The organism is Pelomonas sp. Root1237 (assembly GCF_001425055.1).
Classification (GTDB): Bacteria; Pseudomonadota; Gammaproteobacteria; order Burkholderiales; family Burkholderiaceae_C; genus Pelomonas.
The window spans coordinates 1-53,838 of the sequence record NZ_LMDK01000006.1 but is presented as its reverse complement, the minus strand read 5'-3'; the positions used below and the strand labels follow the sequence as shown (position 1 = coordinate 53,838).

At 68.2% G+C, this 53,838-nt stretch carries 55 protein-coding genes and 1 tRNA gene (1 of these 56 only partly in view); 32 read left to right on the top strand and 24 right to left on the bottom strand.

Going from position 1 to position 53,838, the window contains the following annotated elements:
• The 4 genes in view from ASC91_RS07200 to ASC91_RS07185 are tightly spaced (at most 10 nt apart) and all read left to right on the top strand, a layout consistent with a single transcriptional unit that may run on beyond the window.
• Nucleotides 1–1,640, top strand: the 3' portion of a protein-coding gene (locus tag ASC91_RS07200; RefSeq protein WP_056194435.1) for a bifunctional diguanylate cyclase/phosphodiesterase. It extends 436 nt beyond the left edge of the window; only the last 1,640 of its 2,076 coding nucleotides appear in the window; its start codon lies beyond the left edge, outside the window; the stop codon is at nt 1,638–1,640.
• Nucleotides 1,637–2,728, top strand: a complete 1,092-nt coding sequence (locus tag ASC91_RS07195) for a class I SAM-dependent methyltransferase (protein ID WP_056194432.1) — start codon at nt 1,637–1,639, stop codon at nt 2,726–2,728. Before ASC91_RS07200 ends, ASC91_RS07195 begins: the two co-directional genes overlap by 4 nt.
• Before the next feature lie 10 nt (nt 2,729–2,738).
• Entirely contained in the window at nt 2,739–3,029 is a 291-nt protein-coding gene (locus ASC91_RS07190; protein WP_056194428.1) for a c-type cytochrome, read from the top strand.
• Nucleotides 3,026–4,276, top strand: a complete 1,251-nt coding sequence (locus ASC91_RS07185) for an NAD(P)/FAD-dependent oxidoreductase (protein WP_056194427.1) — start codon at nt 3,026–3,028, stop codon at nt 4,274–4,276. The genes ASC91_RS07190 and ASC91_RS07185 overlap by 4 nt, the downstream gene beginning before the upstream one ends.
• 258 nt (nt 4,277–4,534) lie before the next feature.
• Here ASC91_RS07185 and ASC91_RS07180 read toward each other — a convergent pair whose 3' ends face one another.
• The 7 genes from ASC91_RS07180 to ASC91_RS07150 all read right to left on the bottom strand — a co-directional run bounded on the left by ASC91_RS07180 (nt 4,535) and on the right by ASC91_RS07150 (nt 11,052).
• Nucleotides 4,535–5,362, bottom strand: coding sequence for a hypothetical protein (locus tag ASC91_RS07180; protein ID WP_056194424.1), 828 nt, complete (start codon nt 5,360–5,362; stop codon nt 4,535–4,537).
• A complete protein-coding gene (locus tag ASC91_RS07175) occupies nt 5,356–7,092 on the bottom strand; it encodes a serine/threonine-protein kinase (RefSeq protein ID WP_056194421.1) in 1,737 nt (578 codons plus the stop codon). Before ASC91_RS07175 ends, ASC91_RS07180 begins: the two co-directional genes overlap by 7 nt.
• A 13-nt stretch (nt 7,093–7,105) precedes the next feature.
• Nucleotides 7,106–7,540 carry a VOC family protein gene (locus ASC91_RS07170; RefSeq protein WP_056194418.1) on the bottom strand — a complete coding sequence of 145 codons (435 nt, stop codon included), beginning with the start codon at nt 7,538–7,540 and terminating at the stop codon, nt 7,106–7,108.
• Nucleotides 7,541–7,572: 32 nt separating this feature from the next.
• Nucleotides 7,573–7,776 carry a hypothetical protein gene (locus ASC91_RS07165; RefSeq protein ID WP_056194415.1) on the bottom strand — a complete coding sequence of 68 codons (204 nt, stop codon included), beginning with the start codon at nt 7,774–7,776 and terminating at the stop codon, nt 7,573–7,575.
• A 96-nt stretch (nt 7,777–7,872) separates the two neighbouring features.
• On the bottom strand, nt 7,873–8,289 hold the full coding sequence (locus ASC91_RS07160; protein WP_056194413.1) for a DUF6970 domain-containing protein: 417 nt from the start codon (nt 8,287–8,289) through the stop codon (nt 7,873–7,875).
• A gap of 20 nt (nt 8,290–8,309) precedes the next feature.
• Entirely contained in the window at nt 8,310–8,732 is a 423-nt protein-coding gene (locus tag ASC91_RS07155; RefSeq protein ID WP_056194409.1) for an SRPBCC family protein, read from the bottom strand.
• An 88-nt stretch (nt 8,733–8,820) separates the two neighbouring features.
• Nucleotides 8,821–11,052, bottom strand: coding sequence for a C1 family peptidase (locus ASC91_RS07150; RefSeq protein WP_056194407.1), 2,232 nt, complete (start codon nt 11,050–11,052; stop codon nt 8,821–8,823).
• Between the two features lie 342 nt (nt 11,053–11,394).
• Here ASC91_RS07150 and ASC91_RS07145 point away from each other — a divergent pair, with 342 nt between their 5' ends.
• Nucleotides 11,395–12,375: a 2-dehydropantoate 2-reductase gene (locus ASC91_RS07145; protein WP_056194404.1), complete on the top strand. Its 981-nt coding sequence runs from the start codon at nt 11,395–11,397 to the stop codon at nt 12,373–12,375.
• Nucleotides 12,376–12,378: 3 nt separating this feature from the next.
• Here ASC91_RS07145 and ASC91_RS07140 read toward each other — a convergent pair whose 3' ends face one another.
• From ASC91_RS07140 to ASC91_RS07130, 3 genes are all read right to left on the bottom strand, one after another.
• Nucleotides 12,379–13,140, bottom strand: a complete 762-nt coding sequence (locus ASC91_RS07140) for an ABC transporter substrate-binding protein (protein ID WP_162247747.1) — start codon at nt 13,138–13,140, stop codon at nt 12,379–12,381.
• Between the two features lie 101 nt (nt 13,141–13,241).
• The gene (locus ASC91_RS07135) at nt 13,242–13,811 is read right to left on the bottom strand and encodes an NnrU family protein (protein ID WP_056194398.1); all 570 of its coding nucleotides are present in this window, start codon (nt 13,809–13,811) and stop codon (nt 13,242–13,244) included.
• Nucleotides 13,812–13,834: 23 nt separating this feature from the next.
• Entirely contained in the window at nt 13,835–14,299 is a 465-nt protein-coding gene (locus ASC91_RS07130) for an Lrp/AsnC family transcriptional regulator (RefSeq protein ID WP_056194395.1), read from the bottom strand.
• Nucleotides 14,300–14,420: 121 nt separating this feature from the next.
• Here ASC91_RS07130 and ASC91_RS07125 point away from each other — a divergent pair, with 121 nt between their 5' ends.
• From ASC91_RS07125 to ASC91_RS07115, 3 genes are all read left to right on the top strand, one after another.
• Entirely contained in the window at nt 14,421–15,515 is a 1,095-nt protein-coding gene (locus ASC91_RS07125; RefSeq protein WP_056194392.1) for a saccharopine dehydrogenase family protein, read from the top strand.
• Nucleotides 15,516–15,523: 8 nt separating this feature from the next.
• Nucleotides 15,524–17,044, top strand: coding sequence for an aldehyde dehydrogenase family protein (locus tag ASC91_RS07120; RefSeq protein ID WP_082532497.1), 1,521 nt, complete (start codon nt 15,524–15,526; stop codon nt 17,042–17,044).
• 55 nt (nt 17,045–17,099) lie between these two features.
• Nucleotides 17,100–17,184: transfer RNA gene (locus tag ASC91_RS07115), tRNA-Leu, on the top strand.
• Nucleotides 17,185–17,346: 162 nt separating this feature from the next.
• Here ASC91_RS07115 and ASC91_RS07110 read toward each other — a convergent pair.
• The gene (locus ASC91_RS07110) at nt 17,347–19,413 is read right to left on the bottom strand and encodes a bifunctional diguanylate cyclase/phosphodiesterase (protein ID WP_157281257.1); all 2,067 of its coding nucleotides are present in this window, start codon (nt 19,411–19,413) and stop codon (nt 17,347–17,349) included.
• Nucleotides 19,414–19,517: 104 nt separating this feature from the next.
• Here ASC91_RS07110 and ASC91_RS07105 point away from each other — a divergent pair, with 104 nt between their 5' ends.
• The 8 genes from ASC91_RS07105 to ASC91_RS07070 all read left to right on the top strand — a co-directional run bounded on the left by ASC91_RS07105 (nt 19,518) and on the right by ASC91_RS07070 (nt 28,712).
• Complete coding sequence (locus tag ASC91_RS07105; protein ID WP_056194383.1) at nt 19,518–19,859, top strand: HU family DNA-binding protein; 342 nt, start codon at nt 19,518–19,520, stop codon at nt 19,857–19,859.
• Between the two features lie 240 nt (nt 19,860–20,099).
• Complete coding sequence (locus tag ASC91_RS07100; RefSeq protein ID WP_056194380.1) at nt 20,100–21,140, top strand: LacI family DNA-binding transcriptional regulator; 1,041 nt, start codon at nt 20,100–20,102, stop codon at nt 21,138–21,140.
• A gap of 357 nt (nt 21,141–21,497) precedes the next feature.
• Nucleotides 21,498–22,856: a GH1 family beta-glucosidase gene (locus ASC91_RS07095; RefSeq protein ID WP_056194378.1), complete on the top strand. Its 1,359-nt coding sequence runs from the start codon at nt 21,498–21,500 to the stop codon at nt 22,854–22,856.
• Nucleotides 22,857–23,106: 250 nt separating this feature from the next.
• Nucleotides 23,107–24,408 carry an HD-GYP domain-containing protein gene (locus tag ASC91_RS07090; RefSeq protein WP_056194375.1) on the top strand — a complete coding sequence of 434 codons (1,302 nt, stop codon included), beginning with the start codon at nt 23,107–23,109 and terminating at the stop codon, nt 24,406–24,408.
• 26 nt (nt 24,409–24,434) lie between these two features.
• Nucleotides 24,435–26,552: a bifunctional diguanylate cyclase/phosphodiesterase gene (locus ASC91_RS07085; RefSeq protein ID WP_082532505.1), complete on the top strand. Its 2,118-nt coding sequence runs from the start codon at nt 24,435–24,437 to the stop codon at nt 26,550–26,552.
• Between the two features lie 82 nt (nt 26,553–26,634).
• A complete protein-coding gene (locus ASC91_RS07080) occupies nt 26,635–26,958 on the top strand; it encodes a DUF1840 domain-containing protein (RefSeq protein ID WP_056194372.1) in 324 nt (107 codons plus the stop codon).
• A 5-nt stretch (nt 26,959–26,963) separates the two neighbouring features.
• On the top strand, nt 26,964–27,605 hold the full coding sequence (locus ASC91_RS07075; RefSeq protein ID WP_056194488.1) for a histidine phosphatase family protein: 642 nt from the start codon (nt 26,964–26,966) through the stop codon (nt 27,603–27,605).
• A gap of 156 nt (nt 27,606–27,761) precedes the next feature.
• Nucleotides 27,762–28,712 (top strand): porin, encoded by a 951-nt coding sequence (locus ASC91_RS07070; protein ID WP_056194369.1) that lies wholly within the window; start codon nt 27,762–27,764, stop codon nt 28,710–28,712.
• Nucleotides 28,713–28,781: 69 nt separating this feature from the next.
• On the opposite strand, the gene ruvB is transcribed toward ASC91_RS07070, so the two are convergent.
• From ruvB to ASC91_RS07050, 4 genes are read right to left on the bottom strand one after another with little or no spacing between them, the layout of a single operon-like run.
• Nucleotides 28,782–29,840: a Holliday junction branch migration DNA helicase RuvB gene (ruvB, locus tag ASC91_RS07065; protein WP_056194366.1), complete on the bottom strand. Its 1,059-nt coding sequence runs from the start codon at nt 29,838–29,840 to the stop codon at nt 28,782–28,784.
• On the bottom strand, nt 29,837–30,406 hold the full coding sequence (ruvA, locus tag ASC91_RS07060; protein WP_056194363.1) for a Holliday junction branch migration protein RuvA: 570 nt from the start codon (nt 30,404–30,406) through the stop codon (nt 29,837–29,839). Before ruvA ends, ruvB begins: the two co-directional genes overlap by 4 nt.
• A 27-nt stretch (nt 30,407–30,433) precedes the next feature.
• Nucleotides 30,434–31,087 carry a response regulator transcription factor gene (locus tag ASC91_RS07055; protein ID WP_056194361.1) on the bottom strand — a complete coding sequence of 218 codons (654 nt, stop codon included), beginning with the start codon at nt 31,085–31,087 and terminating at the stop codon, nt 30,434–30,436.
• 14 nt (nt 31,088–31,101) lie between these two features.
• Nucleotides 31,102–32,460 carry a sensor histidine kinase gene (locus tag ASC91_RS07050; protein ID WP_056194359.1) on the bottom strand — a complete coding sequence of 453 codons (1,359 nt, stop codon included), beginning with the start codon at nt 32,458–32,460 and terminating at the stop codon, nt 31,102–31,104.
• Nucleotides 32,461–32,626: 166 nt separating this feature from the next.
• On the opposite strand from ASC91_RS07050, the gene ASC91_RS07045 reads away from it, so the two are divergent.
• The 3 genes from ASC91_RS07045 to ASC91_RS30190 all read left to right on the top strand — a co-directional run bounded on the left by ASC91_RS07045 (nt 32,627) and on the right by ASC91_RS30190 (nt 34,906).
• Nucleotides 32,627–33,595 carry a PhoH family protein gene (locus ASC91_RS07045; RefSeq protein WP_056194356.1) on the top strand — a complete coding sequence of 323 codons (969 nt, stop codon included), beginning with the start codon at nt 32,627–32,629 and terminating at the stop codon, nt 33,593–33,595.
• Nucleotides 33,592–34,035: an rRNA maturation RNase YbeY gene (gene ybeY, locus ASC91_RS07040; protein ID WP_056194354.1), complete on the top strand. Its 444-nt coding sequence runs from the start codon at nt 33,592–33,594 to the stop codon at nt 34,033–34,035. Before ASC91_RS07045 ends, ybeY begins: the two co-directional genes overlap by 4 nt.
• An 88-nt stretch (nt 34,036–34,123) precedes the next feature.
• Entirely contained in the window at nt 34,124–34,906 is a 783-nt protein-coding gene (locus ASC91_RS30190) for a PEP-CTERM sorting domain-containing protein (protein WP_056194351.1), read from the top strand.
• Between the two features lie 7 nt (nt 34,907–34,913).
• On the opposite strand, the gene ASC91_RS07030 is transcribed toward ASC91_RS30190, so the two are convergent.
• Nucleotides 34,914–36,020: a magnesium transporter CorA family protein gene (locus tag ASC91_RS07030; protein ID WP_056194347.1), complete on the bottom strand. Its 1,107-nt coding sequence runs from the start codon at nt 36,018–36,020 to the stop codon at nt 34,914–34,916.
• Nucleotides 36,021–36,024: 4 nt separating this feature from the next.
• Nucleotides 36,025–37,041: a porphobilinogen synthase gene (gene hemB, locus ASC91_RS07025; RefSeq protein WP_056194344.1), complete on the bottom strand. Its 1,017-nt coding sequence runs from the start codon at nt 37,039–37,041 to the stop codon at nt 36,025–36,027.
• Between the two features lie 358 nt (nt 37,042–37,399).
• On the opposite strand from hemB, the gene ASC91_RS07020 reads away from it, so the two are divergent.
• From ASC91_RS07020 to ASC91_RS06995, 6 genes are read left to right on the top strand one after another with little or no spacing between them, the layout of a single operon-like run.
• Nucleotides 37,400–37,828, top strand: coding sequence for a CopD family protein (locus ASC91_RS07020; protein WP_056194341.1), 429 nt, complete (start codon nt 37,400–37,402; stop codon nt 37,826–37,828).
• A gap of 8 nt (nt 37,829–37,836) precedes the next feature.
• Nucleotides 37,837–38,937 carry a VanZ family protein gene (locus ASC91_RS07015; protein WP_157281254.1) on the top strand — a complete coding sequence of 367 codons (1,101 nt, stop codon included), beginning with the start codon at nt 37,837–37,839 and terminating at the stop codon, nt 38,935–38,937.
• A gap of 14 nt (nt 38,938–38,951) precedes the next feature.
• Nucleotides 38,952–39,278, top strand: coding sequence for a ferredoxin (locus ASC91_RS07010; protein ID WP_056194333.1), 327 nt, complete (start codon nt 38,952–38,954; stop codon nt 39,276–39,278).
• Nucleotides 39,275–39,907 carry an alpha/beta hydrolase gene (locus ASC91_RS07005; RefSeq protein ID WP_056194330.1) on the top strand — a complete coding sequence of 211 codons (633 nt, stop codon included), beginning with the start codon at nt 39,275–39,277 and terminating at the stop codon, nt 39,905–39,907. The genes ASC91_RS07010 and ASC91_RS07005 overlap by 4 nt, the downstream gene beginning before the upstream one ends.
• Before the next feature lie 21 nt (nt 39,908–39,928).
• The gene (locus tag ASC91_RS07000) at nt 39,929–41,074 is read left to right on the top strand and encodes a D-alanyl-D-alanine carboxypeptidase family protein (RefSeq protein WP_056194327.1); all 1,146 of its coding nucleotides are present in this window, start codon (nt 39,929–39,931) and stop codon (nt 41,072–41,074) included.
• A gap of 7 nt (nt 41,075–41,081) precedes the next feature.
• Entirely contained in the window at nt 41,082–41,366 is a 285-nt protein-coding gene (locus ASC91_RS06995; RefSeq protein WP_056194323.1) for a DUF493 family protein, read from the top strand.
• On the opposite strand, the gene ASC91_RS06990 is transcribed toward ASC91_RS06995, so the two are convergent.
• Complete coding sequence (locus ASC91_RS06990; protein ID WP_056194320.1) at nt 41,367–41,999, bottom strand: tetratricopeptide repeat protein; 633 nt, start codon at nt 41,997–41,999, stop codon at nt 41,367–41,369. It lies immediately after the preceding gene.
• A gap of 56 nt (nt 42,000–42,055) precedes the next feature.
• Between ASC91_RS06990 and lipB the strand changes: the two genes are divergently transcribed.
• Together lipB and lipA are read left to right on the top strand one after the other, a co-directional pair.
• A complete protein-coding gene (gene lipB / locus ASC91_RS06985) occupies nt 42,056–42,733 on the top strand; it encodes a lipoyl(octanoyl) transferase LipB (protein WP_056194318.1) in 678 nt (225 codons plus the stop codon).
• A 2-nt stretch (nt 42,734–42,735) separates the two neighbouring features.
• Nucleotides 42,736–43,713: a lipoyl synthase gene (gene lipA, locus ASC91_RS06980; RefSeq protein ID WP_056194316.1), complete on the top strand. Its 978-nt coding sequence runs from the start codon at nt 42,736–42,738 to the stop codon at nt 43,711–43,713.
• Here the strand turns inward: lipA and ASC91_RS06975 are convergent, their stop codons facing one another.
• Both ASC91_RS06975 and ASC91_RS06970 read right to left on the bottom strand, forming a co-directional pair.
• Nucleotides 43,714–44,697, bottom strand: coding sequence for an N-acetylmuramoyl-L-alanine amidase-like domain-containing protein (locus ASC91_RS06975; RefSeq protein WP_082532495.1), 984 nt, complete (start codon nt 44,695–44,697; stop codon nt 43,714–43,716). It abuts the gene before it with no gap.
• Nucleotides 44,698–44,759: 62 nt separating this feature from the next.
• Nucleotides 44,760–45,665: a LysR family transcriptional regulator gene (locus ASC91_RS06970; protein ID WP_157281270.1), complete on the bottom strand. Its 906-nt coding sequence runs from the start codon at nt 45,663–45,665 to the stop codon at nt 44,760–44,762.
• 96 nt (nt 45,666–45,761) lie between these two features.
• Between ASC91_RS06970 and ASC91_RS06965 the strand changes: the two genes are divergently transcribed.
• A complete protein-coding gene (locus ASC91_RS06965; RefSeq protein WP_056194309.1) occupies nt 45,762–46,643 on the top strand; it encodes an alpha/beta fold hydrolase in 882 nt (293 codons plus the stop codon).
• Here ASC91_RS06965 and ASC91_RS06960 read toward each other — a convergent pair.
• The 3 genes from ASC91_RS06960 to ASC91_RS06950 all read right to left on the bottom strand — a co-directional run bounded on the left by ASC91_RS06960 (nt 46,615) and on the right by ASC91_RS06950 (nt 49,640).
• Nucleotides 46,615–47,100 carry a TlpA disulfide reductase family protein gene (locus ASC91_RS06960; protein ID WP_082532494.1) on the bottom strand — a complete coding sequence of 162 codons (486 nt, stop codon included), beginning with the start codon at nt 47,098–47,100 and terminating at the stop codon, nt 46,615–46,617. The two genes, ASC91_RS06965 and ASC91_RS06960, sit on opposite strands and share 29 nt — an antisense overlap.
• A gap of 21 nt (nt 47,101–47,121) precedes the next feature.
• Nucleotides 47,122–48,222 (bottom strand): hypothetical protein, encoded by a 1,101-nt coding sequence (locus ASC91_RS06955; RefSeq protein ID WP_056194306.1) that lies wholly within the window; start codon nt 48,220–48,222, stop codon nt 47,122–47,124.
• A gap of 188 nt (nt 48,223–48,410) precedes the next feature.
• Nucleotides 48,411–49,640 carry a CaiB/BaiF CoA transferase family protein gene (locus ASC91_RS06950; RefSeq protein WP_394326314.1) on the bottom strand — a complete coding sequence of 410 codons (1,230 nt, stop codon included), beginning with the start codon at nt 49,638–49,640 and terminating at the stop codon, nt 48,411–48,413.
• Between the two features lie 80 nt (nt 49,641–49,720).
• Here ASC91_RS06950 and ASC91_RS06945 point away from each other — a divergent pair, with 80 nt between their 5' ends.
• Genes ASC91_RS06945 through ASC91_RS06935 form a run of 3 tightly spaced genes read left to right on the top strand, consistent with a single transcriptional unit; the run spans nt 49,721 to nt 50,873 of the window.
• The gene (locus tag ASC91_RS06945; RefSeq protein ID WP_056194302.1) at nt 49,721–50,197 is read left to right on the top strand and encodes a hypothetical protein; all 477 of its coding nucleotides are present in this window, start codon (nt 49,721–49,723) and stop codon (nt 50,195–50,197) included.
• Nucleotides 50,198–50,208: 11 nt separating this feature from the next.
• Nucleotides 50,209–50,607 carry a PTS sugar transporter subunit IIA gene (locus tag ASC91_RS06940; RefSeq protein WP_157281251.1) on the top strand — a complete coding sequence of 133 codons (399 nt, stop codon included), beginning with the start codon at nt 50,209–50,211 and terminating at the stop codon, nt 50,605–50,607.
• Nucleotides 50,604–50,873 (top strand): HPr family phosphocarrier protein, encoded by a 270-nt coding sequence (locus ASC91_RS06935; protein WP_056194300.1) that lies wholly within the window; start codon nt 50,604–50,606, stop codon nt 50,871–50,873. Before ASC91_RS06940 ends, ASC91_RS06935 begins: the two co-directional genes overlap by 4 nt.
• On the opposite strand, the gene ASC91_RS06930 is transcribed toward ASC91_RS06935, so the two are convergent.
• The gene (locus ASC91_RS06930) at nt 50,874–51,677 is read right to left on the bottom strand and encodes a GNAT family N-acetyltransferase (RefSeq protein WP_056194297.1); all 804 of its coding nucleotides are present in this window, start codon (nt 51,675–51,677) and stop codon (nt 50,874–50,876) included. It lies immediately after the preceding gene.
• A 114-nt stretch (nt 51,678–51,791) separates the two neighbouring features.
• On the opposite strand from ASC91_RS06930, the gene ptsP reads away from it, so the two are divergent.
• Entirely contained in the window at nt 51,792–53,567 is a 1,776-nt protein-coding gene (ptsP, locus tag ASC91_RS06925; protein ID WP_056194294.1) for a phosphoenolpyruvate--protein phosphotransferase, read from the top strand.
• The last annotated feature ends 271 nt before the right edge of the window (nt 53,568–53,838 follow it).

Sequence of the window (53,838 nt, the reverse complement as noted above, 5' to 3'; positions counted from 1 at the left end):
TCGACAAGTTCATGCAGGCCACGGTGGAGGGCATCCTCTTCCACCGCGACGGCATCATGACCGACGTCAACCAGCCCCTGTGCAAGATGTTGGGCTGGTCGGCGGACGAACTGATCGGCAAGCACGTGCTGTCCTATGTCGACGCCGACGAACTGCCCAAGGTCCGCGAGGTCATGTTGCGAGGGCAGGAGCTTCGCTACGAGACCGCCGTCACGCACTGCAACGGCTCACGCATTCCGGTCGAGCTCATCATGCGCACGATGGAGCGCGACGGCGAGCAGCTGCGCATGGCCGTCGTGCGCGACATCAGCGACCGCCTCGCCAACGAGGCGCGCATCCAGCACCTGGCCCATCACGATGTCCTGACCGGCCTGCTCAACCGCGCGGCCTTCATGGACCGCATGGCCCTGCAGATGCGCCGCGCCGAGCGCAAGGGCGAGATGCTGGCCCTGCTCTTCATCGACCTGGACAACTTCAAGCGCGTCAACGACTCCCTGGGACATCTCGAGGGCGACCAGGTGCTGACGACGGTGTCCGAGCGCATCGTCGGTGCGCTGCGCGACAGCGACCTCGTCGGCCGCTTCGGTGGCGACGAGTTCATCGTGCTGCTGAGCGACCTGACCAGTCGCGCCGACATCGTCGTCGTGCTGGAGGCCCTGCTGTCGGTCGTCGAAGTGCCCGTCAAGGCCGATGGCCGGGCGCTGTCGGTCACGCCCTCCATCGGCGTGGCCGTCTACCCGGACGATGGCCGGCAGGCGGATGACCTCATCCAGCATGCCGACACGGCCATGTACCTCGCCAAGGCCCGCGGCCGCGCGACCTACCAGTTCTTCGAATCCTCGCTGGCCGAGGCTGCCTACGCCGACATCGTGCTCGAAGCCGAGCTGGCCCAAGGCCTGACGCGCAACGAGTTCGAACTCTTCTTCCAGCCCCAGGTCGAGGCGACGACGGGCCAGCTGTCGGGCGCCGAGGCGCTGCTGCGCTGGCGCCACCCGCGGCGTGGCCTGCTGGCGCCGGACGCTTTCATCTTCGTTGCCGAGCGCCACCGCCTGATGCTCAATCTCGGCGAATGGGTGCTGCGCGAAGCCGCCGCAACGGCACGGCGTTGGCGCGAGAACGGCCTGACCCGCGGCCATGGCGCCATGCGCATCGCCGTCAACCTGTCGCGCATCCAGTTCCATCTCGATGGCTTTGCCGACACGGTCAAGCGCGTGTTGCAGGAGTCCGGCGCGCAAGGCCAATGGCTGGAGCTGGAGCTGACCGAGCGCATGCTCATCGACGACATCACGCATGCGCCGGCCACACTGGCCCAGCTGCGTGCTCTCGGGCTGACGGTGTCGGTCGACGACTTCGGCACCGGCTACACCTCGCTGGCCCACCTGACCGAGCTGCCGCTGGACAAGCTCAAGATCGACCAGGGCTTCGTCGCCCGCTTGCCCGACGATGTCGGTGCTCAGGCCATCACGCGGGCCATCGTGCAGATGGCCGTCGGCCTGGGCCTGACCGTCACGGCCGAAGGCGTGCGCACCGCGGCCCAGTGGCAGCTGCTGGCTGGCTGGGGCTGCCAGCAGTTCCAGGGCGAGCTGGTCGGCGCGCCGATGCCGCTGGCCGAGTTCGAAGCCTGGGTGAAAGCTCGATGAATGGCGCGGTGAAGCTCGCCGACAAGATCCATGCCGAGATCGCCGCAGCCGGCGGCTGGCTGGGCTTCGACCGTTTCATGAGCATGGCCTTGTACGAGCCGGGCCTGGGCTATTACGCCGGCGGCCGGCGCAAGTTCGGCCAGATGCCCAGCGAGGGCTCGGACTTCGTCACGGCACCCGAGATGTCGCCGCTGTTCGGTCGGGCGCTGGCCCGCCAGCTCGCTCAGGCCATGGACGCCAGCGGTTGCCGCGATGTCATCGAGTTCGGTGCCGGCTCGGGTGCACTGGCGGCCCAGTTGATCGCGGAGCTGGATGCACTGGGCGCGGGCCTGGCACGCTACGCAATAGTCGAGCTGTCGGCCGAACTGCGCGAGCGCCAGCGCGAACGCCTTTCGCATTGGGGGGGGCGCGTCGACTGGCTGGACGCGTTGCCCGCCGAACTGGAGGCCGTCGTCATCGGCAACGAGGTGCTGGATGCGATGCCGGTCCAGCTCCTTGCCTTCGACGGCCAGGTCTGGCGCGAGCGCGGCGTGGTCTCGGCGGGCGAGGGCTTTGCCTTTGAAGACCGCGCCAGCATGTTGCGCCCGCCGCTGGAGGCGGGCATGGTGCCGGGCACCGTCACCGAGATCCACCCGCAGGGCGAGGCCTTCATTGCGACCCTCGCCCGGACCCTGAAACGCGGCGCCGCCTTCTTCATCGACTACGGCTTCCCCGAAACCGAGTACTACCACCCGCAGCGCCACGGCGGCACGCTGATGTGCCACCAGGGCCACCTCGCCGATGCCGATCCGCTGGTGGCCGTGGGCGACAAGGACATCACGGCCCACGTCAACTTCACCGGCATTGCGCTGGCCGGCCAGGACGCCGGCCTTGTCGTGCTGGGCTACACCAGCCAGGCCAATTTCCTGCTCAACTGCGGTATCGCCGATCTGCTGCACGGGGCGAGCCTGGGCGAGCGCGCCATGGCCCACCGCCTGCTGGCCGAGCATGAGATGGGCGAGCTGTTCAAGGTGATCGGCTTCGCGCCGCTGAGCGGTACTTTCGATGCGCTCGGATTCAGTCGCGGAGACCGCTCGCACAAACTCTGAGGAGTTGTGAATGAAGGCTTGGTTGCTGCTGTTGCTCTGCGCCCCGGCGCTGGCGCAAGACCTCAATGTCGGCCGCAGTCTGGCGGCCACCTGCGCCAACTGCCATGGCCACAATGGCCGGCCACGCAGCCAGGCGATACCGCCGCTGGCTGGCATGAAGGCCGACGTGATGCTGGAGCTGCTGGCCGACTACCGCAGCGGTAGGCAGGCCGGCACCGTCATGCCGCAGATCGTCAAGGGTTTTACCGAGGAGCAGTTGCGCCTCGTCGCCGCCTACTTCGCCGTGCAGGCCAAGCCATGATTGCGCGGCGCCAGTTGGTCGTGGCCGGTGGCTTGGCGCTGGCGGGTTGTGCAACGCCATCGGGCCCGACTGCCCGAGTCGTTGTCGTCGGCGGCGGCTTTGGCGGCGCGACCGCGGCCCGCTATCTCAAGCTCTGGGGCGGCGCGGCGGTCGACGTCACCCTGGTCGAGCGCAACGAAGGCTTCATCTCCTGCCCGATGTCCAACCTCGTACTCGCCGGCGTGCGCGACCCGCTCAGCATCAGCCATGGCTATGCGGGCCTGGAGGCCCAGGGCGTCAAGCGCCTGCGCGGCGAGGTCGTGGGCATCGACCCCGCGGCCAGGACCCTGCAGCTGGCCGACCGCGGCACCCTGGGCTGGGACCGCTTGATCCTGTCGCCCGGCATCGACTTCATGAACGACGCCGTGCCCGGCCTCGCCGCCGCCTTCGACAGCGGCCGTGCCGTGCATGCCTGGAAGGCCGGCGCCCAGACGCTGGCGCTGCGCCGCCAGCTGCAAGCCCTGCCCGATGGCGGTGTCGTGCTGATGAGCATTCCCAAGGCGCCCTATCGCTGCCCGCCAGGGCCCTATGAGCGGGCCTGCCTGATCGCCTCGTATCTGCGTCGCGCCAAGCCGCGCGCCAAGCTGCTGGTGCTGGACGCCAACCCAGAGATCCAGAGCAAAAAGGCGCTGTTCGAGCGCGCCTTTGCGCAGCACCACGCCGGCGTGCTCGAGTACCGGCCGAATGCCGAGCTGAAGGAAGTGCTGGCCGACGGCACGGCGCGCTTCGAGTTCGAGGACGTCAAGGCCGATGTGCTGAACCTGATCCCGCCGCAGCGTGCCGGCGATCTGGCGCGCGACTTTGCCAACGTGAACCGCCGCTGGGTCGGCGTCGACTGGCTGACGATGCAGGCGCAGGCCGCGCAGGGCGTGCATGTCGTCGGCGACGCGATTTTCTCGGCGCCGGGCATGCCCAAGTCGGGCCATCTCGCCAACCAGCAGGCCAAGCTCGCGGCGGCGGCCGTGCTGCAGTTGCTCAAGGGTGAGGCGGTGAACCCGGCGCCGGTGGTGATGAACACCTGCTACAGCTTTGTCACGCCGACCGAGGCCATGCATGTGGCTTCCGTCCATCAGTACGACGCGGCAGAAAAGACGATGAAGGCGGTGCCCGGTGCCGGGGGCGTGTCGCCGGCCGCGACGTCGGCCGAGGCTGGGATCGCGCTGGCCTGGGCCGAGAACATCTGGGCCGACACGCTGGCGCTTGGCTAGGAGTCTGCGCGGCAGAGGCGTGGCCCGCGTTGAGGCAGGCAGGGGCGCAGGCAAGGCGCGAGGAGGCCGCGGGCTCGCGCCCGCAACGACGAGCAACGCCGCATGCGCCCCTGCCTGCCTCAACCCGAAGGGCCGGGGCGATTTGCAGGGCGCTGCGGCGTTGCCGGCTCGTTGTGGGTCCCGACCCACGCCTCGCCGGCGCCTTGCATCGCCCCGCAACTCGCCCCGGCGCGGGCCACGCCTCTGTCGCGCAGACTCCTAGGGGAAAAGCCCGCCGAGGTTGCCCAGCGTGGGTGCTGCCGCGCCAGGGCCGCGTGCGCCGGCCAGCGCCGCCCAGGCGGCACGCACGGCAGGGTCGTCGTCACGACCCGCGGCCTGGCGCGCCTCCAGCCAATGGCTGACGAGGTCGAGCGGGTGCCTGTCGGGCAGGCTGGCGGGCCGGGCCTGGCGCGCCTGTGCGAGCAGGGCAGGCGCCTCGGGCGAGCCTCGCAGCACGGCGGTCAGTGCCGCATCCAGGCGCGAGCCCCAGGCATGGACGCGCCCGACGCCGCGCACCTGGCTCAGCAGCTCGGCGCTGCGGGCCAGCTCGCCCCGGGTGCGGGCCAGCCGGCCCTCGACCTTGGCCAGCCGGCTGCCGGGCAGGGCGAGGGCGGGGGACAGTGGCTTGTCGCGCACGTGTTGCACGGCCTCGGCGGCCAGGGCCGGGTTGCCGGCGGCCAGGGCGGCATCGGCCACCAGCAGCAGGCTGCGGCCGCGCGGGCCGCCGTCCAGCGCGGCGGCCTCGGTCATCAGCGCGCGCAGGGCATTCAGGTCGGGCTGGCCCAGACGCGCCTGCGCGAGCAGCAGTTCGGCGCGGTAGATCAGCAGCGAGTCCGGGGCCAGGCCGTCGGCACTTGCGCCGTCCAGCAGCGCCTGGCGGGTGCGCACCTCCTGGGCATGGCGGCCCTGCAGCTGCAGCGCCTCGGCCCTGCCGGTAGCGGCTTGCAGCGCGAGGTCGTTGCCGGGGCCGAGCTTGCTGCGGATGTCGGCAAGCAGCGGCGCGGCGCGTGTGTCGATGCCGTCGAACAGCGCGTTCAGCGTCAGCATTGAAATCTCGCTGTGCGCAGCACCAGCACGGGCAGGGTCAGCCGCGGGTCGGTGCTGGCCCACATCGGCTGCGTCGCCCGTACGAGGTCCAGCGCCTCGGCCAGGCGGCCCTGGCGCTGGCGCAATACGCCGAGGTTCTGCAGGTAGTCGGCGCGTTCGTAGTCGTCGCCGGGGTGGAGCCTGTCGGTCAGCACGCGCACGCGTTCCAGCGCGCGTTCGGCGTCGTCCAGGCGGCGGACGTGCATGTAGTCGGCGGCCAGGATGAACTGCTGCTGGCGCACCGCCTCGCTGTCGGGGCCGAAACGGCGTGCCAGCGGCGCCGCGATCGGCTCCAGCAGCGCGATGGCATCGTCGTGGTTGCCCATGATCTGGTGCACCTGGCCCAGGCTCAGCCGGGCCTGCAGCACCGCCACTTCGTCCTCGCCATGCTGCTGGCGAGCCAGCGCCAGCCATTGCTCGCCCAGCGGCAGGGCATGGTCGAAGCGGTTCAGGGCCATGTAGGTGCGCGACAGCACCTCCAGCAGCCGTTGCCGCGTCGCGGGGTCGTTGGCGAACTCGTCCAGGCGGCCGCGGCTGTCGTCCAGCAGTTCAAGCACCGACGGCATGCGGCCCTGGCGGGGCAGGCTGCCGCCGGCGAGCAGCTCGGTGATGAAGCGCGCGACGCTGTCGTTACGCTGGCGTGCCAACTCGGCCTCGCGCCATTGCCAGCGGCTGGCGGCGATGCCGGCCGTCAGGGTGGCCAGCAGCAGGACGGACAGGCCGGCCAGCAGCGTGTGGCGGCGCAGCAGCAGGGCGGTGCGGTGCCGCAGGCTGAGGCGGCGCCTGGCCATCACGGGGCGCTGGGTCTGCCAGCGCCGCAGGTCCTCGATGAAGGCATGCACGCCGACATAGCGCTCGGCCGGGTTCTTGTGCAGGGCCTTGGCGGCGATGGCCTCGAGGTCGCCGCGGGCGCGCTGCGCGTCGCGCGGGCGTCCGGGGCCGTCCTCGTCATCGGGCGCGCCCAGCAACGCGGCGAAGCGATGCGGGGGCTGGTGCAGCACTGCGTGTTCCAGCGCCGCGCGGCTGTCGCCACGCGCACCGAAGGGCAGCCGGCCCGTCAGCAGCTCGAAAAGCATGACGCCCAGGGCGAAGACGTCCACCGCCGTGCCGGCGTCGCCGCTCTCGATGAGCTCGGGGGCTGCGTAGGCCGGTGTCAGGCCGGCGCGGGCCTCGTCCACGGCCTGACCGGGAGAGGCCGCCAGGCCGAAGTCCAGCAGCTTGGGCAGGCCTGCGGCCGTGACCATCACATTGGCGGGCTTGAGGTCGCGATGCACGACCAGGCGCGCATGAACGTATTCCACCGCCTCGGCCACGCGCAGCAGCAGCGTGACGCGGTCCGCCACGGTGGGGAGCTGGGCGCGCGCATGCTCGGCCAGCGGCAGGCCGTCGACGAGCTCCAGCACCAGGTAGGCATGGGGCGCCTGCACGCCGGCGTCCAGCAGGGCGGCGACGCCGGTGTGCGTGAGGCGGCCCAGCGCTGCACGCTCGCGCAGGAAGCGCCGCGCGACGGCAGGCGTCGCGCTGTCGCCGTGCAGCAGCTTGATGGCGGCGCTGGCCTGGTAGAGGCCGTCGGCGCGCTCGGCCTCCCAGACCTCGCCGAGGCCGCCGCGGCCGATGCGCCGCCACAGCACCCAGGCACCCAGCCGCAGGCCGGTCAACGTCGCGGCGTCGCCCGCTTCAGCCTGCACCACGCCCGGCGCGGGCTTACCAACTGCCGGTGTTGGGCATCGACGCCCAGGGCTCGGCCGGCGCCAGCGACGGGCCGGCCTGCAGCAGCTCGATGGAGATGCCGTCCGGCGAGCGCACAAACGCCATGCGGCCGTCGCGCGGCGGGCGGTTGATCGTCACGCCGTGGTCCATCAGCTTCTGGCAGGCGGCGTAGATGTCTTCCACGGCGTAGGCCAGGTGGCCGAAGTTGCGGCCGCCGGTGTAGGTCTCTGCCTTGCCGTCGGCGTCCGGCCAGTTGTAGGTCAGCTCGACCTGGGCGTCTTCGTCGCCTGGCGCGGCGAGGTAGATGAGCGTGAAGCGGCCGGCGGCATGCTCCGAGCGCTTGACCTCGTGCAGGCCGAGGGCGTCGCGGTAGAAGCGTATCGACGCGTCGAGGTTTTCGACGCGGACCATGGTGTGCAGGTATTTCATGCACGCATTTTCACGGCTGGCCGCTGCCCGCGTCAGGGCCGGTAGAAATACGGGATGCTGCAGAACAGAACGCCCATGCCGACCAGCAGCCAGAGGTTGGCGATGAAGTAGGGGAACACCATCAGCGCCAGGCCGCAACACAGCGGCACCCAGGCCCGCTGCTTCTTGCCATAGATGAAGAAGCCGGCGCCGATGGCGCCGAACAGGAGTCCCCAGAGGAGGGCGGAGGTGTCCATCGGTCGCCGGGGCAGCCTAGATGTCGAGGTCAGGCCAGCGAGCGTTGCGGCAGGTCAGGAACGCGGGCATGCGCGGGATTCTCGACGCTCCGCCCGTCAGCGCGGCGGCTGGGGTTGTTCGCCCGGGGGCTTGGGCAGGCGCAGCTTGCGCTCCAGACCATGTGCCCATGCCGGGCACTTGCCGTCGCCCGCACCGCCGAAGCCGCCGGAGGGCGCGCAGATGAAGCGGCCTTCGGCGTCGTAGAGCTGGTTGAACTGGTCGCAGCACAGCGGCGTGAAGAGATACACCGGCCGGTCGTCTGGGCCCACGAAGGACGTCACGTCCAGAGCGCGCGGGCGGGCATCGGCCTCGAAGGCAAGGATGCGCTCGTGGACGGCGGCGTTGGGCGGGGCGGTCGACAAGGGCGCCGGCTCGCCGAATTCGACGGCGCTGTAGGCCGCAGCGGCCAGCGCCAGAATGACGCTGACGCCGGCATGCCAGCGGGCAGGCGAGGTGAGCTTGGGCAGGCGCATGGCGGCGCAGTATGCCGAGCTCAGAGGCCCGATGCCACCCTTTCGGCGTGGGTCTTCATCGCCTGCAGCCCCTCCTCGATCATGCCGGCGATGGCCGGCGCCAGTGCATGCGGCAGCAGGTCGGCGACCCACACGACGCGGCAGCGTGAGCTGCCTTCTTCAAAGATATGCGTCGAGGCGTTGTGGTGGGTCAGCTGCCCGCCCACGGCCGACCAGGCGATGCGGCGGCGGTCGTCGTCGATGTCGATGATGAGTTCGCGCACCGTCATGCCATTGGCGAAGCGGAGCTCGCGGGCCTGCTCACCACTCGTATTGCCGTCCATCCGGCACTCGGTGATGAAGGTGGGCGCGAGGCGGGTGTGCAGGGCGCCGGGGTCGCGCATCGCGTCCCAGAGCACGGCGGCGGGGGTGTCGACAACGATTTCGCGGTGGATGGAGGCCATGGCCGTCTCCTGAAGTGATGGCTCATGGTGGCCGCTTGTCCAGCGCTGCGCCGGCCGGAACCGGACATCTCCAACCGTCGCCAGTGCGTCAGTAGTCCAGCCACTCCATCGGGGCGACGAGGGCGTCGCCGCGGATGCGCTCCAGCGTGCCGGTCAGGACGTCGATGTTGTTGTCGAAGCTGCCGTGGCTGGCATCGATCTGGTCGCCGGCCTTGGTCGTGCGGACCTTGGGCGTCGTGACGCGGTTCAGCAGGGTGCCGCCGGGCCAGAGCTTGAGCCAGGCGGCAACATCGCCATTCGGCGGGCCGGCCCACTGGTCGTCCAGCCACGCCGCGTCCGGCGGCACCAGGGCGCGTTCCATGCCGAGCAGCGGCTGCTTGCGGATGTCGTCCAGCGCGCGCGACACGAGGTAGAGCAGGGACTTTCCGTAGATGTCGCGCTCGGCGTTGGGCAGGCCGTCGGCGCGCTCGTTGGCATCGGTCAGCACGTGCAGGCGCAGGCGGTCCAGCGACAGCACGCCAGCCTGGGCTGCCGCACCGTAGTGCTGCACGGCGAAGCCGCTGGAGCAGGCGGCGGCGTAAAGCTCGCAGCTGGCAGCCTGCACGACGTTGGCGCCGCCCAGGCGGCCGAGCAGATGGCCGATCAGGATGGAGCCGGCCGAATGGCCGATGAGATGGACTTCCAGCGTCTTGCCGCTCTTGGCCAGCCCGTCACGCAGCTCGCGCAGCATGCGTGCGGCCAGGTCCAGCACATGGTCGGCCGTCGCGCCGCCCTCGGCGTTTTCGCGCATCTCGCTCCAGATGCCGCGCGCGAACTGGCGACCGACGGCCTCGATGGCGCGGTCCTTGGCCTCGGCGGCGACCTCACGCAGGCGGTCCAGCGTGCCGGTGCTGACGTCGGCCGAGTCGACGATGCGGTGCTTGAGATCCTCGAGCATGTCCGTCAGCGTCTCGCCGGGGCCTGTCTTCCACGTGAAGAACAGCGGGTAGATGTCGTTGGCCAGGAAGTAGGGCGCCATCACGCGGATGCGCTGGACGGAGCCGATCTCCGAGTTCAGCCCGCCATGGGCGTAGATGGCGAGCTTGACGGTCTTGCCCTTGCTGGCCTTGAACCAGGCGGCGGGGCGCTCGACGACGATCTCGCGTGCCAGGCCTTCGCGGTCGTCGCGGGAGCGGGTGAAGTCGGTCGCCATCAGCTGGCCGTCGTTGCCCGAGACCAGGCTGTGGGTGTAGGCCTCGTCGGTGCGCAATGGCTGGTAGGGCTTGTGGGCGAAGACGTGGTTGATGGGCCAGGGGTCATCGCGCGGGTTGTCATCGACACGCAGCGTCGCGCCAACGTCCGACAGGCCGCGGCCGGCCATGGCGCGAAACCCGCCGGCCACGCGCGCGGCCTTGGCGCCTCTTGCCGTCTTGGCTGCCACGGCTTGGCGGCTCTTGATGTCCGACAGGTCCTGGGGCACGCCCAGGGCAACGGCCCAGGCATCGGTGCCGTTGGTGATCCAGTCCTCGTAGCTGAGGACGGCGAAGCCGCTGGCGCCCCAGCCGGTGCCCCAGCTGTTCTGCACGACGAAGCCGCGCTCGTTGTAGCCCACCAGCGCAAAGGCGTGCCCACCGGTCTTGCGGGCCATGCGCTCAATGCGCGGCAGCTTGTCGTGGCTGGCCGGCATGGGCGATTCGTCAAGCGTCCAACCGTCGTGCACGTCGCCCGAGACATAGATGGCGCCGATCTCGTAGATGGCTGCCTGCATGTCGACGACGCTCTTCTTGTCGACGCGGTAGTAGACGCCGAGCGCTCGCGTCGTCGCGTCATCGTCCCAGCCCGCCGCGGGGCGCTCGAAGATGCCGTTGCCCTTCTTGTCCAGCGGATAGGGCCACAGCTTGAAGGAGCAGACGCCGTGCTTGTGCCAGCCCTTGAGGGCGCCGCGGCAGGACGAGCCCTCGTAGTCCTGGCCGGGCCATTCGTCGTAGAGCTTGGCCAGCTCGTAGAACATGCGCGGGCTGACGGTTTCGGGCTGCGTGCGGCTGCGTGGCGCGTCGAGGTGGCGCAGCCAGTAGAGGTAGTTGGTCACGCAGGCCAGGCCGAAGCCGGTGCAGGCGCCTTCATTGCCCTGGTTGAGGATGCGGCCAGCTTTCACGTAGGCGGGCAGCAGTCGTTTCAGGTCGCTGTCCATCGGCCAGCGCGGCGGCAGGGAGCGCAGCGGCGAGCGGTAGACAAGATCGCGCAGGTCCAGGCGATCGGGGCGTGCGTCCAGTTTGGGCGCGGCAACGGCATTGGCGGCGGCCTTCTTGGCAGCGGCGGGCTTGCGGGTCTTGGTGGCCATGGTGGTCTCCTCGGGAGGACGGCGGATGATGGCCGCAGCCTTTCGCACGGACAAGTCCGCATGCGAGACTGGGGGCCTGCTCACCCTCAGGGGAACGGATGCGTTGCCACTCAAAAACCCGCGAGCAAGGCGCGAAGTCGAAGCTGGGGTCGTCCCCAGCGAGGCTGCGCAACGCCGCGCGCGGGCTTTTGAGTGACAACCCTTCGGGAGAGGGGCTGCGCGGGCGCATGGCGTTGTTGGGCGCCTTGCCCGGGCGGCAAGCCCGGGCTTCAGCGCCACGCCTAGCCCTGCACCCGCGCAGCCCCTCTCGCATCGCCCCCCTGAGGGCGAGCAGGCCCCCCCATGTTTAAGGTCTGTATCGTCGGCCTGGGGGCCATCGGCGGCTGGATGGCCGCGCATCTGCAACGCGTCGAAGGTGTGGCCGTCAGCGCCCTGGCCCGCGGCGACACGCTGGCGGCCGTGCGTGAGCACGGCCTGCGGCTGGACAGCGGCGAGGACAGCTGGCGTGCGCCGCTGCGCGTGACCGGCGACGCCGCCGAGCTCGGCCTGCAGGACCTGGTCATCCTCGCCGTCAAGGGCCCGGCCATCGCCGGCGTCGCGGCCCAGGTCGCCCAGCTTTGCGGGCCGGACACGCGCGTGCTCACGGCGCTGAACGGCCTGCCATGGTGGTTCACGGCCGGCTTGCCCGTGCAGGGGCTGACGCTGAAATGCGTGGACCCCGATGGCCGCATCGCCGCGCTGATCCCGCCCCAGCGCGTCATCGGCTGCGTCGTTCATGCCAGCTGCGCGCTGCGCGGCCCGGGCTGGGTCCACCACGTGATGGGCAACGGCCTGCTGATCGGCGAGGCCACGGGCGGCACGAGCCTGGCCGTCGATGCGCTGATCGCGCTGCTCGGCGACGCCGGCTTCGAGGCCAAGGCGGCCGAGAGCATCCAGCGTGACGCCTGGTACAAGCTCTGGGGCAATATGACGACCAACCCGGTCTCGGCGCTGACCCGCGCCACGACGGACCGCATCCTGGACGACGACCTCGTGCGCGAGTTCACGACGGCCATCATGGCGGAGGCCGCCGAGGTCGGTGAAGGCATGGGCTGCCCGATCGCCCAGACGCCGCAGGACCGGCACACCATCACGCGCTCGCTCGGGGCCTTCAAGACCTCGATGCTGCAGGACATCGAGGCGGGGCGGCCTATCGAGACCGACGCATTGCTGGCGGCGCCGCGGGAGCTGGCGCAGCAGCTCGGCGTGGCGACGCCGATGCTGGATGCGTTGCTGGGGTTGACGAGGTTGATGGACGCATGCCGCGGCCAGTCGGCCGCCTGAGGTTCAGTAGAGCAGCTTGCCTGCGTGGCGCTTCCAGTGGCGCGCCACTTCACCCTTGCGCGTGGCCTCGGCGAAGGCGGCATCCAGGCGTGGCAGCAGCTCCGCCGCCGCGCTCCCCCGTGCGGCGACCACATGGAAGGCCGGTGGTGAGACGTCCGACAGCGGCGCATGGGCCAGCCCCGGCGTGGCCAGGTGGTCGACCTTGCCGAGCTCCCATTGCTCGATGACTTCGATCTCTTCGACAAAGTAGTCGCAGCGGCCGAGCAGCAGCTTCTCGATCAGCTGCTGGTAGTTGCGCGCCCCCTGGTCCAGGTCACCCGGGCCCAGGCCGTAGTGGGCATAAGTTGAACCGTTCTTGCCACAGCCGCGCCAGCGCTTCAGCCCGGCGCGGTCGGAAATCTGCAAGGGCTGCGCCTTGCGGAAGAAGACCTGGGGCGTGAACGTCTTGTAGGGCTTGGAGAAGGCCAGCGTCTTGCCGCGCTCGTCGTCGTAATAGGCCGCGAGCGCGAAATCGATCTCGCCGGACGCGACGGCCCGCAGGCAGCGCTTGAACGGCAGGTCGCCGATCAACTTGAGCTCGACACCGAGCTTGGCAAACAGCGGCGGCCAGAGATCGACGAGGAAGCCGTTCAGCTGCTGCGGCAGGCCCGGCGTGCGGTACAGCCAGGGCGGCCCGATGCCGGGTTCGCCGCAGGCAGTGAGAGGCCTGACCTGGGCGTCTGCCGCGGTGGCGACCGTTGCCGCCAGGCCCAGAAGGCAGGCCAAAAAGCGCATCCAAGAGCGGCGAATCATCTACCTTCGAGTCTACGCGTACCGCTGCGCGCGCAGCGCCTCGCCGAGGCCCTGGGTTCATGGGCGTGCGCCGCCTACCCCAACGGTGCGATGCCCAGCCAGGCCGCGTGCGCCCAGAAGGCGAAGAAGGCCCACAGCGCGACGCCGACGGCGATGGTGGCCGCCGTGCCGGCCAACGTGCCAGCGGCCGGCACCGGCCCTGGCCGACGCCGCGCGGCGCGAAAGACCAGAATGGCCCAGACGAGGAAGCTGCCGAACAGCATCACGTCGGCCAGCGTGTTGTTGGCGATCAGGTGAGCAAAGGCCCAGACCTTGACCGAGAGCGTCATCGGATGTTGCAGCTTGGCCTTGATGTGATTGCGCGGCACATAGGCTGCGGCCATCAGGATCATGGCGACGAGCATCAGCGATGCGGCCGCGTGGTTCATGCCGTGGATGGGCGGCCACAGCACGATGGGATTGAGCCGCGCTTGCGAGAAGCCCCAGAGGATCAGCCCGAAGCCGATGAGGGAGACCAGGGTGTAGAGGCCCTTCCAGCCCTTCTCGCCGAGCCGCGCCATTTGCGCGTCGCGCCATTGCGGCGCCAGCGCGCGAATCAGGTGGATGCCGAGAAAGAGGGCGAGGCCGAGGGCAAGCCAGGTCATCGTGGTCTCCAGTTCTGTCTGGTTCAGGTTTGTCGGTCGACGCGCAAAGCCAGCACGACCGAACTGTTGGTGCGCAGCACGCCGTCGATCTCGCCGATCTCGTCGAGCAGGGCGTCGAGTCGGGCCGTAGTGTCGGCGCGCAGCAGCGCCATGTAATCGAATTCACCGCTGACGGAGGCGAGCTGGCGCAGCTCGGGCAGTTCTGCTAGTCGCTTGACGACTTCGCGACCGGCCTTGGGGCTGACGGTGATGCCGACAAAGGCCTGCACGCTGCGGCCGGCTTCATCGCCGCCCAGGCGGGCCGTGTAGCCAACGATGCGGCCGCTGGCCTCCAGCCGCGCCAGCCGTGCGACGACGGTGGTTCGCGCGACGCCGAGCTTGCGCGCCAGCGTCGCCGTGCTCTCCCGCGCATTGGCCTGCAGCAGCAGGATCAGGCGTCGGTCCAGGTCGTCTGGCGAGGGATTCGGGTTTACCCGCGATTCATCCATAACGACGAATCATCGCGACGAATCGTCGAAACAGCAATTGCTTTCGTCGGAGTGGCGCTTTCTTTCGTCATCACCACTGCCTAGAGTTCGGCCCAACGCAAACACCTGCCTGGAGCCCCTCATGAAGATCGCCCTGCTTGGCGCCGGCCACATCGGCCAGACCATCGCCCGCCTGCTGCACGCCACTGGCGACTATCAAGTGACGGTGCTGGACAAGAACCCCGGCTACCTGAAGGTGCTGGCCACCGAGGGCATCGCCACCGCCGAGGTCGACAGCGACAACCGCGCCGCCCTGGCTGCCCAGCTGCGCGGCAAGGACGCCGTCGTCAACGCGCTGCCCTACCACCTGGCCATCACGGCTGCCGAACTGGCCCTGGAGTGCGGCTGCCACTACTTCGACCTGACCGAAGACGTCGCCGCCACCAAGGCCATCATGAAGATGGCCCAAGGCGCCAAGACCGCCTTCATGCCGCAGTGCGGCCTGGCGCCGGGCTTCATCGGCATCGTGGCCCACCATCTGGCCAGCGGCTTCGACTCGGTACGCGACGTGCAGATGCGCGTCGGTGCCCTGCCGGCCTTCCCGACCAACGCGCTGAAGTACAACCTGACCTGGTCGGTCGACGGCCTCATCAACGAGTACTGCCACCCCTGCGAGGCCGTGCACGAAGGCGAGACCATCTCTGCGCTACCGCTGGAAGGCCTGGAGCACTTCAGCCTGGACGGCACCGAGTACGAGGCCTTCAACACCTCCGGCGGCCTGGGCACGCTGTGCGAGACCTGGGCGGGCAAGGTGCGCAACCTCGACTACAAGACCGTGCGCTACCCCGGCCACCGCGACCTGATGCAGTTCCTGCTGGGCGACCTGGGCCTGAAGGGCGACCAGAACCTGCTGAAGGACATCATGCGCAAGAGCATGCCCGCGACGATGCAGGACGTCGTCCTCGTCTTCGTGACCGTGTCGGGCCAGAAGAACGGTGTGCTGCTGCAGGAAGTCTTTGCCCGCAAGATCTTCGCCACGCGTGACGGTGCCCAGCCCTTGAGCGCCATCCAGATCACGACCGCCGCCGGCATCTGCGCCGCCGTCGACCTGTTCCGCGAAGGCAAGCTGCCGCAGAAGGGCTTTGTCCGCCAGGAAGAAGTCAGCCTGCCTGACTTCCTTGCCAACCGCTTCGGCTCGGCGTATCAACAGTCCCGTCAAGTCGAGTCCATCTCCTGATCGGGACAATGCGGACCATGAAGCAACAAACCCTTTCCGTCCTCGACGCCCTCGGCGTCCATCTGCCCAGTTCGGGCGACCTGACCGTGCGCTCGCCCATCGACGGCAGCGTGCTGGCCCAGTTGCCCACCGCCAGCGCGGCCGACATGAAGGCGGCCGTCGGCCGTGCAGCCGAGGCCTTCAAGGCCTGGCGCGTCGTGCCCGCCCCCAAGCGCGGTGAGCTGATCCGCTTGTTCGGCGAAGAGCTGCGTACCCACAAGGTGCAACTGGCCCAGCTGGTCTCCATCGAAGCCGGCAAGGTCACGAGCGAAGGCCTGGGCGAAGTCCAGGAAATGATCGACATCTGCGAGTTCGCCGTCGGTCTGTCGCGCCAGCTGCATGGCCTGACCATTGCCAGCGAGCGCCCGGGCCATCGCATGATGGAACAGTGGCTGCCGCTGGGCGTCGTTGGCATCATCTCGGCCTTCAACTTCCCCGTGGCCGTCTGGGCCTGGAACTCGGCGCTGGCGCTGGTGGCCGGCGACACCTGCGTGTGGAAGCCGTCCGAGAAGACGCCGCTGACCGCGCTGGCCACGCAGGCCCTGTTCGAACGCGCGCTGAAGGCCTACCGCGCCGCCGGTAACGCCGCGCCTGACGGCCTGTCCGAGCTGATCATCGGCCGCGCCGATGTCGGCGAAGCGATGGTCGACGACGCCCGTGTGGCGCTGGTCTCCGCCACCGGCTCGACCCGCATGGGCCGCGCCGTTGGCCCGCGCGTGGCGGCGCGCTTCGGCCGTTCGCTGCTGGAGCTGGGTGGCAACAACGCCATCATCGTCACGCCCAGCGCCGACCTGGAGCTGGCGGTGCGCGGCATCCTGTTCGGCGCCTACGGCACGGCCGGCCAGCGCTGCACGACGACGCGCCGCGTCATCGCCCACGAGAGCATCCATGACGCCCTGGTCGAGCGCCTGGACCGCGCCCGCGCCCAGCTGCCCATCGGTTCGCCGGTTGAGCAGGGCACGCTGATCGGTCCGCTGATCGACGCGCAGTCCTTCGACGCGATGCAGTTTGCCTTGAGCGCCGCGCGCGAGCAGGGCGGCCTTGTGTCAGGTGGCGAGCGCGCGCTGGCCGATCGCTTCCCCGAGGCCTACTACGCCGTGCCGGCTCTGGTGCGCATGCCTTCGCAGACCGAAGTGGTGTGCCACGAGACCTTCGCGCCCATCCTGTACACGCTGAAGTACAAGACGCTGGAAGAAGCCATCGAGCTGCAGAACGGCGTGCCGCAAGGTTTGTCGAGCGCGATCTTCACAACCGACATCCGCGAGGCCGAGCGCTTCATGAGCGCCTCGGGCAGCGACTGCGGCATCGCCAACGTCAACATTGGCACGTCCGGTGCGGAGATCGGCGGTGCGTTTGGTGGCGAGAAGGAAACGGGCGGCGGCCGCGAGAGCGGTTCGGATGCCTGGAAGGCCTATATGCGCCGCACCACCAACACGGTGAATTACTCGAGCGAGCTGCCTCTTGCTCAGGGAGTGAAGTTCGACATCTGAGTCGACTTCGTCGTGGGAGGGCTGAGAACTAGGCTATAGTCCGGCCTCCCTGAAAGCCCAGGTGGCGGAATTGGTAGACGCACTAGTTTCAGGTACTAGCGGGTAACTCCGTGGAGGTTCGAGTCCTCTCCTGGGCACCAAACGAAGAAGGCCAGCACGCAAGTGCTGGCCTTCGCCGTTTGGGGGCCAGGAAGCGATGTCCAGTGGACATCGCGTGAGGACTCGAAGGGTTCGCAGCTGTGCTGCGAACCGGGGTCGCGGAACGTGACCGAGTCCCCGCTGATGCGCCCTAAATGGGCGCTTCAGCGAGTGGTGGCGGAAACCGAGCTTGCGGTGATGGCGCCAAACCACCGCTCCTCAAACTCGGCAGCCGGCACTCCCTTCCCAAACCACCACCCCTGCCCCCAATCGCACCCCATCCCCCTCAGCGCCAGCATCTGCGCCTCCGTCTCCACCCCTTCGGCGACGACTTCCATCCCCAGCTCATGCGCCATCGTCACGATGGCCCGGCACAGCGCCAGCGCCTTGCCGCCGCTCTCCAGCCCGGCGACAAAGCTGCGGTCGATCTTGACGGTGTCGATGTCGTGATGCTGCAGATAGCTCAGCGATGAATAGCCTGTGCCGAAGTCGTCCAGCGAGATCGCCAACCCTGCCTCGCGCAGCGCCCGCAGCCGCTCGGCCACCGCTTCATCGCGCTCCAGCAGCAGCCCTTCGGTGATCTCCACCGCCAGCGCGTCGCCGGGCAATCCCAGGCCGCGCAGATGCGTGACCCAGTCCGGCTGCACACGGTGGCTGCGTTCGCCGAGAAATTGCACCGGCGACTTGTTGACGCTGATCTGGAAGCCCTCGTGCCCCGCCGCGCGCCAGGCCAGCACCTGGGCTGCGGCCTCACGAAAGACCCAGTCGCCGATGTCGACGATGAAGCCGCTGGTCTCCGCGATCGGGATGAACTGGGCCGGGCTGACGTCACCCAGTTGCGGGTGGGACCAGCGCAGCAGCGCCTCAGCCTTGCGCGGCGGCGCGGTCGGGTCTTGCAGCGACAGGATGGGCTGATAGACCAGGCTGAATTGCGACAACCGCAGCGCCTCGCGCAACTCGGCCACCAGCCGGGCGCGCCGTTGCGCGGCCTCGTGCAGGGCCGGCGTGAACAGGCTCATGCGGTTGCGGCCCGCGCCCTTGGCTTCATACAGCGCCAGATCAGCGTGCTTGAACAGGGCCTCGATCTCGACGCCATCGCGGGGCGCCAGGCTGACACCGATGCTGGCCGATACATAGACCCGCTCGCCGGCGACCTCGAAGGCTTCGGACAAGGCTTCCAGCAAATCGTGCCCGACGCGCTCGGCCGCAAGCACCGCCTGATCCGTCGCCAGCAGCACGGTGAACTCGTCGCCACCCATGCGCGCGACCACGCCGCCCGGGGGCATGTGCTCCTGCAGCCGCCCCGCCACCTGCACCAGCAGCGCGTCACCGACGTCATGGCCCAGGGAGTCGTTGACCTCCTTGAAATGATCGAGGTCGACGAACATCACGGCGAGCTCGTCGCCGCGCAGCGCGCGCAGGGCCAGCGCCCGCTCGATGCGTTCGCGCAGCGAACGGCGGTTGGGCAGGCCGGTCAGCGTGTCGACACGCGCCTGCTGCCAGACCAGCGCCTCCTGGCGCTTGCGATCGGTGATGTCGGTGTGCGTGCCGACCATGCGCAACGGCCGGCCGGCCGTGTCCCGCGCGATGACCATGCCGCGGCTCAGGATCCATTTCCAGCTGCCGTCCTTGGCCAGCACGCGGTGTTCGTTGCGGTAGAGCGGCGTGCGGCCGGCGAAATGGTCCTCGCGGTCCTTGTCCATCTGCGCCAGGTCGTCGGGATGGGTGCGCGCGTCGAAGGCCTCCGGTGTCGCGTCGACGTCGCCCGGCTCGAAGCCATAGAGGCGCAGATAGCGCTCGGAGAAGTATTCGATCCCGGCCTGCACATGCCAATCCCAGACGCCGTCGCCGCTGCACTCAAGCGCCAGTTTCCAGACCTCGTCCGCCTCGCGCAGCCGCGCCTCGACCGTGCGGCGCGCGGCGATGTCGGTGTGCGTGCCCAGCCAAAGCGGCGAGTCCGGCAGGCGCTGGGCCTGGGCCAGCACCCACTGGTTGCCCAGGCGGTACTCCATCTCGAAGCGGCCGCTGCGCTGCGCCGCCGCCCACTGAGCCGAGAAGGCGCTGCGGTCCTCCTCGTGCAACCAGTTGACGAGGGCAGCCGGCAGGGCGGGGCGGTTCAGCGCCTCGGCCAGGCGCGCGTTCATCCACAGCAGCCGGCCCTGCGCGTCGGCCTTCCACACTTGCTGGGGCAGGGCATCGAGCAAAGAGGAAAAGTGCACGTGGGCTGACATCAACGATGGATACGGGACTCTGCCGAGACTGTATGCCTCTCGCGATAAGCCACAATCGCGCCCGCCCGAGCCGTTCGGGCGCGTTTTTGGACGAGACCCCCCGCATGAACAAGACCGATCTGATCGAACACCTGGCCGCCAAGCACGAGCTGAGCAAGGCTGAAGCCGGCCGCGTCCTCGAGACCCTGCTGGACGCCATCGTCACCACCGTCAAAAAGGGTGGTGCGGTGTCGATCCCGGGCTTCGGCTCCTTCAAGCAGCACGCACGTGCTGCCCGCAACGGCGTGAACCCCAGCACCGGCGCCAAGATCAAGATCGCCGCCGCCAAGCTGCCCAAGTTCACCGCCGGCGCTGGCTTCAAGGCCGCCGTGGACCCCAAGGCTGCAGCCAAGAAGGCCGCTGCCAAGCCCGCCGCCAAGCCGGCCGCCAAGGCCAAGAAGAAGTAAGTAGAGCAGTCGCATGGAACCCTTCTCGGATGATTTCCGGGCCGGGCGCTGGGCCGCTCCCGAGCCGGCCCGCGCTGGTGATGTGCTTGCCGGTCAATCCGGCAAGCATCGCCGTCCCCTCGGGGGCTTCGGCCGGACACATACAGCCCAGTGGGCTGGATGTGCCTGCCGAAGGGCGGCGGCGCAAGCCGCAGCGCGGTCTGCAAGACCGGCCAAGGTAATCCTTGGACGAGGGGCTCCATGACCCCGCGCGGTACCACCCCCACCATCGTCGACGTTGCCCGCGAGGCGGGCGTGTCGATCAAGACGGTATCGCGCGTGCTCAATCATGAGCCCGGCGTGCATGAAAGCACCCGGGATCAGGTGCTCAAGGTGGTGGAGGCGCTGCGCTACCGGCCCAAGCAGTCGGCGCGCAGCCTCGCAGGTGGACGGTCCTTCCTGATCGGCCTGCTCTATTACGACCCCAGCGCGATCTTCGTCGGCAGCGTGCAGCAAGGCGCCACGGTGCGATGCCGCGAGCTGGGGTATCACCTCGTTGTCGAGTCACTTCACAACGATGCGCCCGACCTGCGCCAGCAGATCGACCGCATGGTGATGGCACTGCGCCCCGACGGCATGATCCTGACGCCGCCGCTGTGCGACAACCCCGAGGTGCTCGCCGCGCTGCGCGAGAACGGCACGCCCTGCGTGCTGATGTCGCCCGAGCGCGACCTGCGTGGGGTGCCTTCGGTGCGCATGGACGACGTGCATGCGGCCGAAGAGATCACCAATCTGCTGCTCAGCCTGGGCCACCAGCGCATCGCCTTCATCAAGGGGCCGCCGGACCAGTCGGCCAGCGCTGCGCGCTACCAGGGCTTCGTCAACGCGCTGCGCGCGCATGGCCTGGAGCCCGACCCCGAACTGATCCAGCCCGGCGCCTTCACTTTTGAGAGCGGCCGCGACGCGGCCCATCAATTGCTCAGCCGCCGCCAGAGGCCGACTGCCGTGTTCGCCAGCAATGACGACATGGCCCTGGGCGTGTTGGCTGCTGCCCAACGCCTGGGCCTGCCAGTGCCCAACGACCTGTCGGTGGCTGGCTTCGACGATTCGCCGACCGCCGCCCTGGTGTGGCCGCCGCTAACCACCGTGCGCCAGCCGGTCGCCGAGATGGCACGCACGGCGGTGGAAATGCTGGTCGCGGGTCAGCGGCCCGACGCCTCAGCGGGGCCGGCCGACGAGGCCGACCTGCACAAGGTGCTGCGGCACGAACTTGTCGTGCGGGACTCCACGCGCGCCCGCTGAGCCGGCGCGCTTTCGCCTCGGCCCTCCTGCTTTGATCTGCCCGGCGCAGCGCTGCCGTTACCGCTAACAGAGTGTATTGACAGCGTTGTCATTTGTCGGGCAAGATGACGACGCCACGGGGGCATGTGTCGCTTCAAACCTGTTTGCCCGAGCTGCTTGATGGTCCGACGCTCGCCGCCATCAAAGCGGTCGGCCTGGTAGCGGTACGCCCAATTCAAACAACACAGGAGACGTCATGAAGCGCTGTCGCTGCCGCTGCCCTGCGGATTCGGCCGTTCCGCCCTCCTGACCCGCCTTCGCTCCGTCGTCGCGGCGCCACCGCCGTCTTGCTCAGCTTTTTGCCCCTGCCTCTCCGCCATGAGCCTTGCCAACCTCGACCGCATCGACCCCGCTGCACTCGCCCAGTCCTTCCCGCCCGGCTTTCTCTGGGGCGTCGCCACCAGCGCCGCGCAGATCGAGGGCGCCGCCTTCGAGGACGGCAAGGCCGCCTCCATCTGGGACCATTTCTGCCGCCAGCCGGGTCGCATCAAGGATGCGTCCAACATCGACGTCGCCTGCGACCACTACCACCGCTTCCGCGATGACGTCGCGCTGATGAAGGGTCTGGGCCTGGACTGCTACCGCTTCAGTTTCAGCTGGCCGCGCGTGCAGCCGCTGGGCGAGGGCGCCTGGAACGAGGCCGGCTTCGCCTTCTATGACCGTCTCATCGACGCCCTGCTCGAAGCCGGCATCCAGCCCCACGGCACCCTCTATCACTGGGACCTTCCGCAGGCCCTGGACGAAAGCATCGGTGGCTGGCTGTCGCGCGGCATCGTCAGCCGCTTCGCCGACTACGGCGCCGAGATCGCGCGCCGCTTCGGCGACCGCCTCGCCAGCATCGCGACGCACAACGAGCCCTGGTGCACGGCGACCCTGGGCTACGAGACCGCACAGTTCGCGCCTGGCCGCACCAGCCGTGCCGAGAGCCTGCAGGTGGCCCACCACCTGATGTTGTCCCACGGCGAAGCCATCGCCGCGATGCGCGCGGTCACCAAGACCAAGCTCGGCATCGTCCTCAACCACACGCCGTCCTTCCCCGCCACGCCCAACGAGGCCGACCGCCGCGCCGCCCGCATCGACGACGGGCTCAACGTGCGCTGGTACATGGACCCGATCTTCCGCGGTGCCTACCCGGCCGACGCTGTTGAATACGTCGGTGCTGACGCCCCCCAGGTCGAGGCCGGCGATCTGGACCGCATCCGCCAGCCGCTGGACTTCCTCGGCATCAATTTCTACACGCGCAGCCTCTTCGGCGCGGACGGCAAGACCGTCCCGGGCCCGGGCAAGCGCGGCTTCACCGACATGGGCTGGGAGATCGTGCCCGAGGTCTTCGCCCAGCATCTGGTGCGCCTGGCGCGCGAGTACAACCCGCCGCCGATGTTCATCACCGAAAACGGCATGGCCAATGCCGACCGCGTCGTCGACGGCCGGGTACCCGACAAGGAGCGCATCGCCTACCTGTCGGCCCACCTCCAGGCGTTGTCCACCGCCATGAGCCTGGGCGCCGACGTGCGCGGCTATTTCTACTGGAGCCTGCTCGACAACTTCGAGTGGAACTCCGGCTACGACAAGCGCTTCGGCCTCGTCCATGTCGACTACGCGAGCCAGCAGCGCCTGCTCAAGGACAGCGCCCACTGGTATCGCGACTTCGTTGCCCTCCATCACGCCCGACGGTGAGAGGGGCTTCGACGCGGCCTCACTCAGGCCGCCGGTCATGCATTCCTCCGCGTTTGCCCCGACTAAGCGGCGGGAAATCGGTCACGTTCAGGCGCTAAGCTCCGACTTGCGCCCCGCCGGTACTTTTCCCAGCCGGTAGCGGGCGCGATCGGCCGATTTGACGTATGACAGGAGACCGGTTCGAGCACTGCGGCAGGGCTGCCGGAGCTCGGGCCGGGTCGAGGGTGCCCGGCGCACGGGTTTTGAGCGAATGCAGGATAGAACAAGCGATCCACTGATCGATGTCAGCCAGTTGGCGGTCGGGATGTTCATTCATCTGGATCTCGGCTGGATGTCGCATCCCTTCCCCTTGTCGAGCTTCAAGATCGCCTCCAGCGATCAGTTGCTGATCCTGCGCCGCCTTGGCTTGACCCAGGTGCGCTGGAGCCCCGCCAAGAGCGACCTGGACCTGCAGTCGTCCGAGGACGCCGTGGCTGCGGATGCCGGCGACGTCAGTGCTGCAAGCGACAGTTCCACCCCCTCGCAACCCAGCCCTGAAGATCTGGCTCGCGAAGCCCACCGCCGCGCTCTGGCCGCCCAACGCGAGGCTCTGCGTCTGTGCGAGGAGCAGTACGGCGAGGCGGCCAAAGGCTTTCGCGGTGTCATGGACCTGGTCCAGCCCGATCCCCATGCCGCCCGTACCCAGGCCGAGAGCCTGACCGCCGCACTGCTCGACAAGATGCTGGTCGAGGGTGATCTCAATATGCGGCTGCTCAATGAGGCCGCGGGTGACCGCAGCACGGCCCATGCGCTGAACGTCTGCATCATTGCCCTGCTGCTCGGCCGCGCTTTCGGCCTCGGTCGCGACGAGATGATGGACCTGGGCGTCGGCTCGCTGCTGCACGACGTCGGCAAGCTCGAGGTCGCTGCGCGCCTGCGCCACCGCGACGAAAGCTTCACGGCGGCCGAGACCCAGGCCTACCAGCAGCACGTCGTCAAGGGCGTGGCCATCGCCCAGACCATGGGCCTGGCACCCGGCCCGCTGCTCATCGTTGCCCAGCATCATGAGCATGCCGACGGCAGCGGCTTCCCGCAAAAGATCAACATGGACCGCATGAGCACCGGCGCGCGCATCGTTGCGCTGGTCAACCGCTTTGATGGCTTGTGCAATCCGCTGATCACGTCCAAGGCGATGACGCCCCACGAGGCGCTGTCGCTGATGTTTGCGCAGGGCCGCAATCGCTTCGACGCGACCATGCTGAACGCCTTCATCCGCATGATGGGTGTCTACCCGCCGGGTTCCACCGTGCAGCTCACCGATGACCGCTATGCGCTGGTCGTTTCGGTCAACTCGGCGCGTCCGCTGAAGCCTCGCGTCATGGTCCATGACGTCAAGGTGGTCAAGGAAGAGGCGCTGATCCTCAACCTCGAAGAGATGCCCGACCTCGGCATCCGGCGCAGCCTCAAGCCCCAGTTCCTGCCGCGAGCGTCGCTCGACTACCTCAGCCCCCGGGCGCGCATCGCCTACTTCTTCGACGCCGCGAGTACGGGACCAGGGGAGTTGGCCGCGTGAACGCCGGCCGCGAGGCGAACTCAGCCTTGCCCCGCGTCTCGGAGGCGCCGTCCGTGATCGGTGCGCTGCTGGAAGGTCTGCCCGAGCCGGCCTGGCTGGTGGATGGTGAAAGTCTGACCGTCAACGCCGTCAACCGCGCCGCGTTGCGCCTGCTCGGTCTCAAGCCCGAACGGGCGCTGGGCCAGCCGCCGGCCCTGTTGTGCGGCTCGCTGGAGGACGAGGCCTTCTGGCAGGGTGCCGCCCGCGATCCTTTCGCCCGAATCCGCTCCGACACGGTGCTGACCCACAGCGACGGCCAGCCGCGCTGGGTCAGCCGCAGCATCAGCCCCGTCCACACGCCCGACGGCGGGCGCTACTGGCTGGTGCTGCTGCACGACCAGACCCGGCGCCGGCGCGCCGAGGCCGAGCGCGAGACCCTGCTGGCCGAACTGCGCGCGACGCTGGAGTCCACCGCCGACGGCATCCTCGTCGTCGACCTGGGTGGCCGCGTGCGCAGTTTCAACCGCCGCTTTGCCAAGCTCTGGGGCCTGCCCGGCGGGCTGCTGCATGAGCCCGGCGACGCCGGCCTGTGGCTGAGCCTGCAGCGCGTCATGCGCGACGGCGAGCAGTACCGCCTGCGCATCGAGTCACTGCTGGACGCGCCGCTGATGCGCTCCAGTGACATGCTGCGCCTGGCCGATGGCCGCGTGCTGGAGCAGGTCTCGCTGCCGCAGATGAGTCGCGGCGAGCCTATCGGCCGGGTCTTTTCATTCCGCGACCTGAGTGAGAAGCTGGCTGCGCACCAACGCATCGAGGAGCTTGGCCGTTCCGACGTGCTGACCGGCGCGCCCAACCGCCGCGCGCTGGCCGACCGCATCGTGCAGCAGATGGCCGCCGTCGAGACTGGCCAACCGGCGCCTGCTGAATCTCCCACTTTTGCGCTGCTGCATCTCGACCTGGACCGTTTCAAGCAGATCAACGACACCCTGGGCCACAGCTATGGCGACCGCGTGCTGCGCGAGGTCGTCGAGCGCCTGCGCGGCGCCGTCGGTGCCAATGACACCTTGGCCCGACTGGGCGGCGATGAATTCGCGCTGCTGATCGACGGCGCCCAGATGTTCGAGGCCGAGGCCGCCGCCCGCCATGTGCAGCAACTGCTGGCCCAGCCCTTCAGCTTCGACACGTTGAGCTTCACCGTCACGGCCAGTTGCGGCATCGCCCTGCACCCCGGCGACGGCAGTTCGCCCGACGAGCTGATGGCCAGCGCCGAACGCGCCATGCACTGGGTCAAGGAAAGCGGCCGCGCGGGCTTTCGCTTCCACGTGCCGCGCAAGGAAGTCGACCTGCTGTCGCGCATGCGCCTGGACCACGACATGCGCCAGGCCCTGGCCGAGGGGCGCTTTCGGCTCCACTATCAACCCCAGGTCGAGCTGGGCAGCGACCGCGTCATCGGTGCCGAGGCGCTGATCCGCTGGCGAGACCCCCAGCGTGGCGACATTTCGCCCGCCGAATTCATCCCCCTGGCCGAGGAGAGTGGCTTTGTTGTCGCCATCGGCGAGTGGGTGCTGCGCGAGGCCGTCGGCCAGGCCGCCTACTGGTTGGGCCGCGGCCTGCGCATGCCGGTCGCCGTCAACGTGTCGGCCCTGCAGTTCCAGCAGGCCCATTTCGTCGAGACGGTGGCTGCAGTCCTGCGCGAGGCCACGCTGCCGGCCAGCCTGCTCGAACTGGAATTGACCGAGGGCGTGCTGCTCGGTGATGCCGAGGAGGCTCTCAAGCGCATGCGCGCGCTGGCGGCCCTGGGCGTCACGCTGTCCATCGACGACTTCGGCACCGGCTACTCCTCCCTGGGCTATCTCAAGCGCTTCCCCATCCAACGCCTGAAGATCGACCGCAGCTTTGTGCAGGGCCTGCCCAGCGACGCCAGCGATGTCGGCATCGCCAACGCCATCGTGCAGATGGGCCGGGCCCTGGGCCTGCAAGTCATCGCCGAAGGTGTCGAGACTGAGGCCCAGCGCGACTTCCTGGCCCAGGCCGGGTGCCACGAGTTCCAGGGCTATCTGTTTGCCAGGCCGCTGCCGCCCGACGAATTCGAGCAGCGCGTGCGCCCGCGCCGCCATGTTGTCGACTCGCCTGTGTCCGGCTGGCTGGGGTTGGCCAGCGCCTGAGACGGCACCCCTCGCCCAAGGCGGGCCGGCTTGGGAGCGGCCCGGCGCTCGGCCCGCGCAAGTACACGCGCACAATGCCGCCATGCTCTACCGCTTCAAATCCAAGGCTGGCGCCGACGTCATCATGATGGCCGATTCGGCCGATGCCGTGCTGCGCCTGATGGGGCGCGAACCCGCCCAACAAGGCATCCTCGAAGTGGCTGCACTGCCGGGCCTGATCCAGGCGCTGGAAGCCGGCGTGGCGGCCGATGAGGCGCAATTCCAGCGCAGCGTCGACGAAGCCAAGGCCGCCGGCGAGGCCGTGCCGCGCCGCCAGGGCGTGTCCCTGCGCCAGCGCGCCTGGCCGCTGCACGAGTTGATGCAGCGCAGCATGAAGGAAAAGGCCGACGTCGTCTGGGGTGTCTAGTTGTGATGGAAGAAGTCACTCGACTGATCCTGATCCGCCACGGCGAGACTGCCTGGAACCGCGCCACGCGAATCCAGGGGCATACCGACATCCCCTTGAGCCCGCTGGGTCTGGCCCAGGCTCAGCGCCTGGCCGAGGCCATGGCCGACGAGCCGTTGGCGGCCATCTATTCCAGTGATCTCAGCCGTGCCCGCCAGACCGCCGAGGCCGTGGCCGGCGTCCAAGGCCTGGCCATCCACTTCGACGCTGCCCTGCGCGAGCGCGCCTTCGGCCGGTTCGAGGGGTTGAGCTGGGAAGAGATTGATAGGGGTTATCCCGAGGATGCCGCCCGATGGCGGCGTCGTGAGCCCGATTTCGCCGTCGGCGGCGGCGAGAGCCTGACCGTCTTTAGCGCGCGCTGCGTCGCTGCGGCCCGCCGCGCCGCCGCGGCCCACCCGGGGCAGAGCATTGCGCTCGTCGCCCATGGCGGCGTGCTGGACTGCCTCTACAGGGCTGCGACCCGGTCCGCCCTGGACGCGCCGCGCAGCTGGCAGCTGGGCAATGCCACCATCAACCGATTGCTGGCAACAGCCGAAGGATTCACGCTGATCGGCTGGAACGACGACCGCCACTTGGCCGGGCTGAGCGCCGACGACATCGCGGCTTGATGCAGGCAGGGCGGGCTTTTCAAGGTCCCTAGGCCCACTGTTGCATCCACGCGTCGCTGCGGTCGGGCGCGGCAAAAGCCGCTCCTATACTGGCCGCCACTGGTCCTTCAAGGCAGGGCCCATGGCCCCGCCCAACCTCTCTACAAAGGCAAAACGATGAAGAAGATTGCACTCGTCGCCGCTCTGGCCGCCACCGCCGCCGCGCCGGCTTTCGCACAAAGCGTGACCCTGTGGGGCCGCATCAACACCACCGTCGAAAGCCAGAAGTTCGGCTCGCAAGACCGCAAGGTCGTTGTGCAAAACAACTCGTCGCGCCTGGGCCTCAAGGGCAGTGAAGACCTCGGCGGCGGCCTGAAGGCTTCCTTCTCGCTGGAACACGGCCTGAACAGCGACACCGGTGCGGCTACTGGCGGCACGACTTTCTGGAACCGCGCTTCCTGGGTTCAGCTGGAAGGTGGCTTCGGTGGCATCCGCCTCGGCAAGTGGTTCCCGGGCTCGTATTTCGCGACTGCCGACTACGTCAGCAATCACAACCACGACACGGGCACCTCGGCCGATGCGCTGTACGCGACCCAGTTCTACACGAACAATAAGGTCTCCTACTTCACCCCGACCGCTGGTGGCTTCTCCGCCGAACTTTCGGCAGCCGCAGGTGAAAACGCGACGACTCGCGCTTTCGACGTCGCTGTGAACTACGACATGGGCCCCGCCCATGCCGGCCTCGGCTACGAAAAGAAGGGTGACTTCACCCAGATCGCCATCCGCGGCCTGTACGAGTTTGGCCCCGTCGTCATCGGCGGCTATGTGCAGCGCGCCGAGAACACCTTTGCCGGCGTCGGCAAGAAGGACTGGAACGTCTGGCGCGCTTCCGGTATGTACGTTATGGGCCAGTCCGAGTTCCACCTGAACTTCGGCAAGGCCGACAAGATGGTGGCCGACGACGGCGCCAAGCAGCTGACGGTTGGCTACAACTACAACCTGAGCAAGCGCACCAAGGTCTACGGCTTCTGGACCAAGGTCGACAACCAGTCCAAGGGCAACTACCAGACCGGCGTCGCTGGTCAGGACTTCAGCTCGCTGGCTGCTGGTATCCGCCACAACTTCTGATCCTTCGGGACCGGAACGAAGAAAGCGCCCCTCGGGGCGCTTTTTTATTGGCGCCTTGCGGCGCCGTTTTCATTCCCCGAACAGATCGGGTGCCGTCTTGCCGCCCGGTGGCGTCAGGCCCAGATGCCGGTAGGCCGCCAGTGTCGCGATGCGGCCGCGGGGCGTGCGCTGCAGAAAGCCCTGCTGGATCAGATAGGGCTCGATGACGTCCTCGATGGTGCCGGCCTCTTCGCCGATGGCGGCGGCGACGTTCTCCAAACCGACCGGACCACCATCGAAGCGATGCACGATGGCTTCCAGCAGCTTGCGGTCCATCAGGTCGAAGCCCTGTGGATCGACGTCGAGCATGGCCAGCGCCCTGTCGGCGATGCCGGCAACGATGCGGCCGTCAGCCTTGACCTCGGCGTAGTCGCGCACGCGGCGCAGAAGGCGGTTGGCGATGCGCGGCGTGCCGCGTGAGCGGCGGGCGATCTCCAGCGCGCCGTCGGCGTCGATGGGTGCACCGAGCAGCCCGGCGGACCGCGTCACGATGCGCTGCAACTCGGCCGGCGTATAGAACTCCAGCCGGGCGACGATGCCGAAACGGTCGCGCAGCGGGTTGGTCAGCATGCCGGCGCGCGTCGTTGCACCCACGAGCGTGAACGGCTGCAGGTCCAGCTTGATCGAGCGCGCCGCGGGGCCCTCGCCAATCATGATGTCGATCTGGTAGTCCTCCAGCGCCGGGTAGAGGATTTCCTCGACGACGGGGCTCAGGCGGTGGATCTCGTCGATGAAGAGGACGTCGTTCTTCTCGAGGTTGGTCAGGATGGCGGCCAGGTCCTTGGGCTTCTCGAGCACCGGCCCGGAGGTCTGGCGCAGGTTGACGCCCAGCTCGGCCGCGATGATGTGGGACAGCGTCGTCTTGCCCAGGCCCGGCGGGCCGAACAGCAGCACATGGTCCAGCGCCTCGCGGCGCTTGCGGGCTGCGCCGATGAAGATCTCCAACTGCTCGCGGGCCTTGACCTGGCCGACGTAGTCATCGAGATGCTTGGGCCGCAGTGCACGCTCCATCGCCTCCTCGCGGCTGGACTCGGGCGCGGCGCTGACGACGCGGGGCGCCGGAGCGAAGTCGTCGGTCTGGATGCTCATGTCAGCTTCTTCAACGCCAGCTTGATGCCGTCGCTGACGCCGACATCAGGGGGCAGCACCTTCAGCGCGGCGGCGGCGTCTTTCTCGCTGTAGCCCAGCGCGACCAGTGCTTGCAGGATGTCGGCCTGCGTGTCGTTGGTGACGGCGGCGGGCAGAGCCAGGTCGGCGCCGAGCTTGCCCTTCAGCTCCAGCAGCAGCCGCTCGGCCGTCTTCTTGCCAATGCCCGGCACCTTGGTCAGCCGACCCGCATCCTGGCGCGACACGGCCTGGGCGAGTTCTGAAACCGACAGGCCCGACAACAAGCCCAGGGCCATCTTCGGCCCGACGCCACTGATCTTGATGAGCTGGCGGAAGGTGGCGCGCTCTTCGTGGGTGAGGAAGCCGAACAGCTGGTGCGCGTCCTCGCGCACGGTCAGGTGGGTCAGCAGCACGGCCCGCTCGCCCAGGCCGCCGAGGTTGAAGAAGGTGCTCATCGGCACGTCCACCTCGTAGCCCACGCCCGCCACGTCGATGACGACCTGCGGCGGTGATTTCTCGGCGATGACGCCTGTCAGTCTTCCAATCATCGGCCCATTATCTGGGCCGAAGGGCGATCAGTTCCTGCCGAACAACCCGAGTCGTTGAGCTTCCAGCGCCGCCTCGGCACGCGAGCTCACATTGAGCTTGCGGTAGATCTGCTTCACATAGTCGGCAATGGTGTGGCGGCTCAGGCCCAGCTGCACGCCGATCTCCGGCAGCGTGTAGCCCTTGGCCACGCGCAGCAGCACCTCGGTCTCGCGGTCGGTCAGCGACACCTCGTGCAGCAACGCCTGCGAACTGGGCTTTTTCTGAGCCGCGAAGTAGGCGATGACCTTGCGCGCGATGGACGGCGACAGCGGCGGCTCGCCGCCGCTCATGCGCTGCAGCTGCTCCACCAGCAGCTCGCGGGACTGTTCCTTCAACAGATAGCCGAAGGCACCGGCCTGCAAGGCAGGGAAGAGATGCTCGTCGTCGTCGTGGATGGTGACGATGACCGACTGCACTTCGGGCTGCTTCTCGCGCAGCGCCGCGATGACCTCGACGCCCGAACCGTCGGGCAGGCCCAGGTCCAGCAGGGCCAGCGTGAAGCGCTGGCCATTGACCAGGGCCAGCGCGTCCTGCACCCGCGAGCACTCGGTGATCTGGGCGTTGGCGAACACCTGCTTGACCAGCGCCTTGAGCCAGGCGCGGATCTCCGGGATGTCTTCGAGCAGCAGGATGTGGTTCATGGGAGCCTCGGCATTCAGAGCGGAATCGTCAGACGGATGACAGTACCCCACCCAGGGCCGGATTCAACCAGGCATTGGCCATGCATCTGCTTGGCGCGTGATTTCATGCTCGCCATGCCGTGGCCTCTGTCCAACCTTCCATCCAGTTCGGACGGAATGCCCTGGCCGTTGTCCTGGATGGTCAGGATGAAATCGCCGTCCTGTACCGCGCTGGAAATCGTCGCATGGGTGGCGCCGCTGTGTTTGATGATGTTGGACACCGACTCGCGCAGGATGCGCGTCGTCTGCACGTAGGAGCGGGCCTGGAAGGTGTGCTCGATGTCCTCGGCCGGCGACTTCCATTCGGCCAGGATATTGGCCTGGCCCAGGCGTGAAACGACCTCCGCGCGCCAGTCACCCAGGGCGTCGATGAGATGCACCGGCTTGCCGGTCAGGCCGCGCACCGACAGGCGCATCTCCTCCAGTGCCTCGCGCGCCAGCGTGGAGATACGGTCGGACTCGCTGGTGTGCACGATGGTCAGCAGCTTGGCGCCGAGATCGTCGTGCAGATCGGCGGCGATGCGCTTGCGTTCGCGCTCGGTGACCTGCTCGAGCTTTTGCTCGGCGAGCTGGGCGTGGCTGCGCTCGACCTCGGCGATGCGCTCGGACATGCGCTGCTCGATGGCTGCGATGCGCTTCTCGGCGTCCAGTCGCGCATGGGCGACGCTGTTCACCAGTTGCAGTCCCAGGCCCAGCATCAGCACCGGCAGCATCAGGTTCAGCCAGGGCGCGGCGGATGACCACAGCGGTTCACTGGCAGCGGCCAGCAACCGCTCGGCGACCAGGGCAGCCATGGTCGGCAACAGCAGGGCGGCCATCAGCACGAACTCCCGCGACAGGGCCTCGTCGGCGCTCGTCTTCAGGCGCTCGCGGCGCAGCCACAGCGCCCAACCCATGGCGGCCACCAGCTCCAGGCTCAACACCGCCTGCCAGACCGAGCCGAGGATGCCGACCTGGCCACCCGCGAGCAGCAGGCTGGCCGGCACAACGAGGCATTGGATCAACAGCGCATGGTCGATCCAGCTGCGTTTCCAGTTCATCTGCCGCAGCAGGTATTGAACGCCGCACAGCACGAGCAGGGTCAGCAGCAGCGGCCGCAAGCCCGCGGCGCTGGGGGCGGCGGCGGCGCGCAGCACGACCCAGCTCAGCATCATGCCGATGAGAAAACTCGCCGGCCGTTCGCGGTGGTGCAGGCTGGAGACGAGGCCGATGACGGTCGCCATCAGGGCCAGCATGGCAGCAAGCCAGCCGCGCAAGGTGGCCGTCCAGTCCGGCCCGGCGAAGCCTTGAGCCTGCGCTACGGCCGGGCAGAGCAGGGCGGCTGAAAGCAGCAAAAAAAGAGGCAGGCGCCGAGCCCTGGAGGCCCTCGGCGCAATCGGTGACGTCATGGAGCGGCATTGTGCGTGAGCGCCTGTTCTGCGCAGGCCGGGAATGCACCAGCGGCCAGCCTCTTTGCACGGAGCCGGCGACAATCCCCGTCCACTTCTTTTCAGCCCCATCGTGATCCTGCGCTTCACCCTTGAACCGGTCGACAACACGCGCCTGGCCCGCGTCTGTGGCAGCTTGGACACCCACCTGCGTGAGATCGAGGCGGCCATCGGCGTGAAGATCTCGCGCCGCGACGCCGAGTTCCGCGTCGACGGGCCCAAGACAGCTGCCGAGCGCGCCAGGACCCTGCTCGAAGGACTTTACGAGCGCGCCAGGCGGCCGCTGTCAGCCGAAACGCTGCAATTGGCCCTCGTCGAGGCCAAGGCGCCAGATCCTGTTTCGGCCGCTAGCCCGGGCGACGGCGATGCGCTGGTGCTGCGTACCCGCCGCGCCGACCTGTCGGCCCGCACACCGCGCCAGCACCAGTACCTGCAGCAGATCCTGTCGCACGACATCACTTTCGGCCTCGGCCCGGCGGGCACCGGCAAGACTTTCCTGGCCGTGGCGTGTGCGGTGGACGCGTTGGAGCGCTCGACGGTGCAGCGGATCATCCTGACCCGGCCCGCCGTCGAGGCCGGGGAGCGCCTGGGCTTCCTGCCCGGCGACCTGACGCAAAAGGTCGACCCCTATCTGCGCCCCCTGTACGACGCCCTCTACGACCTGCTGGGCTTCGATCGGGTGACCAAGGCCTTCGAGAAGGGCCAGCTCGAGGTCGCGCCGCTGGCCTTCATGCGCGGGCGCACGCTCAACCACGCCTTCGTCATCCTCGACGAGGCGCAGAACACGACGCCCGAGCAGATGAAGATGTTCCTGACCCGCATCGGCTTCGGCAGCCGCTGCGTCGTCACCGGCGACACCAGCCAGATCGATCTGCCGCGGGGAACGCAATCCGGCCTCATCGACGCCGAGCATGTGCTGGCCCGGGTCAAGGGCATTGCGATGACGCGCTTCACCAGCGCCGACGTCGTTCGCCACCCGCTGGTGGCGCGCATCGTCGAGGCCTACGAAGCGCGCGCCAAGCGCGAAGCACGCGACCTATGAAACCAGAGCTGAGCCTGTCCCTGCAATTTGCCGACCCGCGCCACCGCGCGCTGCTGCCGCGCCACAAGGTGCAGCGATTCATCCGCGCGGCGCTGGAGCTGCCGGGCGAGATCGCCGTGCGCATCGTCGACGCCGAGGAAGGGCAGGCACTGAACCGCGAGTACCGTGGCAAGGACTACGCCACCAATGTGCTGACCTTCGACTACGCTCACGAGCCCGTCGTCGGCGCCGACCTGGTCATCTGCGCCGAGGTCGTCGAACGTGAGGCGGCCGAGATGGGCGTCCCGCTGCTCGACCACTACGCCCACATGCTCGTGCACGGCACCCTGCATGCCCAGGGCTATGACCACGAGGCCGACGACGAGGCCGAGGCGATGGAAACGCGCGAGGCGGAAATCCTGATCGGCCTGGGCTTCTCCGACCCCTACCGACGCGGCTGAGGCTGCTACCCCTTCTAGGGGTATTTCGCTGTGGAAACCGGCGGCGGTGGCGAGTATTTTTGTACTTCGCCTGTCATCGGAGGCTCCCATGCTGAAGTCGATCCGCGCCCTTGCGACCGCCGCCGCGCTGATTTGCGCAGGAAGCGCGGGCGCCGTGTCGATTGCCGGCGTCGACATCCCGCTGGGCCAGATCTTCGCGGTCACCCAGACCTACCAGAACGTGCCACTGGCCGTCGGCGACACGCTGAGCGGCTACGGCAAGATCGATTCCATCAACTCTGCGGCGGTCTCCGGCCTGTGCTCGGGCTGCGAGCTGACGTACGTCTTCGGCGGCTACGCGGTCTCGTCGATCAGCGCCAGCGAAGTGCGCTTCAGCGGTGGCTGGCTCAAGGTCTATGCCGGCTTTGGCGCCAACAACGACTTCACGACCGGCAACGCCGGGGGTTCGGCGGGTGACCTGGCCGAAGCGTCCAATGGCACGCTCTTCCTGTCCCTCATGGGCCATGCCGTCGACGCCGCAGGCAACACCTTTATCGCCACCGGCCTGGGCATCGGCACGGCCAGCCCGACCGGCTTCAGCACGGGCCTGCTGGATGTGGACACGGCGGCCGGCGGCGCGGCCAACGCCTACTTCAACAGCAATGGCGTGGCGGCCCTGTTCGGTGGCGGTGCGGCCGATGCGCAGCTCGGTTCTTCCTTCTCCGCCCTGGCGCCGCTGTATCCGTCCGAGTGCCCCGGCGGTTCGGCCTGCCTGCGCGGAAGTTCCAGCGTTCTTGCAACGGTGGCAGCCGTGCCCGAGCCCGAGACGGCCGCATTGCTGCTCGGCGGCCTGGGCGTCATCCTGACGGTGGCGCGCCGCCGCCTGCGCTGAGGTCGACCTACCGGCTGCTGCTCAGGTAGCGCTTGCGACGGAACAGGAACCAAAGCCCGAGCGCCACGGCCAGCATCAGCAGGGCGGCATCCCAGAAACCGTTGGCGTTCTTGATCAACGGCATCCATTCGAAATTCATGCCGAAGATGCCGGTGATCAGGTTCAGCGGCAGGAAGATGGCCGTCAGCACCGTCAGCGTGCGCATGATGCTGTTGGTGCGATGCCCCAGGGCGCTGAAGTGCATCTGCACGGCCGACTCGGCCGAGGACTCCAGCCGGCGCACATGGGTCAGCACCCGCTCCACATGCTCCAGCACGTCGCGTGAGCGCACCCGCAGCAGCTCGCGTTCGCGCGTCACCTGCGGGTCGCCGTCGACCGGCCATTCGTCCAGCGCGTCTATCCACTCCTGGATAGCGGCGCGCTGGTCTTCGCAGGTGTCCTCCAGCCGGTGCAGGGCATCGCGGCTCTCCAGCAGCAGCGGCCAGTCATCGAACTCGCTGCTCTGGTCCAGCAGCACGCGCTGCAGCGTGCCGAGCTGGCGGGTCAGCAGGCGCCGCAGCTCCAGATAGCTGTCCACCATGTGGTTGACCATGCGCAGCATCAGGTCGGCCGGGCTGGCTGGCAGGCGGGCGCCGCCACGCGCATCGCGCTTCTCGCGGCCTTCGGTCAGGCGGTCGAGCTTCTGGGCGAAGAACTCGCGCACCTGGCAGTCGGTCGGGTGCACAGTGATCAGCACGCGGTCGAAAACGGCGAAGCCGACCGGACTGGTGTCGATGGCCCGCAGCGCGCGCTGGGCCGAGGCCAGCGTGCCGTGCTCGTCATCGACGAAGAGATCCTGGCTGCCCGGCGCCGCGGCGAGGCGCCGGAAAACCAGCATGTCGTACCAGGACGTGTAGTCGAAATGCGAGGGCAACTGGTTGTTGATCAGATCTGACACATGCAGGTCGACGATATTGCCGCAGCCCCATCGCGCCAGTGCCTGCTGCACGGCCGGCTCGCCCACTTCGAACTCGCGCCGGCCATAGCCCACCCACAGGAAGCCACGCTCCGGCAGCGCTTCGGGCAGGGCCGCAAGCTCGCGAAAACTGTCGGTCTCGATGTGGAAGACCCGCACCGGCTCAACCCGCTTTCAGCAGCCGCGCGGCGTCCAGCGCGAAGTAGCTCAGCACGCCGTCGGCGCCCGCGCGCTTGAAGGCCAGCAGCGACTCCATCATGACGGCGTCATGGTCCAGCCAGCCATTGGCCGCGGCGGCCTTGACCATCGCGTATTCGCCGCTGACCTGGTAGGCAAAGGTCGGCACGCGGAACTCGTCCTTCACGCGGCGCACGATGTCCAGGTAAGGCATGCCGGGCTTGACCATCACCATGTCGGCGCCCTCGGCCAGGTCCAGGGCCACCTCGCGCAGGGCTTCGTCGCTGTTGCCGGGGTCCATCTGGTAAGTCTTCTTGTCAGCCTTGCCGAGGTTGGCAGCCGATCCCACCGCGTCGCGGAAGGGGCCATAGAAGCTGCTGGCGTATTTGGCGCTGTAGGCCATGATGCGCGTGTGAATGTGGCCGGCGGCTTCCAGCGCCTGGCGGATGGCGCCGATGCGGCCGTCCATCATGTCACTGGGCGCAACGATATCGACGCCGGCATCTGCCTGTACCAGGGCCTGTCTGGCAAGGATCTCGACGGTCGGGTCGTTGAGGATGTAGCCGGTCTCGTCGATGACACCGTCCTGGCCATGGCTGGTGAAAGGGTCCAGGGCCACGTCGGTCAGCACGCCGAGTTGCGGGAAATGTTTTTTTACCTCGCGCACCGCGCGCGGCACCAGGCCGTTCGGATTCAGCGCTTCGGCGCCGTCGGGCGTCTTCAGCGCGGCGTCGATGACGGGGAAAAGGGCGATGACGGGCACGCCCAGTTCGACACACTGCTCGGCCGTGCGCAGCAGGTGGTCCAGGCTCTGGCGCGACACGCCGGGCATGGAAGCCACAGCGTCCAGACGGTTCTCGCCCTCATGGATGAAGACGGGGAGGATGAGGTCGTTTGCGCTTAACGAATGTTCACGCACGAGGGCGCGCGTGAAGGCGTCGCGACGCAGGCGCCGCGGGCGCGCCGCAGGGAAGGCGGAGGGAGAAAAAACGTAGCGGGCCAAGTCGAATCCTCAGGCTGCGGGGGGTGCGGCCCGGCGCGTGATGGTTGACACATCCAGACGTCATTTATTCCTGACGTCACCGCTCAAGCGCGCTAAACTTGTTTTTGAATGATAGCCGCAAGGTGGTCGTTCCCTGCTTTTCCTCCCTGAGCAGGAGCCTTAGCGTGATGACAGCGATAAGGCTTTCTCGGCCCCGGTCTTGAACCGGGGCTTTTTTTTGGTGTTCACCGGACTGTTGTGTCGCGGAGCGACCCAACCCGCACCTTCGTGCGGTGTGCCTGCGGCCCATGTCCGACTCTCCCCCAAGCCCGTCCGCGCTGCGGCCGTGCTTGACGCCGGTGCTGCCCATAATGGCTGCATGCTCTGGGTCAAAGCCTTTCACATCGTCTTCGTCGCCGCCTGGTTTGCCGGCCTTTTCTATTTGCCGCGCATCTTTGTGAACCTGGCCATGGTGCCGGCCGACAGCCATGCCGAACGTGAGCGCCTGCTTTTGATGGCGCACAAGCTGCACCGCTTCAGCAGCATCCTGATGGGCGTGGCCCTGCTGCTCGGCATCTGGGTGCTGGTGGGCTGGGGCGCCAGCCGCTTCGCCGGCAGCTATTGGCTGCACGTCAAGATGCTGCTGGTCGTCGGCGTCATCGGCTATCACCACATGAACCGACGCCTGCTGCGCAGCTTCGAGACGCTGTCCAACAAGCGCAGCCACCGCTGGTTCCGCGTCTACAACGAGACGGCCGTGCTGCTCTTCGCGGCGATCGTCGTGCTGGTGACCGTCAAGCCCTTCTGAGGTCGGAAGTGCGTCGCCGTCAAAGCTCCGCCACCTGGCTGTTGTTGGCCCATATGGGGCTGGTCACCTATGCCAGCCTCTACCCCTTCTGGCCCTGGCGCTGGCCGCCCGGCATGGGCCTGCCCTGGTTGTTCAGCCTGCCCTGGCCGGCCCGCTTCTGGGCCTTCGACGTCGAGGCCAACCTGATTGGCTACATCCCCCTGGGCCTGCTCGGTTTTGCTGCGGCGATGCGCTCGGGCTGGGGGGTGCGCGGCGGGCTGCTGCTCGGCCTGCTGCCCGGGCCGGCGCTTTCGTTTGCGATGGAGACCCTGCAGTTCTTCGTGCCGGGCCGCGTGCCCTCCCTGTCTGACTGGGTCCTGAACTCGGCCGGCAGCCTGCTCGGTACCGCCCTGGGCCTGGTGCTCAGCGCCCTCGGGGGCCTGGAGCGCTGGGAGGACGTGCGCGACCACTGGTTTGGCGCCAGCAGCGCACCGGCCCTCGCTCTGCTGGCGCTGTGGCCGCTGGCACTGCTGTACCCGACGCCGCTGCCTTTCGGCCTTGGTCAATGGCTGCCCTGGTGGCGGGGAATGTTGCTGGATGCCCTGACCGGCACGCCCTGGGCGCTGAACTGGGGCGACGCGGTCACCGTCGAGCATGAGCTGCCGCCTGGCCTGGAGGCGCTGGCCATCGCCCTCGGGCTGCTAGCGCCGGTGCTGTTGATGATCACCGTCGCTCGCTCCGGCCTGCGCCGGCTGGCGCTGGCCGGGGGGGCGGTGCTGCTGGGCCTGCTGGGCACGGCGACGTCAACCGCGATGGCCTTCGGGCCCGACCATGCATGGGCCTGGCTCAGCGATGCCACACGCCCCGGCGTGGGCCTGGGCGTCGTGCTGGCCTTGGTGGCCTGCTTGCTGCCCTCGCGTGTCGCGGCGGCCCTGGGCCTGTTCGTGCTGTGCGCCTTGATCGGCCTCATCAGCTTGGCGCCCAGCGACCCCTACTTGGCCTTGAACATGCAGGCCTGGGAGCAGGGCCGCTTCATCAACCTCTATGGGCTGACGCGCTGGGTGGCCTGGACCTGGCCGTTCATTGCCCTCGTCTGGCTCGCCGCCCGGCTGGTGCAAAAGCCCCAGTGAGACAATCCGCGGCGATGAGTTACTACGAGCGCCACGTCTTCTTCTGCCTGAACCAGCGCACCAATGGCGAGGCCAGTTGCGCTGACCATGACGCGCAAGGCGGCTTCGACCACTGCAAGTCGCGCGTCAAGCAACTCGGCCTGGCAGGTAAGGGCGGCGTGCGCGTCAACAAGGCCGGTTGCCTGGACCGCTGCGCCGGCGGCCCGGTGGCTGTCGTCTACCCGGAAGCCATCTGGTATTCCTGGGTCGACAAGAGCGACCTGGACGAGATCGTTGAGCGCCATTTGCGCGACGGCCAGGTGGTCGAGCGCCTGGTGCTGCCGGATTCCGTCGGCCGATGAATTCGCAGACCGAGAAGCGCCTCGTCCCCGGCCCGGCCGGGCAGATTGAAGTTGCCATCGACCTGCCGCCTGGTTCCAATTCAGGCACGCCGCCGCTGGGCACGGCCCTGATCTGCCATCCCAACCCGACCCAGGGCGGGACCATGGACAACAAGGTCGTGCAGACACTGGCGCGGGCTTTCATTCAACTCGGCTGGCGGGCCGTGCGCTTCAACTTCCGTGGCATCGGCCAATCGGCAGGTGGCTGGGACGAAGGCCGTGGCGAAGTTGATGACGCGCTGGCCGTGCTCGACGCTGTTCGCGCGCCCGGCGAGGCATTGATCCTGTCTGGCTTCTCCTTTGGCGGCTACGTGGCCTCCCGCGCTGCCCAACGCCTGGCCGAACCGGCCCGGCGCCTCGTCCTCGTCGGCCCGGCGACCAGTCGTTTTGACACCGCCCCGGTGCCTGCCGACACCGTGGTCATCCATGGCGAGGTCGACGACGTTGTGCCGCTCGCCGCCGTGCTCGACTGGGCGCGGCCGCAAGGCCTTCCCGTGACCGTCGTCCCCGGCGTGGGCCATTTCTTCCACGGGCAGTTGCCGCTGCTCAAGTCCCTTGTGGTGCGCGCGTTCGATCCCACGAAGATCTAGTCGCTGCGTCTGAACAGATCCATGAAACGACTGCTTGCTTTCCTCCTCGCCGCGCTCTCGCTGACTGCCCTGGCCCAGGCCCCCCAGCCACCGGAACTCGCGGCGCGCAACTATGTGCTGATCGACCTGACCACGCACAAGACCCTGGCCGAGCGTGATGCCGACACGGCCAATGACCCGGCGTCCCTGACCAAGCTGATGACGGCCTATGTCGTCTTCGGCGCGCTGCGGGAGAAAAAGCTGACGCTGGAGCAGACGCTGCCCGTGTCCAAGCGCGCCTGGGACGAGCGCAAGGGTGATCCTTCGCTGATGTTCATCGACACGACGATGACGCCCAAGGTCGATGAGCTGCTGCACGGCCTCATCATCCAGAGCGGCAACGACGCCGCCGTGGCCCTGGCCGAAGGCGCCGCCGGCTCGGTCGAGAACTTCGTGCAGCTGATGAACCGCCAGGCCCAGGCCTGGGGCCTGAAGAACACCGAGTTCAAGAACGTGACCGGCACGTCCGAGCCCGGCCACAAGAGCAGTGCGCGCGACATCGCGGTGGTGGCTTCACACATCATCACGGACTTCCCCGAGTACTACGTCTACTACTCGCAGCGCGACTACACCTTCAACAAGATCCGCCAGGACAACCGCAACCTGCTGCTGCGTCGCGACCCGACGGTGGATGGCATGAAGACCGGTTTCACCGAGGCCGCCGGCTACTGCCTGGTGTCCAGTGCCAACCGCGATTTCCCCAACGGCAAGCGCCGCCTGTTGTCCGTTGTCATGGGCACGGCGTCAAAGGAAGCTCGCGCCAGCGAGAGCCAGAAGCTGCTGAACTGGGGCTACACGGCCTTCGATGCGGTCAAGATCTTTGACGCCGGCAAGGCGATTGCGACCGTGCCGGTCTGGAAGGGCGAGGCCAAGGAAGCCAGGCTCGGTGCGGCTGACGCCATCTTCGTCGCCGTGCCGCATGGCGACGGCACCAAGCTGCAAACCCAGGTCGAGCGCACCGACCCCCTGGTGGCGCCGCTCAGCAAGGGCCAGCGCGTCGGCACCCTGCGCGTGACGACGACGGCCGGCGCGCCGGTGGCCGAGGTGCCGCTGATCGTGCAGGAAGCCGTGCCCGGCTCCGGCCTGCTCGGTCGTGCCTGGGATTCGCTGCGCCTGTGGATCAAGTGAGGTCACGATGAACCTGCCGCCCGACATTCCGCCCGAGCAATCGCTCATCGAATACCCCTCGCAGTTTCCGATCAAGGTCATGGGCGCCCATGTCGAGGGCTTCGTCGAGGCCATCGCCCATGTGGCGCGACAGTTCGACCCAGCCTTTGATGCCGCCACCATCGAGCAGCGCCCGAGCAAGGGCGGCAACTACCTCGGCCTGACCATCACCATCACGGCCACCAGCCGCGAGCAGCTAGACGAGATCTACCGCACGCTGACCACGCATCCCATGGTCAAGGTCGTGCTCTGATCAGGTCGCCGCGTCGCCGGCCTGCATGGCCTTGATCTTGGCCTTGGCCGCGTCGTCGCCGTTCTTGGCGGCGATGTCGTACCAATAGCGCGCCAGGCGCGCGTCGGCCTCGACGCCCGACCCCGTCTCGAACATCGACGCGACGATGTATTGGGCGCCGACGTCGCCTGCCTTGGCCGCTTCCAGATACCAGCGGTGGGCCTGGGCCAGGTCCTGGGACCGGCCGCGGCCGAGGTAGTAGCAGGTGGCGGTGGCGAGGGCACCGTCGCCGTTGCCCTGCTGCGCGGCGCGCTCAAACCAGCCGCAGGCGGCCTTCGCGTCGGGCTTGCCGTGGCGCCCCTGCTCGATCATTTCGCCCAGGGCGTTCTCGGCCAGTGCCAGCTTCTGCGCCGCCGCACGCTGCAGCCACTGCCAGGCCTTCGCGTCGCTGGCGCCGGGCAGCTCCTTGCGCAGATTCATCATCGCGAGGTTGAACTGGCCGAGCGCCTCGCCGCGCCGGGCTGATTCGGCAAAGCCCTTGGCCGCAGCCTTGAGGTCGCCCTCGTCGTAGGCGGCCAGCGCGTCGGGCAGTGAGACGGCCCGGGCCAGGGAGGCGGCGAGCAGCAGGGCAACGGCAATCAGTGGCGTCTTCATCGGGTCGAGTCGTCCTGGCTAAGCGAAGGCTTACAGTGGCTGCCTATGATGCCCGCATGATCGTCAAGACCCTCGGGCGGGTCGATTACCTGCCCACGCTGGAGGCCATGCGCGCCTTCACGGCGGCGCGCGATGCAGATACGCCGGACGAGCTCTGGCTCTGCGAGCACCCGCCCACCTTCACCCAGGGCCTGGCCGGGAAGCCCGAGCACCTGCTGCTGCCCGGCGACATCCCCGTCGTCGCGACCGAGCGCGGCGGCCAGGTGACGTATCACGGCCCCGGCCAGGTGACGGCTTACCCCCTCGTGGACCTGCGACGCCTGGGTATCTTCGTCAAGGAATACGTTTTCCGCCTGGAGACGGCCCTCATCCAAACCTTGGACAGCTATGCGGTGACCGGCCTGCGCGTCGGCGGCGCGCCCGGCATCTATGTGCGCCCGGCCGACCCTGGCAGCCATGCGGCCCTGGCCGGCCCGGCCGATCCGGCGGACGCCTTCAAGGGCCTGGCCAAGATCGCCGCCCTGGGCATCAAGGTCAGCCGCCACTGCACCTATCACGGCCTCGCGCTGAATGTCGCGATGGACCTGGAACCCTTCCTGCGCATCAACCCGTGCGGATACGAAGGGCTGGAAACCACATCCCTCGATAAAATCGGGGTTTTCACCGACTGGCCGACCGCGGCCGGGCGGCTCGCCGAGCGGCTCTCGGCACAATTTGAAGTCTCGACGCCTTGACCATGCCCGACACGACCACCTACGACCCGACGATCAAGCAAAAGGCCGAGGCCAAGACCTCGCGCATTCCGATCAAGATCGTGCCGGCCGAGGTGCTGAAGAAGCCAGACTGGATCCGCGTCAAGGCCGGCTCGCCGACCACCCGCTTCTACGAGATCAAGCAGATCCTTCGTGAGCACAAGCTGCACACGGTCTGCGAGGAAGCCAGCTGCCCCAATATCGGCGAATGCTTCGGCAAGGGCACGGCCACCTTCATGATCATGGGTGACAAGTGCACGCGCCGCTGCCCGTTCTGCGACGTCGGCCACGGCCGGCCCGACCCGCTGGACGTCGACGAGCCGCTGAACCTGGCCAAGACGATTGCGGCGCTGAAGCTCAAGTACGTCGTCATCACCAGCGTCGACCGCGACGACCTGAAGGACGGCGGCGCCGGCCATTTCGCCGAATGCATCACTAAGACGCGCGAGCTGTCGCCGACGACCCAGATCGAAGTGCTGGTGCCCGACTTCCGCGGCCGCGCCGATCGCGCGCTGAATATCCTGAAGGCCGCGCCGCCGGATGTGATGAACCACAACCTGGAAACCGCGCCGCGCCTGTACAAGGAAGCGCGCCCGGGTTCCGACTACCAGTTCAGCCTGGACCTGCTCAAGCGCTTCAAGCAGGAAGTGCCGGGCGTGCCGACCAAGAGCGGCATCATGGTCGGCCTGGGCGAGACGGACGACGAGATCCGCCAGGTCATGCGCGACATGCGGGCGCACGACATCGACATGATCACCATCGGGCAGTACCTGGCGCCATCGGGCCATCACCTGCCGGTGCGCCGCTATGTGACGCCCGACGCCTTCAAGCAGTTCGAGAAGGAAGCCTACGAGCTGGGCTTCACGCACGCGGCCGTCGGCGCCATGGTGCGCTCCAGCTACCACGCGGACGAGCAGGCCCACGCGGCCCTCAATCCGACGGTCAGCCCGACGGCGGCCTGATCAGGACCGCCCAGGGCGGGGCTGGGGCGCCATCGGCGGCACTTCTGGCGCCTCGTTCAGGCGCAGGAACTTGAAGCCCGCCAGCTGCGCCTTGTTCTGCCCCGCCTGGCGCGCATCGCGTTCGGCCATGCGGGCGATGAAGCCCTGCAGCGTCTCCTCGCGCACCTGCGGCTCGGCTGAATGCAGCAGGCGACGAGAGCCATCCGCGCTGGTGACGATGAGGCCGACATGCGATGCCCAGGACTCGCCGCCGCGGCTGGAGATGACGTTGACGAAATCGCCGTCCTGCAACTGGGCCTCGACAGCGGCCACGTCCTGCTTGGCAACGTAGACATCGTCGAAGTTCTGCACCGGGATGTCGCGGCGGATCTTGAACTGCTTGAGCAGGAAGGCCTGACGGTCGATGCGCTGGTGGTAGGGCTGGGTCGGCGCGCCCAGGGTGGCGGTGACGTCCTGCACCAACCAGCGGTTGGCGACATTCCAGTCGGCTTCGGTGTAGTGGTTGCGCGTGGCGGTGCCGATGACCCCGTCGCGGTAGCGAATGCGCTGCAGCATCCAGAAGAACTCTTCCCAGGATGCGCTCAATGCCATCGCATAGGTATGTTCCACGAAGACGACGCAGTCGCTTTTGCTCAGGTCGAACAGCGGCTGGGCGTCGTAGGTCTCGTAGGGGAACTCGCCCAGCAAGAAGAGCTCGTAGGGCTGGCCGATGTTTTTGCGTGCCAGCGCCGCGATGCGCTGGCGCAGGGCCGGCTGGTCCTGCTGTTGCCAGGCCAGGTAGCGGCCCAGCTCGCGCGGCTGCATCTGGTAGAGCGGCTTGTTGAGCAGGCTGGCCAGTTCGGTGGCGTCCAGGCTGGCGCGGCGAGCGGCATCCAGCTGTGTGGCCGTGGGCTCGATGCGGGGTGGCGACGGTGGCGGCGGGGGCTGGTGGGCGCAGCCAGCCAGCAGCAGGGATATGGCGAGGGCGGCAAGCGTCTTTTGCATCGCCGCAGTGTCAGTCCAGCGGCGCCTCGGTGGTCATGAGAGCTTGTGGGACGTCCATAACGTCAGGATTCGCCGGCCTGGGCGCGCAGCGTCTCGATGAGCAGGCGCGTCTTGCGAGGTGGCTGCTGGGCGGCCGGATAGAGGGCGTGGATGCCGCCTTCGGGCAGATGCCAGCCCGGCAGCAGGCGCACGAGGCGGCCGGCGGCGAGGTCGTCGGCAACGAGATAGTCCGGCAGCATGGCCATGCCGCCACCCGCCAATGCCGCGCTGCGCAGCGCCGAGGCGGTGTTGAAGGACAGCACGGACTGCAAGCGCACCGCCTGTTCGGCCTCGCCGTCGGCGTTGAAGCGGCATTGCAGCGGCTGGGGAAGCACGGTCAGCGCAATCAGCGGCAGGGCTGCCAGCTCGCCCGGATGAGCGGGTGCGGCGCGTCCCTCGAGCAGGCTCGGGCTGGCAACGACGTAGGCGCTGAAGGACCGGATGCGCGTCGCGCGCAGCTCGGAGTCGGCCAGTTGGCCGATGCGGATGGCCACGTCGATCTGCTCGGCCACAAGGTCCAGCGGCCGGTCGACAGCCAGCACATCGATCTGCAGTTGCGGGTGGCGCTGCGTCAGTGCGACGGCGACGGGCGCCAGCACGCGCTCGGCATAGTCCACCGGCGCCGTCACGCGCAGCCGGCCACGTGGCTCGGCCGTGTTTCCGGCGGCAGCGGCGATGGCCCGCTCGGTGTCGGCCACGATCTGGCGCGCAGCATCGAAAAAGCCCTCACCCGCCTCGGTCATGCGCAGGGAGCGTGTGGTGCGCAACAGCAGGCTGGCGCCGACCTCGCGCTCCAGGCGCTGCATGTGGGCGCTGACCATGGTCGTCGCGATACCCAGCCGGCGGGCGGCTGCGCTCAGCGAGCCGGTTTCGACGACGGCGACGAAGACGGCCAGGCGGTTGAGGTTGACGTTGGCGAGGGCGTTGATGGCCATCTTCCACTCAAAGTGCAAGGTGTTTGCAGGATAGCGCGGCTACCGGGCGGTCTGCCCGGGCACACTGGAGCCATCCCAGAGGAGATCGCCATGAATCACCCCATCTTCCATCGCAACATCCAAATCGACGGGTTGAACATCTTCTACCGTGAGGCCGGCCCGGTGGATGCGCCGACGTTGCTGCTGCTGCACGGCTTCCCGTCATCGTCGCGCCAGTATGTGAAGCTGATGGAGGCGCTGGCGGACCGCTACCACCTCATTGCCCCGGACTATCCGGGTTTCGGCCTCAGTGATGCGCCGCCGGCCGCCGAGTTTGGCTACAGCTTCGACCGCCTGGCCGATGTCGTCGAGGGGTTCTGCGAGGCGCTGGGCCTGGACCGCTTCGTCGCCTACCTGTTCGACTTCGGCGCGCCCATCGGCCTGCGCGTCGCCGAACGCCATCCGGAATGGATCGCCGGCCTCGTCATCCAGAATGGCAATGCCTACGAGGAGGGATTGAGCGCGATGGCACGCGACATGGTGGCGCTGCAGCCCGGCCGGCCGGGTGCTGTGGAGGCCGTCATGGGCATCCTGACGGCCGAGGTCACGCGCATGCAGTACGAGGGCGGCACCCGCGAGCCGGCGCGCATCGCCCCCGAGGGCTGGCTGCTGGACCAGCATTTCCTGGACCTGCCCGGCCGCAAGGCCATCCAGGTCGACCTGGCGCTGGACTACCACCGCAACGTGGCGCGCTACCCGGCCTGGCAGGCCTGGCTGCGCGAACATCGGCCGCCGGCGCTGATCGTCTGGGGTCGCAACGACGCCTTCTTCCCGGCGGCGGGCGCCGAGGCCTATCTGCGCGACCTGCCCGAGGCCGAGCTGCATCTGCTCGACACGGGGCACTTCGCTTTGGAGGAAGAGGTCGATTTCATCGCGGCGCGCATGGCCGTCTTCATCGACGGGCTTACGCCTCAGCCAGCAGCTGCTCGATGAGGCCGTGCAGGGCGGCGAAGTCGGGTTCGCCGACAAAGCGCTTGACGATCTCGCCGCGCTTGTTGATGAGGAAGGTGGTCGGCGTCATCTGCACCGAGCCAAAGGCCTGGGCGACGCTGCCGGTGTTGTCGATGGCCACGCCAAAGGGCAGCTTGCGCGTCTCGGCGTACTTGGCGACGAAGGCCGGTGGGTCGTAGCTCATGGCCACGGCCACGGTATCCAGGCCGCGGGCCTTGAACTTGTCGTGGGTGGCGACGATCTGCGGCATCTCCTTCACGCAGGTCGCGCAGCTGGTGGCCCAGAAGTTGACCAGCATGACCTTGCCGGTCCAGTCCCGCGAGCTGGCCTTCTGGCCGTTCAGCAGCACATAGTCGACGGCGGGTGCCTGCTCGCGGGCACAGCCCGTCAGCGCGGCGGCGCAGATCAGGGCAGAGGCAAGGGCACGGCGGGTCAGCATGCCCGGATTCTAGAGAAGCCGCTAAACCCTTTTGGCCAGCTCGAACATCAGCAGCGAGGGCAGGGCGTCGGGCAGGTGGCGGCGCGAGATGCGGGCCACGCCGTCACCGGTGGCGGTGGACAGCTGGGTGCGGTGCTCGCCATCGAACATCTCGACGAAGGCGAAGTCCGGCGCGTCGCGCATGACGCCGGCGATCAGCTGCAGCAGCGGCTCGCTCATCTGTGCCGCGTCGAACAGCATGGCATGGGGCAGGCCTTCCCGGCAGAACTGCTCGGCCTCGGCCACGCTGCCGACCACATCCACCAGCATGCCCATGTGGCGCACGGCGGCCTGGGCCTCGGTGCGCATGTCGCGGTGCGCCGACACGATCAGCAACTGGCAGCCCGCCAGCGGCCGCGAATTGCCGCCCATGCGTTCGGCCTCGGCTTCCAACCGGGCATTGGTGCTGTCCGGCGGCGGCGCTTCGTCCGGCGCGAGCTGGTTGAACTCCAGCGTCAGCAGCGTGATGCCGGCCTCCTGCTCGCGCAGTGGCAGCACACCCAGCGTGATGGCCGTTTGCTCCAGCAGCCGCCAGGCCAGCGAGTCCAGCCCGGGCGTCGGTGCGTGCGGGTCGGCGTCGTCGCTGAGCAATTCCAGCGAGCGGTGGGCGAAGCGGCAGCTCAGGCGCGCCTTGACCGGCCAGGGCGTCAGATCCAGTCGCAGGTCGACGGAGGAGTGCGTATTGGCCAGCGCCCAGTCCATCAGCGCGTTCAGCAGACCGAAGAGCAGAGCGCCATCGGCCCAGATCTCGACAGGCTTGAGCGACTGGCGAACCTGCACGCCGCGCGCCTGGGTCTCGCGGCTGCGCTGGGCGAGCACGCTGCGCAGCATCTGCGTCAGGTGCTGGCGCTCGCGGTTCAGGCGCAGGCGGCCGGAGGCCAGCCGGGAGAGCTGCTGGCCCAGCATGCCGGCCGTGCGAGCGTCGTCCACGCTGCGCTTCAACAGGCGCAGGCCGCGGCGGTCGATCTGGCCGGTGGTGGCGAGGTTCTGGATCTGCTCTAGCGCCGCGCTCAGCGGCCCGGCGATCTCGGCGCCCAGCTGCTGGACGATGTCCGCCCACTGGACCGGTGAAGGCTCAGGCATGACATCGTTGGCGGCACTTGCTGGCGCGGAAGAAGGCGGTGTGGACATGACCCGGTGGCTGCGGACCCGAGGCGGATGGTTCTAGGTGGTTGGCCCGCCTCGGTGCGTGAGCGCATGCTGCGGACAGCGCGCCGCCATCTCCATCCCCCACCCAGGGGGAAACCCTGGGTTTGGGGGTGGGTTAGCCCTCACGCAATGACACCACTGTTGCGCCAGTTTGTGATTTCTTCCGCAGAACAGCCGGCTTCTTGCAGCAACTCGTCGCTGTGCTGGCCCAGCAACGGCGGCGCGTGGCGATAGGCCACGGGCGTGGCCGACAGCTTCATCGGGCTGGCGATGAGGCGCAGATCGGGCGTCAGGGGGTGAGGCATGGGGACCACGGCCCCGCGAGCTTGCGCCTGCGGGTCGGCCAGCGCCTCACCAATAGAGTTGATTGAGCCGCAGGGCACTTTGGCAGCCTCCAGCGCCGCGAGCCAGTCGGCGCGTGGGCGCTGCCGCATGGCTTCCTCCAACTGAGGCACGAGGAGGGCGCGGTGGCGCACGCGCTCGGAGTTGGTCGCAAAGCGTGGGTCGGTGGCCCATCCCGGCTGGCCGGCGATGTCGCAGAACTTGGCGAATTGGCGGTCGTTGCCGACAGCCAGGATCAGATAGCCGTCGCTGGCCTCGAAGACCTGATAGGGCACGATGTTCTGGTGGGCGTTGCCCATGCGGCCCGGCGCCTTGCCGCTGCACAGGTAGTTGCTGCCGAGGTTGGCCAGCATGGCGAGCTGGGTGTCCAGCAGGGCCATGTCGATGACCTGGCCCTGGCCGGTGGCATCGCGGTGGCGCAGCGCGGCCAGGATGGCGACGGTGGCATACATGCCGGTGAACAGGTCGGCCACGGCCACGCCCACCTTCTGCGGCCCGCCGCCGGGCAGGTCGTCGCGCTCGCCGGTCACGCTCATCAGCCCGCCCATGCCCTGGACGGCGTAGTCATAACCGGCGCGCTCGGCATAGGGCCCGGTCTGGCCGAAGCCGGTGATGGAGCAGATGACGAGGCCGGGGTGCTCGGCGAGCAGGGTTTGCGCGTCCAGGCCATAGCGAGCCAGGTCGCCGACCTTGAAGTTCTCCACCAGCACATCGACCTGGGCCGCCAGCTTGCGGACGATGGCCTGACCTTCGGGCGTGGCCAGATCCACGGCCAGCGAGCGCTTGTTGCGGTTGGCGCCGAGGAAGTAGGCGGCCTCGGACGTGTCCTGGCCGTCGGCATCCTTCAGATAGGGCGGGCCCCAGGCACGTGTGTCGTCGCCACTGCCGGGGCGTTCGATCTTGATGACGTCGGCGCCGAGGTCGGCCAGGGTCTGGGTGCACCAGGGGCCGGCCAGCACGCGCGACAGGTCCAGCACGCGCACGCCTGCCAGGGCTTGGGGAGAGGGCATTTCTTGCATTGCGGAATTGTCCTCGGGCCGCTGTCGATAATTCGCCCATGCCCTGCCGCACGACTGCCGGATTTGCCCTAATGCTGAGCTTGCTGGCGGCTTGCCAGCCGACGCTGAACTGGCGCGAGGTCAGGCCGACCGGATCGGGCGCCGTGGCCCTCTTCCCTTGCAAGCCCGACATCGAGCAGCGCCCCGCTCACGCCGGCCAGGGTGCGATGGGCCTGGCCCAGTGCGAAGCGGGCGGCGGGCGCTTCGCGCTGTCCTGGGCTGATGGGCCCGACCCGACCCAGGCCGGCCCAGCCCTCAAGGCCATGCCCCAGGCCTTGGCCACCAAGCTCGGCCAGCCGCTGCCGCCGGCCCAGCCGCTGCTGGTGCCGGGCATGACGCCGCTGCCGGAGGCTGCCGAGTACCGCCTGACCGGTGCGGGCGGGATCACTCGCGTGGCCGTGTTCGCTCACGGTGGCCGTGTCTACCAGGCGCTGATGACGCTGCCGCAGGACGACCCGGCCGCGTGGGAAAGCTTCCGTGCCGGGCTGGCCATGGAGACCGCCCGCTAACATCCTGCCCCATGCCCAACCTGCTTGTGATCGCCCACGCACCGCTGGCCTCCGCCCTGCGGCAGGTGGCCGAACACACCTTCCCCGACTGTGCGCCGACGCTGACCGTGCTGGATGTTGATGCTGGCATGAGCGCGGACGACGTCGAGACAGCTGCCCGCGCGCTGATGGCCCGGGCCGACCAGCCCGAGTGGTTGGTGCTGACCGATGTGTTCGGCGCCACGCCGAGCAACGGTGCTCAGCGCCTGGCGGGAGAGCAGGTGCAGGTGCTCAGCGGTGTCAGCGTGCCCATGCTGTGGCGCACCCTCTGCTATGCCAGCCAGAAGCCTTTGACCGAGCTGGCACGGCGCGCCATGCAGGGCGCGGTCACCGGCATCGTCGCCATGCCTCCCTTGCCCCCCGACGAATGATCAAGTCCACCCTCACCATCAGCAACAAGCTGGGTCTTCACGCGCGCGCCTCGGCCAAGTTAACCAAGTTGGCCGGCAGCTTCAAGTGCGAGGTCTATATGAGCCGCAACGGCCGGCGCGTGAACGCCAAGAGCATCATGGGCGTCATGATGCTGGCCGCCGGCATCGGCGCGACAGTCGAACTGGAGACTGATGGCGAGGACGAACAAGCCGCGCAGGATCAGATCACCGCCCTCGTCAACGACAAGTTCGGCGAAGGCCAGTGATCAGCCGAGGATGCGCTTGAAGCGCGCCGGCAGATCGGCCGTGCGCAGCAGCAGCGGCAGGTCGGCGGTGTTGAAGTCGGGGTCCCAGGCCGGCTCGCCCATCAACTTGGCGCCGCAGCGCAGATAGCCGCGGATCAAGGCCGGCGGTTCCACCACCAGGTCCTGGCGCAGGTGCTCGATGGGCAGCGGCAGGCGCGGGCGCACCCGGCAGTCGATGGGCGCGAGGTGGTTGGCGGCGATCTGCTTCCACAGACTGGCCGCGAAGTGGCCGCCATCGCGCATGCTGACGCTGGCGCAGCCGATGACGGTATCCAGACCGTTGCGGGCCATGAACTCGGCCAGCGCGCCCCACAACGCAATGATGGCGCCGCCGCTGCGGTGGTCGGCATGCACGCAGGAGCGGCCGATCTCGGCGACCCGGGAACGCAGGCCGCGCAGGCGCGTCAGGTCGAACTCGGTGTCGCTGTACAGGCCGCCGGCGCGTTTGGCGGCGGACGGCGTCAGCACGCGGTAGGTGCCGACGACAGGGCCGGGCTCGTCGTCCTCGCCCCCGGCGCGCACCAGGACATGCTCGCAATAGGCGTCGAAGAGGTCGACGTCCAGCCCGGCCGGTGAACCCTTGGGTGTGGGCAGGCGGGCGCCCATCTCGACGGCGAAGACCTGGTAGCGCAGCGCCTGGGCTTCGCGAACTTCCGTTTCGCTGCGTGCCCAGCTGACGCTGAGGCGGGGGGAAGAGGTGCGCGCCGGGCGGTGCAGGGCGGGGGCATGCGGCTGTGCATGCGTGACGATCAAACTGCGGTTCATGCCCGGTATGCTGGGGCGGCGGTTTGACGCAGCGGTGAAGGCCCTATGAAAAAACCATGACGCGGCAGCCCTGTGGCTCAAGCTACATTGGGGATTGATCTGCGGAGGGTGCTGATGAGTTTTCAGGTGTTCGGCATTGCGGTCTCACGTGGTGTGGCCATCGGTCGCGCGGTGCTGATCGCCTCCAGCCGCGTCGACGTCGCCCACTATTTCGTGACGCCCGACGAGGTCCAGCCCGAGATTGGGCGACTGCTGCGCGCACGCGACGCCGTCGTGCTGGAGCTGGAGACGTTGAGGGATGAACTGCCAGGCGACGCGCCCCACGAACTCGCGGCCTTGCTGGACGTGCACCTGATGCTGCTGCACGACGAGGCCCTGACCGGGAGCGCCAGCCAGTGGATCGTCGAGCGGCACTACAACGCGGAATGGGCGCTGTCTGCCCAGCTCGAGGTGCTGGCACGCCAGTTCGACGAGATGGAAGATGACTACCTGCGCGAGCGCAAGGCTGACCTGGAGCAGGTCGTCGAGCGTGTGTTGCGTGCGCTGTCCCAGGAGCGGGGTGACACGCCTGCGCCCGTCACGCCACGCGACTTTGCGGGCGAGGATCCGCTGCTGCTGGTGGCCGCCGACATTGCGCCGGCCGACATGATCCAGTTCAAGCGCAGCGTCTTCCGCGGCTTCATCACCGACATTGGCGGCAAGACCTCCCACACCGCCATCGTCGCGCGCAGCATGGATATCCCGGCGGTGGTGGGCACTCGCGAGGCCTCGCGCCTCATCAGGCAGGATGACTGGGTCATCATCGATGGCGACGCGGGCACGGTCATCGTCAATCCTTCGCCCATCGTCCTGGAGGAGTACCGCTTCCGCCAGCGCCAGAGCGAACTGGAGCGCGCGCGGCTGGGGCGCCTGCGGCACACGCCGGCCGTCACGCTGGATGGCGAGCACATCGAATTGCACGCCAACATCGAGATGCCTGCCGACGCGGAGGCGGCAGTGGAATCGGGGGCCACGGGCGTCGGGCTGTTCCGCAGCGAGTTTCTGTTCATGAACCGTGAGGGCGAACTGCCCAGTGAGGAAGAACAGTTCGCTGCCTACAAGGCCGCCGTCGTGGCGATGAAGGGCATGCCGGTCACGATTCGCACCGTCGACGTGGGGGCGGACAAGCCGCTGGATCGGTTGACGGTCAACGAACTGCGCCACGAGCATGTGCTCAACCCGGCGATGGGCCTGCGTGCCATCCGTTGGAGCTTGGCCGAGCCGAGCATGTTCCGTCAGCAACTGCGCGCCATCTATAGAGCGAGCGCCTTCGGCAAGGTCAGACTATTGATCCCGATGGTGGCGCATCTGTCGGAAGTTCGGCAAATCGTCGAGACGGTGCGCAAGGTGCAGCAGCAGTTGACCGATGCCGGCCATGCCTACACGCGCGTCGAGCTGGGCGTCATGATCGAGATCCCGGCCGCAGCGGTCATGCTGCCGCTGCTGCTGCGGCATGTGGATTTCGTCTCCATAGGAACCAACGACCTGATCCAGTACACCTTGGCCATCGACCGTGCCGATGAAGCAGTTGCCCATCTCTACGATCCCTGGCATCCGGCAGTGCTGCAGCTGATCAGCCAAGCCATCGCCCAGGCGCGCGCGGCGGGCAAGGGCGTCAGCGTTTGCGGCGAGATGGCGGGCGACCCCGTCTTTACCGAACTGCTGTTGGCCATGGGCCTGCGCAGTTTCTCCATGCACCCGTCACAGATTCCTGCCGTCAAGCAGCGCATCCTGCGCGCTGACGCGCAGCGCCTTGCTACGGCCCTGCCGCACATCCTGGACAGCGACGATCCTCAGGCCACCGCCGAGAAGGAGCTGGTCGTTGCTCGCAGCGCAGTAGCTGTGCATTGACTGCGATGGCTATTTGCGCCGGGCCGCTCGGCTGCCGAGGGCAACCGCCACGGATGGCTGCCTGGTTCCGAGTTAGGCGTACAGGTTGCTGATTACCTCAATCGCTGGGAATGGCCGCGCCAGATCAAATTGCCAGACGATCTTGCGAACACAGAAAAACCTATGCTACAGTCGTGGGCTTCGCTGATCACAACGCAGCGCTTGTCGGGAACGGCGGATGGTTGTGAGGTGGTTGGTGGAGCTGGGCTGAAAGGTCTGGATGGCGAGCTGG

What these genes read in the sequence shown, in the direction of transcription:
- ASC91_RS06930 (WP_056194297.1), bottom strand. Translation starts at nt 51,677, where the DNA reads ATGAACCGCAGTTTGATCGTCACGCATGCACAGCCGCATGCCCCCGCC.
- ASC91_RS30190 (WP_056194351.1), top strand. Translation starts at nt 34,124, where the DNA reads ATGCTGAAGTCGATCCGCGCCCTTGCGACCGCCGCCGCGCTGATTTGC.
- ASC91_RS07110 (WP_157281257.1), bottom strand. Translation starts at nt 19,413, where the DNA reads ATGTCAGCCCACGTGCACTTTTCCTCTTTGCTCGATGCCCTGCCCCAG.
- ASC91_RS07155 (WP_056194409.1), bottom strand. Translation starts at nt 8,732, where the DNA reads ATGGCCTCCATCCACCGCGAAATCGTTGTCGACACCCCCGCCGCCGTG.
- ASC91_RS06950 (WP_394326314.1), bottom strand. Translation starts at nt 49,640, where the DNA reads ATGCCCTCTCCCCAAGCCCTGGCAGGCGTGCGCGTGCTGGACCTGTCG.
- ASC91_RS07005 (WP_056194330.1), top strand. Translation starts at nt 39,275, where the DNA reads ATGAATTCGCAGACCGAGAAGCGCCTCGTCCCCGGCCCGGCCGGGCAG.
- ybeY (WP_056194354.1), top strand. Translation starts at nt 33,592, where the DNA reads ATGAAACCAGAGCTGAGCCTGTCCCTGCAATTTGCCGACCCGCGCCAC.
- ASC91_RS07055 (WP_056194361.1), bottom strand. Translation starts at nt 31,087, where the DNA reads ATGAACCACATCCTGCTGCTCGAAGACATCCCGGAGATCCGCGCCTGG.
- ptsP (WP_056194294.1), top strand. Translation starts at nt 51,792, where the DNA reads ATGAGTTTTCAGGTGTTCGGCATTGCGGTCTCACGTGGTGTGGCCATC.
- lipB (WP_056194318.1), top strand. Translation starts at nt 42,056, where the DNA reads ATGATCGTCAAGACCCTCGGGCGGGTCGATTACCTGCCCACGCTGGAG.
- lipA (WP_056194316.1), top strand. Translation starts at nt 42,736, where the DNA reads ATGCCCGACACGACCACCTACGACCCGACGATCAAGCAAAAGGCCGAG.
- ASC91_RS06960 (WP_082532494.1), bottom strand. Translation starts at nt 47,100, where the DNA reads ATGCTGACCCGCCGTGCCCTTGCCTCTGCCCTGATCTGCGCCGCCGCG.
- ASC91_RS07170 (WP_056194418.1), bottom strand. Translation starts at nt 7,540, where the DNA reads ATGAAATACCTGCACACCATGGTCCGCGTCGAAAACCTCGACGCGTCG.
- ASC91_RS07190 (WP_056194428.1), top strand. Translation starts at nt 2,739, where the DNA reads ATGAAGGCTTGGTTGCTGCTGTTGCTCTGCGCCCCGGCGCTGGCGCAA.
- ASC91_RS06955 (WP_056194306.1), bottom strand. Translation starts at nt 48,222, where the DNA reads ATGCCTGAGCCTTCACCGGTCCAGTGGGCGGACATCGTCCAGCAGCTG.
- ASC91_RS07100 (WP_056194380.1), top strand. Translation starts at nt 20,100, where the DNA reads ATGACCCCGCGCGGTACCACCCCCACCATCGTCGACGTTGCCCGCGAG.
- ASC91_RS07165 (WP_056194415.1), bottom strand. Translation starts at nt 7,776, where the DNA reads ATGGACACCTCCGCCCTCCTCTGGGGACTCCTGTTCGGCGCCATCGGC.
- ASC91_RS07070 (WP_056194369.1), top strand. Translation starts at nt 27,762, where the DNA reads ATGAAGAAGATTGCACTCGTCGCCGCTCTGGCCGCCACCGCCGCCGCG.
- ASC91_RS07010 (WP_056194333.1), top strand. Translation starts at nt 38,952, where the DNA reads ATGAGTTACTACGAGCGCCACGTCTTCTTCTGCCTGAACCAGCGCACC.
- ASC91_RS07020 (WP_056194341.1), top strand. Translation starts at nt 37,400, where the DNA reads ATGCTCTGGGTCAAAGCCTTTCACATCGTCTTCGTCGCCGCCTGGTTT.
- ASC91_RS07080 (WP_056194372.1), top strand. Translation starts at nt 26,635, where the DNA reads ATGCTCTACCGCTTCAAATCCAAGGCTGGCGCCGACGTCATCATGATG.
- ASC91_RS07000 (WP_056194327.1), top strand. Translation starts at nt 39,929, where the DNA reads ATGAAACGACTGCTTGCTTTCCTCCTCGCCGCGCTCTCGCTGACTGCC.
- ASC91_RS06945 (WP_056194302.1), top strand. Translation starts at nt 49,721, where the DNA reads ATGCTGAGCTTGCTGGCGGCTTGCCAGCCGACGCTGAACTGGCGCGAG.
- ASC91_RS07150 (WP_056194407.1), bottom strand. Translation starts at nt 11,052, where the DNA reads ATGGCCACCAAGACCCGCAAGCCCGCCGCTGCCAAGAAGGCCGCCGCC.
- ASC91_RS07075 (WP_056194488.1), top strand. Translation starts at nt 26,964, where the DNA reads ATGGAAGAAGTCACTCGACTGATCCTGATCCGCCACGGCGAGACTGCC.
- ASC91_RS07120 (WP_082532497.1), top strand. Translation starts at nt 15,524, where the DNA reads ATGCGGACCATGAAGCAACAAACCCTTTCCGTCCTCGACGCCCTCGGC.
- ASC91_RS06990 (WP_056194320.1), bottom strand. Translation starts at nt 41,999, where the DNA reads ATGAAGACGCCACTGATTGCCGTTGCCCTGCTGCTCGCCGCCTCCCTG.
- ASC91_RS07125 (WP_056194392.1), top strand. Translation starts at nt 14,421, where the DNA reads ATGAAGATCGCCCTGCTTGGCGCCGGCCACATCGGCCAGACCATCGCC.
- ASC91_RS07145 (WP_056194404.1), top strand. Translation starts at nt 11,395, where the DNA reads ATGTTTAAGGTCTGTATCGTCGGCCTGGGGGCCATCGGCGGCTGGATG.
- ASC91_RS07105 (WP_056194383.1), top strand. Translation starts at nt 19,518, where the DNA reads ATGAACAAGACCGATCTGATCGAACACCTGGCCGCCAAGCACGAGCTG.
- ASC91_RS07090 (WP_056194375.1), top strand. Translation starts at nt 23,107, where the DNA reads ATGCAGGATAGAACAAGCGATCCACTGATCGATGTCAGCCAGTTGGCG.
- ASC91_RS06995 (WP_056194323.1), top strand. Translation starts at nt 41,082, where the DNA reads ATGAACCTGCCGCCCGACATTCCGCCCGAGCAATCGCTCATCGAATAC.
- ASC91_RS07160 (WP_056194413.1), bottom strand. Translation starts at nt 8,289, where the DNA reads ATGCGCCTGCCCAAGCTCACCTCGCCTGCCCGCTGGCATGCCGGCGTC.
- ASC91_RS06965 (WP_056194309.1), top strand. Translation starts at nt 45,762, where the DNA reads ATGAATCACCCCATCTTCCATCGCAACATCCAAATCGACGGGTTGAAC.
- ASC91_RS06935 (WP_056194300.1), top strand. Translation starts at nt 50,604, where the DNA reads ATGATCAAGTCCACCCTCACCATCAGCAACAAGCTGGGTCTTCACGCG.
- ASC91_RS07095 (WP_056194378.1), top strand. Translation starts at nt 21,498, where the DNA reads ATGAGCCTTGCCAACCTCGACCGCATCGACCCCGCTGCACTCGCCCAG.
- ruvA (WP_056194363.1), bottom strand. Translation starts at nt 30,406, where the DNA reads ATGATTGGAAGACTGACAGGCGTCATCGCCGAGAAATCACCGCCGCAG.
- ASC91_RS07130 (WP_056194395.1), bottom strand. Translation starts at nt 14,299, where the DNA reads ATGGATGAATCGCGGGTAAACCCGAATCCCTCGCCAGACGACCTGGAC.
- ruvB (WP_056194366.1), bottom strand. Translation starts at nt 29,840, where the DNA reads ATGAGCATCCAGACCGACGACTTCGCTCCGGCGCCCCGCGTCGTCAGC.
- ASC91_RS07195 (WP_056194432.1), top strand. Translation starts at nt 1,637, where the DNA reads ATGAATGGCGCGGTGAAGCTCGCCGACAAGATCCATGCCGAGATCGCC.
- ASC91_RS07185 (WP_056194427.1), top strand. Translation starts at nt 3,026, where the DNA reads ATGATTGCGCGGCGCCAGTTGGTCGTGGCCGGTGGCTTGGCGCTGGCG.
- ASC91_RS07180 (WP_056194424.1), bottom strand. Translation starts at nt 5,362, where the DNA reads ATGCTGACGCTGAACGCGCTGTTCGACGGCATCGACACACGCGCCGCG.
- ASC91_RS06940 (WP_157281251.1), top strand. Translation starts at nt 50,209, where the DNA reads ATGCCCAACCTGCTTGTGATCGCCCACGCACCGCTGGCCTCCGCCCTG.
- ASC91_RS06975 (WP_082532495.1), bottom strand. Translation starts at nt 44,697, where the DNA reads ATGCAAAAGACGCTTGCCGCCCTCGCCATATCCCTGCTGCTGGCTGGC.
- ASC91_RS07135 (WP_056194398.1), bottom strand. Translation starts at nt 13,811, where the DNA reads ATGACCTGGCTTGCCCTCGGCCTCGCCCTCTTTCTCGGCATCCACCTG.